Source organism: Nonomuraea longicatena (assembly GCF_039525605.1).
Classification (GTDB): domain Bacteria; phylum Actinomycetota; class Actinomycetes; order Streptosporangiales; family Streptosporangiaceae; genus Nonomuraea; species Nonomuraea longicatena.
The window spans coordinates 1-56,626 of the sequence record NZ_BAAAHQ010000023.1 but is presented as its reverse complement, the minus strand read 5'-3'; the positions used below and the strand labels follow the sequence as shown (position 1 = coordinate 56,626).

59 protein-coding genes and 2 pseudogenes (1 of these 61 cut by a window edge) are annotated in these 56,626 nt (G+C 68.7%); 19 read left to right on the top strand and 42 right to left on the bottom strand.

Annotation, left to right across the window (positions count from 1 at the left end):
- The 4 genes from ABD120_RS21410 to ABD120_RS21395 all read left to right on the top strand — a co-directional run.
- A protein-coding gene (locus ABD120_RS21410) for an Rv2578c family radical SAM protein (RefSeq protein WP_343951737.1) crosses the window boundary here: on the top strand, window positions 1–295 show its end. Its footprint begins 725 nt before the window's first position; only the last 295 of its 1,020 coding nucleotides appear in the window; its start codon lies beyond the left edge, outside the window; its stop codon occupies window positions 293–295.
- A 261-nt stretch (window positions 296–556) separates the two neighbouring features.
- Window positions 557–694 (top strand): hypothetical protein, encoded by a 138-nt coding sequence (locus ABD120_RS21405; RefSeq protein ID WP_343951736.1) that lies wholly within the window; start codon window positions 557–559, stop codon window positions 692–694.
- A 61-nt stretch (window positions 695–755) separates the two neighbouring features.
- Window positions 756–4,004: a S41 family peptidase gene (locus tag ABD120_RS21400; protein ID WP_343951735.1), complete on the top strand. Its 3,249-nt coding sequence runs from the start codon at window positions 756–758 to the stop codon at window positions 4,002–4,004.
- 140 nt (window positions 4,005–4,144) lie between these two features.
- The gene (locus ABD120_RS21395) at window positions 4,145–5,428 is read left to right on the top strand and encodes a glycosyltransferase family 4 protein (protein ID WP_343951734.1); all 1,284 of its coding nucleotides are present in this window, start codon (window positions 4,145–4,147) and stop codon (window positions 5,426–5,428) included.
- A 30-nt stretch (window positions 5,429–5,458) separates the two neighbouring features.
- On the opposite strand, the gene crcB is transcribed toward ABD120_RS21395, so the two are convergent.
- The 3 genes from crcB to ABD120_RS21380 are packed head-to-tail and all read right to left on the bottom strand — an operon-like array spanning window position 5,459 to window position 7,130.
- Window positions 5,459–5,818, bottom strand: a complete 360-nt coding sequence (crcB, locus tag ABD120_RS21390; RefSeq protein ID WP_343951733.1) for a fluoride efflux transporter CrcB — start codon at window positions 5,816–5,818, stop codon at window positions 5,459–5,461.
- Complete coding sequence (locus ABD120_RS21385; RefSeq protein ID WP_343951732.1) at window positions 5,815–6,285, bottom strand: fluoride efflux transporter FluC; 471 nt, start codon at window positions 6,283–6,285, stop codon at window positions 5,815–5,817. Before ABD120_RS21385 ends, crcB begins: the two co-directional genes overlap by 4 nt.
- Window positions 6,286–6,338: 53 nt before the next feature.
- Entirely contained in the window at window positions 6,339–7,130 is a 792-nt protein-coding gene (locus ABD120_RS21380; protein ID WP_343951731.1) for an SGNH/GDSL hydrolase family protein, read from the bottom strand.
- 161 nt (window positions 7,131–7,291) lie between these two features.
- Here ABD120_RS21380 and ABD120_RS21375 point away from each other — a divergent pair, with 161 nt between their 5' ends.
- Window positions 7,292–8,521: an isochorismate synthase gene (locus ABD120_RS21375; protein WP_343951730.1), complete on the top strand. Its 1,230-nt coding sequence runs from the start codon at window positions 7,292–7,294 to the stop codon at window positions 8,519–8,521.
- Window positions 8,522–8,676: 155 nt separating this feature from the next.
- Here the strand turns inward: ABD120_RS21375 and ABD120_RS21370 are convergent, their stop codons facing one another.
- Together ABD120_RS21370 and purB are read right to left on the bottom strand one after the other, a co-directional pair.
- Window positions 8,677–9,420 carry a GNAT family N-acetyltransferase gene (locus tag ABD120_RS21370; protein WP_343951729.1) on the bottom strand — a complete coding sequence of 248 codons (744 nt, stop codon included), beginning with the start codon at window positions 9,418–9,420 and terminating at the stop codon, window positions 8,677–8,679.
- Window positions 9,417–10,844, bottom strand: coding sequence for an adenylosuccinate lyase (gene purB, locus ABD120_RS21365; RefSeq protein ID WP_343951728.1), 1,428 nt, complete (start codon window positions 10,842–10,844; stop codon window positions 9,417–9,419). The genes ABD120_RS21370 and purB overlap by 4 nt, the downstream gene beginning before the upstream one ends.
- Before the next feature lie 110 nt (window positions 10,845–10,954).
- Here purB and ABD120_RS21360 point away from each other — a divergent pair, with 110 nt between their 5' ends.
- A complete protein-coding gene (locus tag ABD120_RS21360) occupies window positions 10,955–11,200 on the top strand; it encodes a hypothetical protein (protein ID WP_343951727.1) in 246 nt (81 codons plus the stop codon).
- A gap of 67 nt (window positions 11,201–11,267) precedes the next feature.
- Here ABD120_RS21360 and ABD120_RS21355 read toward each other — a convergent pair whose 3' ends face one another.
- The 7 genes from ABD120_RS21355 to ABD120_RS21325 all read right to left on the bottom strand — a co-directional run bounded on the left by ABD120_RS21355 (window position 11,268) and on the right by ABD120_RS21325 (window position 18,084).
- Window positions 11,268–12,527, bottom strand: a complete 1,260-nt coding sequence (locus ABD120_RS21355; protein WP_343951726.1) for a GNAT family N-acetyltransferase — start codon at window positions 12,525–12,527, stop codon at window positions 11,268–11,270.
- Between the two features lie 720 nt (window positions 12,528–13,247).
- Window positions 13,248–13,598 (bottom strand): hypothetical protein, encoded by a 351-nt coding sequence (locus ABD120_RS21350; RefSeq protein ID WP_343951725.1) that lies wholly within the window; start codon window positions 13,596–13,598, stop codon window positions 13,248–13,250.
- A 47-nt stretch (window positions 13,599–13,645) separates the two neighbouring features.
- Entirely contained in the window at window positions 13,646–14,911 is a 1,266-nt protein-coding gene (locus tag ABD120_RS21345) for a hypothetical protein (RefSeq protein WP_343951724.1), read from the bottom strand.
- A 360-nt stretch (window positions 14,912–15,271) separates the two neighbouring features.
- A complete protein-coding gene (locus ABD120_RS21340; RefSeq protein WP_343951723.1) occupies window positions 15,272–15,703 on the bottom strand; it encodes a hypothetical protein in 432 nt (143 codons plus the stop codon).
- 145 nt (window positions 15,704–15,848) lie between these two features.
- A complete protein-coding gene (locus tag ABD120_RS21335; protein ID WP_343951722.1) occupies window positions 15,849–16,256 on the bottom strand; it encodes an SsgA family sporulation/cell division regulator in 408 nt (135 codons plus the stop codon).
- Entirely contained in the window at window positions 16,253–17,713 is a 1,461-nt protein-coding gene (locus tag ABD120_RS21330) for a DUF2637 domain-containing protein (RefSeq protein WP_343951721.1), read from the bottom strand. Before ABD120_RS21330 ends, ABD120_RS21335 begins: the two co-directional genes overlap by 4 nt.
- Window positions 17,710–18,084, bottom strand: a complete 375-nt coding sequence (locus ABD120_RS21325; protein WP_343951720.1) for a WhiB family transcriptional regulator — start codon at window positions 18,082–18,084, stop codon at window positions 17,710–17,712. The genes ABD120_RS21330 and ABD120_RS21325 overlap by 4 nt, the downstream gene beginning before the upstream one ends.
- Before the next feature lie 249 nt (window positions 18,085–18,333).
- On the opposite strand from ABD120_RS21325, the gene ABD120_RS21320 reads away from it, so the two are divergent.
- The 5 genes from ABD120_RS21320 (at window position 18,334) to ABD120_RS21300 (ending at window position 22,675) form a co-directional block, all read left to right on the top strand.
- Window positions 18,334–19,104 (top strand): GntR family transcriptional regulator, encoded by a 771-nt coding sequence (locus tag ABD120_RS21320; RefSeq protein ID WP_343951719.1) that lies wholly within the window; start codon window positions 18,334–18,336, stop codon window positions 19,102–19,104.
- A 121-nt stretch (window positions 19,105–19,225) separates the two neighbouring features.
- Complete coding sequence (locus ABD120_RS21315) at window positions 19,226–20,413, top strand: helix-turn-helix domain-containing protein (RefSeq protein WP_343951718.1); 1,188 nt, start codon at window positions 19,226–19,228, stop codon at window positions 20,411–20,413.
- A 98-nt stretch (window positions 20,414–20,511) separates the two neighbouring features.
- On the top strand, window positions 20,512–20,919 hold the full coding sequence (locus ABD120_RS21310; RefSeq protein WP_343951717.1) for a hypothetical protein: 408 nt from the start codon (window positions 20,512–20,514) through the stop codon (window positions 20,917–20,919).
- Window positions 20,910–21,140: a hypothetical protein gene (locus ABD120_RS21305; protein ID WP_343951716.1), complete on the top strand. Its 231-nt coding sequence runs from the start codon at window positions 20,910–20,912 to the stop codon at window positions 21,138–21,140. The genes ABD120_RS21310 and ABD120_RS21305 overlap by 10 nt, the downstream gene beginning before the upstream one ends.
- Window positions 21,141–21,370: 230 nt before the next feature.
- Window positions 21,371–22,675, top strand: a complete 1,305-nt coding sequence (locus ABD120_RS21300) for a hypothetical protein (protein WP_343951715.1) — start codon at window positions 21,371–21,373, stop codon at window positions 22,673–22,675.
- 176 nt (window positions 22,676–22,851) lie between these two features.
- Here the strand turns inward: ABD120_RS21300 and ABD120_RS21295 are convergent.
- Window positions 22,852–23,880 (bottom strand): annotated as a pseudogene (locus ABD120_RS21295) (NsdA family TPR-like regulatory protein); the annotation flags it as partial.
- A gap of 35 nt (window positions 23,881–23,915) precedes the next feature.
- On the bottom strand, window positions 23,916–25,280 hold the full coding sequence (locus tag ABD120_RS21290) for a helix-turn-helix transcriptional regulator (protein ID WP_343951713.1): 1,365 nt from the start codon (window positions 25,278–25,280) through the stop codon (window positions 23,916–23,918).
- A gap of 408 nt (window positions 25,281–25,688) precedes the next feature.
- On the opposite strand from ABD120_RS21290, the gene ABD120_RS21285 reads away from it, so the two are divergent.
- On the top strand, window positions 25,689–26,624 hold the full coding sequence (locus ABD120_RS21285; RefSeq protein ID WP_343951712.1) for a TauD/TfdA family dioxygenase: 936 nt from the start codon (window positions 25,689–25,691) through the stop codon (window positions 26,622–26,624).
- 95 nt (window positions 26,625–26,719) lie between these two features.
- Here ABD120_RS21285 and ABD120_RS21280 read toward each other — a convergent pair whose 3' ends face one another.
- Window positions 26,720–27,493, bottom strand: coding sequence for a glycosyltransferase family 2 protein (locus ABD120_RS21280; RefSeq protein WP_343951711.1), 774 nt, complete (start codon window positions 27,491–27,493; stop codon window positions 26,720–26,722).
- Between the two features lie 66 nt (window positions 27,494–27,559).
- On the opposite strand from ABD120_RS21280, the gene ABD120_RS21275 reads away from it, so the two are divergent.
- The 4 genes from ABD120_RS21275 (at window position 27,560) to ABD120_RS21260 (ending at window position 33,870) form a co-directional block, all read left to right on the top strand.
- Window positions 27,560–28,816, top strand: a complete 1,257-nt coding sequence (locus ABD120_RS21275; protein WP_343951710.1) for a nucleotide sugar dehydrogenase — start codon at window positions 27,560–27,562, stop codon at window positions 28,814–28,816.
- 48 nt (window positions 28,817–28,864) lie between these two features.
- Entirely contained in the window at window positions 28,865–30,184 is a 1,320-nt protein-coding gene (locus tag ABD120_RS21270; RefSeq protein ID WP_343951709.1) for a hypothetical protein, read from the top strand.
- Between the two features lie 34 nt (window positions 30,185–30,218).
- Window positions 30,219–31,340: a glycosyltransferase family 4 protein gene (locus ABD120_RS21265; protein ID WP_343951708.1), complete on the top strand. Its 1,122-nt coding sequence runs from the start codon at window positions 30,219–30,221 to the stop codon at window positions 31,338–31,340.
- Between the two features lie 892 nt (window positions 31,341–32,232).
- The gene (locus tag ABD120_RS21260; RefSeq protein ID WP_343951707.1) at window positions 32,233–33,870 is read left to right on the top strand and encodes a TROVE domain-containing protein; all 1,638 of its coding nucleotides are present in this window, start codon (window positions 32,233–32,235) and stop codon (window positions 33,868–33,870) included.
- Window positions 33,871–34,084: 214 nt separating this feature from the next.
- Here ABD120_RS21260 and ABD120_RS21255 read toward each other — a convergent pair whose 3' ends face one another.
- The 10 genes from ABD120_RS21255 to ABD120_RS21210 all read right to left on the bottom strand — a co-directional run bounded on the left by ABD120_RS21255 (window position 34,085) and on the right by ABD120_RS21210 (window position 42,494).
- Window positions 34,085–34,357: a calponin homology domain-containing protein gene (locus ABD120_RS21255; protein WP_343951706.1), complete on the bottom strand. Its 273-nt coding sequence runs from the start codon at window positions 34,355–34,357 to the stop codon at window positions 34,085–34,087.
- 74 nt (window positions 34,358–34,431) lie between these two features.
- Window positions 34,432–35,199, bottom strand: coding sequence for a CHAP domain-containing protein (locus ABD120_RS21250; protein WP_343951705.1), 768 nt, complete (start codon window positions 35,197–35,199; stop codon window positions 34,432–34,434).
- Window positions 35,196–35,366 (bottom strand): hypothetical protein, encoded by a 171-nt coding sequence (locus ABD120_RS21245; RefSeq protein ID WP_343951704.1) that lies wholly within the window; start codon window positions 35,364–35,366, stop codon window positions 35,196–35,198. Before ABD120_RS21245 ends, ABD120_RS21250 begins: the two co-directional genes overlap by 4 nt.
- Window positions 35,359–35,496 (bottom strand): hypothetical protein, encoded by a 138-nt coding sequence (locus ABD120_RS21240; protein ID WP_343951703.1) that lies wholly within the window; start codon window positions 35,494–35,496, stop codon window positions 35,359–35,361. The genes ABD120_RS21245 and ABD120_RS21240 overlap by 8 nt, the downstream gene beginning before the upstream one ends.
- Window positions 35,493–35,873 (bottom strand): hypothetical protein, encoded by a 381-nt coding sequence (locus ABD120_RS21235; RefSeq protein WP_343951702.1) that lies wholly within the window; start codon window positions 35,871–35,873, stop codon window positions 35,493–35,495. The genes ABD120_RS21240 and ABD120_RS21235 overlap by 4 nt, the downstream gene beginning before the upstream one ends.
- Entirely contained in the window at window positions 35,870–36,547 is a 678-nt protein-coding gene (locus ABD120_RS21230; protein ID WP_343951701.1) for a hypothetical protein, read from the bottom strand. The genes ABD120_RS21235 and ABD120_RS21230 overlap by 4 nt, the downstream gene beginning before the upstream one ends.
- Before the next feature lie 40 nt (window positions 36,548–36,587).
- Entirely contained in the window at window positions 36,588–39,266 is a 2,679-nt protein-coding gene (locus ABD120_RS21225) for a hypothetical protein (RefSeq protein WP_343951700.1), read from the bottom strand.
- A 102-nt stretch (window positions 39,267–39,368) separates the two neighbouring features.
- Window positions 39,369–39,518: a hypothetical protein gene (locus ABD120_RS21220; RefSeq protein WP_343951699.1), complete on the bottom strand. Its 150-nt coding sequence runs from the start codon at window positions 39,516–39,518 to the stop codon at window positions 39,369–39,371.
- Between the two features lie 15 nt (window positions 39,519–39,533).
- Complete coding sequence (locus ABD120_RS21215; RefSeq protein ID WP_343951698.1) at window positions 39,534–42,218, bottom strand: fibronectin type III domain-containing protein; 2,685 nt, start codon at window positions 42,216–42,218, stop codon at window positions 39,534–39,536.
- 72 nt (window positions 42,219–42,290) lie between these two features.
- The gene (locus ABD120_RS21210) at window positions 42,291–42,494 is read right to left on the bottom strand and encodes a hypothetical protein (RefSeq protein WP_343951697.1); all 204 of its coding nucleotides are present in this window, start codon (window positions 42,492–42,494) and stop codon (window positions 42,291–42,293) included.
- Window positions 42,495–42,677: 183 nt separating this feature from the next.
- Here ABD120_RS21210 and ABD120_RS21205 point away from each other — a divergent pair, with 183 nt between their 5' ends.
- A complete protein-coding gene (locus ABD120_RS21205) occupies window positions 42,678–43,013 on the top strand; it encodes a hypothetical protein (protein WP_343951696.1) in 336 nt (111 codons plus the stop codon).
- Window positions 43,014–43,019: 6 nt separating this feature from the next.
- On the opposite strand, the gene ABD120_RS21200 is transcribed toward ABD120_RS21205, so the two are convergent.
- Complete coding sequence (locus tag ABD120_RS21200; RefSeq protein WP_343951695.1) at window positions 43,020–43,748, bottom strand: hypothetical protein; 729 nt, start codon at window positions 43,746–43,748, stop codon at window positions 43,020–43,022.
- A 289-nt stretch (window positions 43,749–44,037) separates the two neighbouring features.
- Here ABD120_RS21200 and ABD120_RS21195 point away from each other — a divergent pair, with 289 nt between their 5' ends.
- Window positions 44,038–44,316, top strand: coding sequence for a hypothetical protein (locus ABD120_RS21195; RefSeq protein WP_343951694.1), 279 nt, complete (start codon window positions 44,038–44,040; stop codon window positions 44,314–44,316).
- A gap of 20 nt (window positions 44,317–44,336) precedes the next feature.
- On the opposite strand, the gene ABD120_RS21190 is transcribed toward ABD120_RS21195, so the two are convergent.
- The 16 genes from ABD120_RS21190 to ABD120_RS21115 form a co-directional block, all read right to left on the bottom strand.
- Window positions 44,337–46,364, bottom strand: a complete 2,028-nt coding sequence (locus tag ABD120_RS21190) for a phage tail protein (RefSeq protein ID WP_343951693.1) — start codon at window positions 46,362–46,364, stop codon at window positions 44,337–44,339.
- Window positions 46,365–46,397: 33 nt separating this feature from the next.
- Window positions 46,398–48,359: a phage tail protein gene (locus tag ABD120_RS21185; protein ID WP_343951692.1), complete on the bottom strand. Its 1,962-nt coding sequence runs from the start codon at window positions 48,357–48,359 to the stop codon at window positions 46,398–46,400.
- 3 nt (window positions 48,360–48,362) lie between these two features.
- Complete coding sequence (locus ABD120_RS21180) at window positions 48,363–48,584, bottom strand: hypothetical protein (RefSeq protein WP_343951691.1); 222 nt, start codon at window positions 48,582–48,584, stop codon at window positions 48,363–48,365.
- Window positions 48,585–48,625: 41 nt separating this feature from the next.
- Window positions 48,626–49,018 carry a DUF7426 family protein gene (locus ABD120_RS21175; protein ID WP_343951690.1) on the bottom strand — a complete coding sequence of 131 codons (393 nt, stop codon included), beginning with the start codon at window positions 49,016–49,018 and terminating at the stop codon, window positions 48,626–48,628.
- 3 nt (window positions 49,019–49,021) lie between these two features.
- Entirely contained in the window at window positions 49,022–49,492 is a 471-nt protein-coding gene (locus ABD120_RS21170; protein ID WP_343951689.1) for a phage tail tube protein, read from the bottom strand.
- 66 nt (window positions 49,493–49,558) lie between these two features.
- Window positions 49,559–50,005 (bottom strand): minor capsid protein, encoded by a 447-nt coding sequence (locus ABD120_RS21165; protein WP_343951688.1) that lies wholly within the window; start codon window positions 50,003–50,005, stop codon window positions 49,559–49,561.
- Window positions 50,002–50,355: a hypothetical protein gene (locus tag ABD120_RS21160; protein WP_343951687.1), complete on the bottom strand. Its 354-nt coding sequence runs from the start codon at window positions 50,353–50,355 to the stop codon at window positions 50,002–50,004. Before ABD120_RS21160 ends, ABD120_RS21165 begins: the two co-directional genes overlap by 4 nt.
- On the bottom strand, window positions 50,352–50,666 hold the full coding sequence (locus ABD120_RS21155; protein WP_343951686.1) for a hypothetical protein: 315 nt from the start codon (window positions 50,664–50,666) through the stop codon (window positions 50,352–50,354). Before ABD120_RS21155 ends, ABD120_RS21160 begins: the two co-directional genes overlap by 4 nt.
- Before the next feature lie 16 nt (window positions 50,667–50,682).
- Window positions 50,683–51,072 (bottom strand): hypothetical protein, encoded by a 390-nt coding sequence (locus tag ABD120_RS21150; protein WP_343951685.1) that lies wholly within the window; start codon window positions 51,070–51,072, stop codon window positions 50,683–50,685.
- Window positions 51,073–51,081: 9 nt separating this feature from the next.
- Entirely contained in the window at window positions 51,082–51,429 is a 348-nt protein-coding gene (locus ABD120_RS21145) for a hypothetical protein (protein WP_343951684.1), read from the bottom strand.
- Window positions 51,429–51,722 carry a hypothetical protein gene (locus ABD120_RS21140; RefSeq protein WP_343951683.1) on the bottom strand — a complete coding sequence of 98 codons (294 nt, stop codon included), beginning with the start codon at window positions 51,720–51,722 and terminating at the stop codon, window positions 51,429–51,431. Before ABD120_RS21140 ends, ABD120_RS21145 begins: the two co-directional genes overlap by 1 nt.
- On the bottom strand, window positions 51,722–52,066 hold the full coding sequence (locus ABD120_RS21135) for a hypothetical protein (RefSeq protein ID WP_343951682.1): 345 nt from the start codon (window positions 52,064–52,066) through the stop codon (window positions 51,722–51,724). Before ABD120_RS21135 ends, ABD120_RS21140 begins: the two co-directional genes overlap by 1 nt.
- Window positions 52,066–52,293 (bottom strand): hypothetical protein, encoded by a 228-nt coding sequence (locus ABD120_RS21130; protein WP_343951681.1) that lies wholly within the window; start codon window positions 52,291–52,293, stop codon window positions 52,066–52,068. The genes ABD120_RS21135 and ABD120_RS21130 overlap by 1 nt, the downstream gene beginning before the upstream one ends.
- On the bottom strand, window positions 52,290–53,231 hold the full coding sequence (locus tag ABD120_RS21125; protein ID WP_343951680.1) for a major capsid protein: 942 nt from the start codon (window positions 53,229–53,231) through the stop codon (window positions 52,290–52,292). The genes ABD120_RS21130 and ABD120_RS21125 overlap by 4 nt, the downstream gene beginning before the upstream one ends.
- 100 nt (window positions 53,232–53,331) lie before the next feature.
- Window positions 53,332–54,054, bottom strand: a complete 723-nt coding sequence (locus tag ABD120_RS21120; protein ID WP_343951679.1) for a hypothetical protein — start codon at window positions 54,052–54,054, stop codon at window positions 53,332–53,334.
- 547 nt (window positions 54,055–54,601) lie between these two features.
- Complete coding sequence (locus tag ABD120_RS21115) at window positions 54,602–56,434, bottom strand: phage minor capsid protein (RefSeq protein WP_343951678.1); 1,833 nt, start codon at window positions 56,432–56,434, stop codon at window positions 54,602–54,604.
- 102 nt (window positions 56,435–56,536) lie between these two features.
- Between ABD120_RS21115 and ABD120_RS39845 the strand changes: the two are divergent.
- Window positions 56,537–56,626 (top strand): annotated as a pseudogene (locus ABD120_RS39845) (NUDIX hydrolase); the annotation flags it as partial.

Genomic DNA, 56,626 nt, shown 5'->3' with positions numbered 1-56,626 from the left:
CGTCAAGGAGATCGCCGAAGCCGGCGCGACCCACGTGACACCCATCGTGCTGCACCTGCGTCCCGGGGCCCGCGAGTGGTACCTGACCTGGCTGCAGCGCGAGCATCCACGCCTGGTGCCCCGCTACCTGGAGTTGTACGGCAGAGGCGCCTACGCCCCCAAGGCGTTCCAGCGTCGCATCGCCGACCTGGTCGAGTCGCTGGCCACCCGCCACGGCATCGGCCGAACACACTCCACCCGCCGCATCCGCCCCAGCCCACCGGACCCCCCGCCCACGCAACTCTCCCTCCTATGACCCGACGGCCGGGACCGCCGCCGGGCGGTGCCTGATCGCGGGCGTCGCCGCGTCCGGCAGCGGCCATGCGGCCGATGTCCGCGCAGCAGACGACGCCCGCCACGGTAGACCGAATCCGCGAGGTAGCCGGCCCCAACGGTCAGATACAGCCCCACAAAAAGGTGATTTGTCAGGTTTAAGTGTTGAATGTCGTCTTCGCGAGTGGAAGGGGTATTAAGTCTGTCGATGCCCTGCGGGGATCGAGAGCCATCGGGGGAGACGATGACAGAGCAGATCAAGAAACCGGCCGCCAAGTCCGGCAAGTCCAAGAAGGCCAACATCAAGGCCACGCGCCAGGCGAAGGCGGCGGCCAAGGCGGCCAAGCAGCAGACGACGCGCGAGCCGGTCGACGAGCCCTGACCGGTGATGTGATCGGGCAGCCGGGGTCGGCCGATCCCGGCTGCCCGCCCGTGGAGGCCCCATGCCCGCCTATCTCCGTTTCCCCTCCGTCTTCCAGGACGTGGTCGTCTTCGCCGCCGAAGACGACCTCTGGATGGTCTCCGCCCTGGGCGGCCGCGCCTTCCGGCTGACCACGGGACTCGCCGAGGCCGGTTACCCGCGTATCTCCCCGCGCGGCGACCAGCTCGCGTTCGTGGGGCGGGAGGAGGGTCCCGAGGAGGTGTACGTGATGCCCGCGGACGGCGGCGCCGCCACCAGGCTCACCTACCACGGCGCCCGCTGCACCGTCACCGGCTGGGACCACGACGGTGGCATCCTGTACTCCGGAGACGCCTGCCAGCCCTTCGAGGGCAGGAAGTGGCTGCACCGGGTGGTGCCGGGCGGGGTCCCGCAGCGGCTGCCGTACGGCCCGGCGAACTCGATCGCCTACGGCCCGCACGACATGATCGTGCTGGGCCGCAACACCGCCGACCCGGCCCGGTGGAAGCGCTACCGGGGCGGTACCGTCGGCGACCTGTGGATCGACCCGGACGGCCGTGGCGCCTTCCGGCGACTGATCAAGCTGCCCGGCAACCTCGCCGCCCCGTGCTGGAGCGGCGAGCGGGTGTTCTTCCTGTCCGACCACGAGGGTGTCGGCAACGTCTACTCGTGTACGCCGGAGGGCGAGGACCTGCGGCGGCACAGCGACCACGACGACTATTACGCGCGCAATCTGTCCAGCGACGGCCACCGGCTGGTCTACCACGCGGGCGCCGACCTGTTCCTCATCGAGCCGGGCCGCGACCCGCGCCGGATCGACGTCCGGCTGGCCTCCTCGCGCACGCAGCTCAACCGCCGTTTCGTGGACCCGGCCGAATACCTCGACAGCGCGACCCTGTGCCTGGACGGCAGCGCCCTGGCCGTCACCACCCGGGGCAAGGCGTTCACGCTGGCCTGCTGGGAGGGGCCCGTACACCAGCACGGCGCGATGCACGGCATCCGCTACCGGCTGCTGACCTGGTGCAACGACGGCGAACGGCTGGTCGCGGCGGCCAGCGACGCCTACGGCGACGAACGCCTGGTCATCCTCGACCCCGCCGCCCCGACGACCGACGCGGCGGCAGCAACAGCGGCAGCTCCAGAAACAGGCACAGACACAGACACGAACACGGCGACGGAAACGGAGACAGGCGCAGGTACAGCGAGGCCGGAGAGGACGTCGGTGCCCGAAGCGGAGGAGCAGGCCGAGGCCGCCGGGCGGACGGTGGCGGAGCTGGGGCGGATCGGGGAGCTGGCGCCCGACCCGGCGCACGACCGGGCCGCCGTCACCAACCACCGGGGCGAACTCCACCTGGTGGACCTCGACACCGGCGCCAGCACCCTGATCGAGACCAACCCGCACGGCCAGCCGCACGATCTGGCCTGGTCGGCCGACGGCTCCTGGCTCGCCTACGCCGCCCCTCTCGACGCCCAGCGTACGGCCGTGAAGCTGCATCACCCGGAGACCGGTCGGACGCTCGCGGCGAGCGAGCCGGTCCTGAAGGACGGCGCCCCCGCTTTCGACCCCGAGGGCCGTTATCTGTACTTCATCGGCCAGCGGGTGTTCGACCCGGTCTACGACCAGTTGCAGTTCGACCTGGGCTTCCCGCTCGGCACCCGCCCGTACGCGGTCGCGTTGCGCGCCGACGCCCCCGACCCGTTCGTGCCGCGCCGCCGTCCCCTTCACGAGAAGGACGAGGACGAGGAGGAGGACGCGGAGCCGGAGCCGCTGCGGGTCGACGCCGACGGCCTGGCCCGCCGTGTCACCGCCTTCCCGCTGCCCGAGGGCAGGTACGAGAGCGTCGCCGCGATCAGGGGGAAGGTGCTGATCCTGTCCAGCCCGCTGGAGGGCGAGCCGGTGCTGCACCTGTTCGACCTGCGAAGCGGCAAGCACGAGGTGTTCGCGGAGGACGTGGGCTCCTTCGAACTGGGCCGCGACCGCCGTACGCTGCTCTACCGGACCGGCGGGCGGCTGCGCGTGGTCAAGGCCGGTGAGGCGCCCGAGCACGACGACGACCCGCCGGGGCGCGACAGCGGCTGGATCGACCTGTCGCGGATCAAGGTCAGCGTCGATCCCGAGCACGAGTGGCGGCAGATGTTCCGCGAGGCGTGGCGCCTGCAGCGGGAGAACTTCTGGACCGAGGACATGGCCGGGGTCGACTGGCAGGCCGTCTACGAGCGCTATCTGCCGCTGGTGGACCGGGTCACCACCCGGGGTGAGTTCTCCGACCTGCTGTGGGAGCTGCACGGCGAGCTGGCCACCAGCCACGCCTACGAGAGCGGCGGCGAGTACCGCTCCGGCCCCGACTACAGCCAGGGCAAGCTCGGCGTCGACTGGGAGTTCCACGACGGCCTCTTCCACGTCGGCGCCATCGTCACCGGCGACCCGTGGGATCCCGACGCCACCTCGCCACTGACCCGCATGGGTCTGTCCGTCCGGCCCGGCGACGTGCTCCTGGCGATCAACGGTCATCCGATCGGCGCCCACGCCACACCGAACGAGCGCCTGGTCAACCAGGCGGGCGAGGAAGTGGAGCTGCGGCTGCGCAGGGGCGAGCACGTCTTCACCGTGTCCGTGCGCGCACTGGCCGACGAGCGACCGGCCCGTTACCGCGACTGGGTCAACCTCAACCGCGCCCGCTGCCACGAGCGCTCCGACGGCCGCGTCGGCTACCTGCACATCCCGGACATGGGCACCGACGGTTTCGCGGAGTTCCACCGGGGCTTCCTGGCCGAGTACGACCGGCACGCGCTCATCGTGGACGTCCGGTACAACGGCGGCGGCAACGTCTCGGCGCTGCTGCTGCAGAAGCTCGCCCGCCGCCGCCTCGGCTACGACCATCCCCGGTACGGGGATCCGGAACCGTACCCGCCGGAGTCCCCGCGCGGCCCGCTGGTGGCGATCACCAACGAGTGGGCCGGGTCGGACGGCGACATCTTCAGCCACACCTTCAAGCTGCTGCGCCTCGGCCCGCTCGTCGGCAAGCGCACCTGGGGCGGCGTCGTCGGCATCTGGCCCCGCCACCGGCTGGCCGACGGCACGATCACCACGCAGCCGGAGTTCTCCTTCGCCTTCGACGACGTCGGCTGGCGGGTGGAGAACTACGGCACCGACCCGGACATCGAGGTGGACATCACCCCGCAGGAGTACGCCGAGGGTCTCGACACCCAGCTCGACACCGCCATCGACACCGCGCTCGACCTGCTACGACGCCGGCCGCCGCACTCACCATCGCCGCGCATGCAACCTTGACCGGATCAAGAGCGTCTAAAAGGGCACAGGCGGGGCAAGCGTCACGGGGACTCCGCCTGCGCGAGACAATACGCCGGTGGCGGCGAAGCTCCGCCACCGGCCGCGATCGTTCACCAGCCGAATGAGGGGACAACGACAACGTGCGCGCATTGGCACGCAAGGGCAAGGCGGCTGCCGCCCGGCTGTACAGGGGATACAACCGGCGGAAACTCCGTAACGCGCCGCCGCCGTCCATCGACTCCGTCCGCATCCTCATCCTGCACGCCAACGGCATGGGCGGCACGATCAGGACGGTGTTCATCCTGGCCGGTTACCTGGCCGCCACCGGACGCGACGTGGAGATCGTGAGTGTGCTGAAGGAGGCCGACCAGCCGTTCTTCCCGGTCGATCCGAGGGTGCGCTTCCGCTTCCTCGACGACCGCACCCGGCCGGCCAGGGGCATCCGGGCGATGCTGTCGAGCATGCCGAGCAAGCTCGTGCCGGAGGGCGAGTCGGCCGCGCACCGCTTCAACGCCTACACCGACCTGGTCCTGGCCCGCTATCTGCGCTCGGTGCACACCGGCGTCGTCATGGGGACCCGTCCCGCGCTGAACCTGATCCTGGCGCAGCTCGCCCAGCCCAACGTGATCACGGTCGCGCAGGAGCACGTCGGGCTCAACGCCAAGCCGGAGCCGCTGCAGGAGTACATCAAGTGGCGGTATCGCCGCTTCGACGCGCTGGTCACGCTCACGCGGGCCGATCTGCGCGACTACCGGGAGACGCTGCCGAAGAAGCCGAAGCGGCTGGTGCGCATCCCGAACGCGGTCCCGCCGATGACCGGCGACCAGGCCAAGCTGGACGCCAAGGTCGTGATCGCCATCGGGCGCGTCACCCGGCTGAAGGGCTTCCACCGGCTCATCACCGCCTGGGAGCAGGTCGCGGCGGCGCATCCGGACTGGCGGTTGCGGATCTTCGGTGACGGCCCCCAGCTGGAGAACCTGCGCACGCAGATCGCCGAGGCGGGGCTGCAGGGCTCGGTCGAGCTGCCCGGCCCGACCAGGGACGTGGGCGCCGAACTGGAGAAGGCGTCGGTGTTCGTGATGAGCTCGCGGCACGAGGGCTTCCCGATGACGGTGCTGGAGGCGTGGGGCAAGGGGCTGGCCGTGGTCAGCTTCAACAGCCCGCACGGCCCCAAGGAGATGATCACCGACGAGGTGGACGGGCTGCTGGTGAAGCCGCGCACCAATGACAACCTCGCCGCCGCGATCATGCGGGTGATCGAGGACGAGCCGCTGCGCCGCAGGCTGGCGGCCGGTGCGCTGGAGACGGCGCGGACGTACGAGGTGGACGCGGTCGGGGCGCGGTGGGACGCCCTGCTGGAGGAGCTGCTGGCCCGCCGCAACGGCACCTACCGCCCGAAGCCCAAGCCCGCGCCGATCGTCTGATCCTGTCCGGGGTTCCCGCGAGGTCGCCGCTCAGCCGAGGGCCTGCGCGAGGACGGCGCCGCACGCCGCGGCGCCGAGCCCCGCGAGGACACTGACCACCGCGTTGGCCGCCGCGTACAGCCGCGCCCGCTCCTCCAGCAGCCGCACGGTCTCGTAGCCGAACGTCGAGTACGTCGTGAGCGCGCCGCACAATCCGGTCCCGGCCAGCGCCAGCGCCCCCTCGTCCGAGGGCAGCGCGATCAGGAAGCCGAGCATCGCGCAGCCGAGGACGTTGACGGTGAGCGTCCCCCAGGGAAAACGCGAACCGTGCAGCCCCTGCACGGCCCGGTCCAGCACGAAGCGCAGCGGCGCCCCCACCGCCGCGCCGAGCGCCACCAGCAGGACGGTCACCGGGCCGCCGCCCGCGCCGCCAGCCGGGCCAGCGCCATCCCGCACCAGGTGGCCGCCACAGCCGCCACCATGGTCCCGCCGAGATAGGCCAGCGCGGTCACCGGCACCCCATGTGCCACCATCCGCCGAATGTCAGCGACATATGCCGAAAAAGTGGTGTATCCGCCGAGAAAGCCGACCCCGAGGAACGGCCGCACCAGCCGATGCACCACCCACACCTCGGTGATCGCCACCATCAGCGCCCCGATCAGCAGGCACCCGCTCACATTGATCACGAACGTCGCCCACGCGAACCCGCCGGGCGCGGACGGCCACACCGACTGCACCCCGAACCGCGCCAGCGCCCCGGCCATCCCGCCGGCCGCGACCACCGCCAGCACCGCCCAGCCCAGCTCACCGCGCGGACCCGCCACCGTCATCCCCCTGCCCACGTGCCCCGGGAGCGTCCAGGGCGACTTCTCGGGCACCGGTCACACGCCCATCTACCGTAACGAAAGCCAGCGAACCACTGCCCGAGCGCTCAACGCGCCTCCAGCCAGTCGAACCCGTGCTTGAACGTCTGCTCCGCCAGCACCTTCTGCCCCAGCGCGTTCGGATGGAAGTAGTCCCAGCCGCTGATGTGGGCGAGTGTGTACGGATAGGAGAAGACCGCCCCGCCGTCGGTACGGCAACGCGGCCCGTAGGCCGCGCACGCCCGCGCCAGCACCGCGTTGAAGTCGACCACCCGCTGCCGCACCCGCGCCCGCCGGTCCACGTCGGCCCGCGCCTTCGACGCCGGATCGGCCAGCATCGACTGGCAGATCCGCCCCAGCGTCCAGAACGCCCGCGCCAGCCCGTGCTCCCGGCCCGCCACCCACAACCGCCGCAGGTCGGGGATGCTCGCCACGAACACCCGCGCCTGCGGCAACCCCTCCCGCAGCGCCGACAGCGCCTGCTCCACCCGGCTCCGGTACACGGGCACGGACGTCATGGCCCGCTCGGTGCGCGTGCACACGTCCTGCGCCCCTATGAGAATCGTCACATACCCGGCGCCCGCGGTGACCGCCCGGTCCACCTGCCCCCGCAGATCCGCGCTCGTCGCGCCCGGCTCGGCGAAGTTGCGGTTGCCGCCGGACATGCCCAGCCGCAGGTAGTGACTGTCCAGGTCGCGATCCGTGCCGGTCGCCCATGATCGGGACAGGCACGACACGTACCATCCGCACGCGTTGAAGCCGGTCGAGATCGAGTCCCCCAGTGCCGCCATCACCCGGGGCCCCGGCTCGGCCACCGACCCGGACACCAGTAGCGCTCCCACCAGAAAAGGCGTGATCATAGCCACGAACGTAGACAACGCCGCAGGATCGGCGCCCGCAACACCCTTGGCGGATACCTTCTCCCGACCCTCCGCACAGCCCCGCTTGACGCCCCCGCCCGGCGGCGCGGAGAGGTGGGGTGGGAGTCGAACGTGTTCAGTTCCCGCATAGAGTGTGTTGAGTGAGTGTCGCGCTCGGAACCACACGCCCGTTGCCGGTCCGTACCACCTCGGTGGGCGACCCCGGCGACCTGCTGCTATCGCTTCCCCGCACCGCGCCCTACGCCTGGGTCCGCCACGGACAGGGCCTGGTCGGCTGGGGGGAGGCGGCCCGCGCCGAGGTCCCGCCGGGCCCCGGCCGCTTCGCCTGGGCCCAGCAGTGGCTGACCGACGTCTTCGGCGAGGCCGCCATCGACGACCACGTGCGCACCCCGGGTTCGGGCCCCGTGGCGTTCGGCACCTTCACCTTCGACGAGAACAGCCCCGGCTCCGTCCTCGTCGTCCCCCGGGCGATCCTCGCCCGCCGCGACGGCCAGGCGTGGCTGACCACCATCGGCGACGCGCCCCTGGAACGCCACACCCCGATCCGCGCCGCCGGCCGCATCAGCTACGGCGACGGCAGCCTCACCGCCGCCCAGTGGCAGACCGTGGTCGCCCGCGCCGCCCAGCGCATCCGCGCGGGCGAACTCGACAAGGTCGTCCTGGCCCGCGACCTGCTCGCCACGGCCGAGCACCCCATCGACGTCCGGCTGCTGCTCACCCGGCTGGCCGCCCGCTACCCCGACTGCTACGCCTTCTCCGTCGCGGGCCTGGTCGGCGCCACCCCCGAACTGCTCATCCGCCGCACCGGCCAGGAGATCGAGTCGCTCGTCCTGGCGGGCACCACGCCGCGCGGCACCGGCCCCGCCGACGACCTGGCCAGAGGCGCGGCGCTGCTCGCCTCCACCAAGGACCGGCAGGAGCACGAGTGCGCGATCGCCTCGGTCCGCCAGACGCTGGCCCCGCTGTGCTCGGCGCTGCAGACCCCCGACGAGCCCGAACTCCTCGTGCTGCCCAACGTCCAGCACCTGGCCAGCCACGTCACCGGCCGCCTGGCCGACGGCGCCACCGTCCTCGACGTCGTGGCCGCCATGCACCCCACCGCCGCCGTCGGCGGCACCCCCACGCCGAAGGCGATCGAGGTCATCCGCGAACTGGAGGGCATGGACCGCGCGGGCTACGCCGGCCCGGTCGGCTGGATCGACGCCCACGGAGACGGCGAATGGGGCATCGCACTGCGCTCGGGACTGGTGGAGGGCCGCCGGGCCCGCCTGTTCGCGGGCGGCGGCATCATGGGCGACAGCGTGCCCGCCCTGGAACTCGCCGAGGCCCAGGCGAAGTTCCGCGTCATGCAGTACGCGCTGGAAGGGTAGACCTGCTCCATCTCTTACGGCTCCCGCCCCGCCACACCCCTCCCGCCGCACCAGGCCGACGGCCTCCAAGGCGCCACTCCTCCGCCCCCTCCCTCAGCGACGCCGCCCGTGACGCCCCTGGCGGCGCCCCTGCCCGCCTCACGAACCGACCTGCCTCAGGATCCCGCCGGGACCACTTCGGAGGCGGCCATCGGCATCGCCGAGTAGCCGAGGCGGTCATACAGCCGGACGGCCGGGGCGTTGGCGTCGTAGACCATCAGGGCCGCCCTGCCGTACTCCTCGATGAAACGCGCAGACACCCACCGGCACAACCGTTCGGCCAGGCGCCGCCCCCGCAGGTCGGACACCGTCGCCACCGACGACAGCAGGCCGCAGCCCGGCGCGCTCCACGCGTCGGCGCCCACCGCCGCCAGCCGTCCACCGGACACCAGGCCCGCCCACCGCCGGACGCCGGGGGCGCCCGGCTGGGCGAACGAGCCGGGTGCGTGCTCCTCCAGCAGCGCCGCCACCTCCGGATCGCGGGCGGCGGGCAACCACGCGAGGTCCGGCTCGTCCGTCGCCGGCGCCTTGTCCAGGGTCCGCCACGTGAAGCCCGCTGCCACCAGCCGCAGTTCCGGCATCCGGTTCACCACCTCGCGCACCAGGGCGCGCTCGCCGAGCGGGCGGAAGGTCGGGCCCAGTTCGGCGAGCGCGTGCCGTACCAGCAGCGCGAGGTCTTCCGGGTCGCCCCGCACGCCCATCGCGTCGGCACGCGAGATGCCGAAGGCCGAGGACACGACCGCGTCACCGAGCGCCCAGGCCCGCGCGCCGCCCTGTAAGCCCTGCGCCGTCCAGACCAGCAGCGGGTCGTCGCCGGTGGCCGAACGGAGCTGTTCCAGCGAGGTGAGCTCGCGGATCACAGAATCGCGCCGGGGCGGTAGGCCGCCGCCGCCGGGTGGGCGGCCACGACCGCGTCCACCTGCCGGGCCACCGCCTCGACCTGCTCCGACGCCGCCCCCGAGAACGACACCCGGTCGGCGAGCAGCGCCTCAAGCTCCTTCTGGTCGAGAGGGAAGCGCTCGTCGGCGCCCAGCCGCTCCAGCAGATCGCCGCCCGCGCCGCCCGAGCGCATCGCCAGCGCCGCCGCGACCGCGTGCTCCTTGATCAGCTCGTGGGCCTGCTCGCGGCCCACCCCGGACCGCACCGCCGCCATCAGCATCTTCGTCGTCGCCACGAACGGCAGGTAGCGGTCGAGCTCGGCGGCGATCACCGTGGGGAAGGCCCCGAACTCGTCCAGCACCGTGAGCATCGTCTCCATCAGCCCGTCGAAGGCGAAGAACGCGTCGGGCAGCGCCACCCGGCGCACCACCGAGCACGACACGTCCCCCTCGTTCCACTGGTCGCCGGCCAACTCGCCGACCATGGAGGCGTACCCGCGCAGCACCACCGCCAGGCCGTTGACGCGCTCGGTCGAGCGGGTGTTCATCTTGTGGGGCATCGCGGACGAACCGACCTGCCCCTCCTTGAAGCCCTCGGTGACCAGCTCGTGCCCGGCCATCAGCCGGATGGTCTTGGCCAGCGACGACGGCGCCGCCGCGAGCTGCACCAGCGCGGAGACGACCTCGTAGTCGAGCGAACGCGGATAGACCTGGCCGACCGAGCTGAGGCGCCGCTCGAACCCCAGGTGGGCGGCCACCCGGCCCTCCAGCTCGGCCAGCCTGCCCTGGTCGCCGCCGAGCAGGTCGAGCATGTCCTGGGAGGTGCCGACCGGGCCCTTGATCCCCCGCAGCGGGTAGCGGGCCAGCAGCTCCTCCAGCCGCCGGTAGCCCACCAGCAGCTCGTCGGCGGCCGAGGCGAAACGCTTGCCGAGCGTCGTCGCCTGCGCGGCCACGTTGTGCGAACGGCCCACCAGGACGGTCTCCTCGTGGAGCCGGGCCAGCGTCGCCAGGCGGGCCAGCAACGCCACCACCCGGTCGCGTACCAGGAGCAGGCTGTCGCGGATCTGCAGCTGCTCGACGTTCTCGGTCAGGTCGCGCGAGGTCATGCCCTTGTGCACCTGCTCGTGCCCGGCCAGCGCGTTGAACTCCTCGATCCGCGCCTTCACGTCGTGGCGCGTGACCCGCTCGCGCTCGGCGATCGAGGCCAGATCGACCTGCCCGACCACCCGCTCGTAGTCGGCGACCGCCCCCTCTGGCACCGCCACGCCCAGCTCGGCCTGCGCACGCAGCACCGCCAGCCACAACCGCCGCTCCGCGACGATCTTGTACTCCGGCGCCCACAACCGCGCCAACTCACCCGAGGCGTACCGTGCCGCCAGAACATTGGGAACCCGCACCTTGCTCACCCCGCGAGTCTAGTGACGGCAGCCGGAACCGGGTGCTCCGGCCCGGGGTCGAAGCCCACCGAACAGTGGCATCCTGGACCGGCCCGGCCCACCGATCACGAGGAGCCCCGATGACTCAGCCGGCCTTCCGGCGTACCCCGCTCGATGCCGACGAACGCGCCAGAAGCGAGGCCGGCTTCGTCCCGCTCGTCACCGAGCACCTCCTGTCCGGCGGCCGGTTCCGGGTCACCGCCGACACCCCCGAGATGGTCGAGTTGTTCCAGGCCGTCGCGCGCCGCGTCGGCGAGACCCTCCAGCGGCCGGTGACCAGCTACGCCAACGGCCGCTACATCGTGATCGCCTTCGCCGAGCAGTAGGGCGCCTGCGCTGTCGGCCCCGGACCGGGGCCGACAGCGCAGCATTTCAACGATCCACGAATAATCCTCAGAAACCGAAAGAGTTGTGCGGTTCGGAGTCGATGCGGAACATTCGGGCCAGCCGCCCGATCACACCGTCGGTGTACGGAGTGATACGTCCCGCGTAGGCCAGGTCATGCGCCGACATGCCCCCGAAGTACAGCGAACCGAGCGCCGCGACCGAGATCGCCAGGTCCGCCTCCTTGTCGGTGGCGGTGCACGTCGCCGAAGCACCGTCGACGCGGAGAAGCCACGTCCGGTTGTTCGCCGGGCACATTCGGTCGTCGTCGACGGTGAAGGCCAGCTCGCCGTCCGTGTCGTACGAGCGTTGCGCCAGAGCGACGGGGACGTCGAGCAGGCGTGCCCACAGGTTGTCCGACTGGCGGGTGATGCGCATCGCCCGAGGACTCGCGAGCATCCACCGCAGTGGTTCCTCACGCGGACGGGCGGGCGCCACGACGGTCCTGGTGAGATCGAAGTCGATCAGCAGGCTCCACAGGGCGCGATAGGCCACCGGGTTCGTCGCCTCCAGCGCCTCGACGACGAGCGTTCCCGCGTCGGCGGCCGTCGACGACCACGGCAGCCGGAAGGCGGCCACACCGTCGACGTCGCCGTGCCGGTCACGGTGGACCAGATGACGCAACGGTCCGTCCGTGCCGTCCACTCCGCCGGACAGCCGGTCCCAGTGTCCGGGCAAGGGAGTGAGCTCACCGACGCGATGCGCCCGCACCTCGGCGTGCACCACAGGCCAGACCTGCTTCGCCTGGGCCGCGTCGACCAGTTCCAGCGAACCCGGATCGGGCGCCGCGGGAAGGAGGGCGGCTTCGTGGCGGTTCAGCTCCCATCGCGTGCGGTAGGTCGCCGGCGAAAAACCGAAACGGCCGTAGATGCCGCCCTCGCTCGCGCTCAGCATCGCCAGCGGCTCACCCCGGGCCAGGGCCGCGTCGAACATGGCCTGCATCATCCGCCGCAGACAGCCCCGCCGGCGGTGAGTGGCGATCACCCCCGTGGCCGTGACACCGGCCATCTTGACCTTCCCGCCTCCGGGAACCGTCACATCGAAGGAGATGGTCGCCGACGCGCCGACGCACGCGCCGTCGGCGAAGGCCGCGATCGGATGGAAGAACGGGTTCGCGGTGTCGGCCGCCGCCCACGCCTCACGTTGCTCGACGGTAGCGGGCGCGCGCGGCGGAGGCCACGGTTCCGGACCGCCGTGCCACGCGGCATCGGCCGGCTCCCACTGCGGCAACCCGCTCGCGAAGGGCAGCGCCCGGTAGTAGGCGCTCATCTCATCTCGCCGTGGCGGACGTACCTGAATGGCCATAGCGAACATCGCAGCCCAGACCAGCGCCTGCCGACAACTGATTTCTTCGCCCGCCGAGCTCGCCCTGGCAGGACACCTCGACCGTGGGCGACGGGCGGGCACGCCCGGTGCCCGCCCGTCACGAACTCACACCCGCTACCGGGCCGACACCAGCGTCTTCGGCTCCTCCTGCGGAGCGCCCGACCGGCGCCCGAACCGCTCCTTGGTCCGCTCCACCATCGTGTACAGCGTCGGAACGCCGAATGCCTGAATTGATGCAAAGAAGATTCGATACCTGTGACCTGCCACAGGGCCCCGCGAGCCACCCAGCCCCATCATCCCTCTCACAGTCGAGCCGTTCCGGATATACCGGAAATACTAGAAATGTGAGAAAATGACGTCATGCCAACTCGCGCCGAAGCCTTCGCGTCAGCAGGCTTGATCCTCGCCCGCGCCCGCGCTCGACGCGATTCCCTCTCCCCCGAAGACGCCGCGCGCGAGGCCCACACCCCCGGGGGCCCTTCCCTCGATGAGCTTGTTCGGCTCATTCGGGCGCAGCGTGCCGCTGCGCCCGAAAACGCAGCGGCATGAGCGCCCTTACATGTAGATTTTCGGACCGCTTACCCGGGGCGCCGGACAGATGTCGGCGCACTTTCGCGCCGCGCGGGCCTGCCCGCCTCCCGCCACCCCGCGACACGGCGCTACTCAGAAGTCAGCGACAAAGTATGACCCGACGCGGTAGATGCCATCCTTGCCCCGATACACGGTGCCGATGTACTGCCCCGGATCGCAGCTGTCATCTCTGTACGCGTCGACATGCGAACGCTCAAGGTCGTTCCGTATGTAGTGGATGTCGCTGCCCGGATAGTCGTGGCAGCCACGGGGCGGGTTGACGATGGGCGCCCCACTGATCCACAGCGTCCCCCTCCCGGCGTGGGCGGGAACCGCTGTCGCGGCTACCACCACGAACGCCGCAGTCAGAGCGCCGCCGACACGGACCATGCGTTTTACCTGCGCGAACATTCGCACCTCCACCAGAGCCATCACGAACAGCAAGTAGTCAACTACAAAACGTCGATGGTGTCATTACTTACCGAGGCGATTCAGGCCGCACCCTTGCGCAGCGCGGCCCGCGCCGCAGCGACACCCCTCGCACACGACTCGACGGCCGCCCGTACTTCCTCATCCGTCTGGCGACGAGCACTGGCCGGCAACTCTTCCCGGGAACGCACACGATCCCTGGCGGCTCGGGCTTCTGCATGGGACGGCAGTTCCCCCGCGAACTCCCCCTCTGGGCCTAGCCAGAGCGCCAGGCGGTGGCGGAGACGAGCACGCAGGGTCCGGACTCGGATCGCCGGGGGCAGGGGCAGGGTCGGCGAGCTGGGGTCGGCGTTGCCCCATCGCTCCCCGTCTGGGCGGACGTTCAGCGCGTACTCGACGTCAGCGGGCGTCGCTCCGGCCTTGAACAGGGGCCGGAGCAGGGAGCGCAGATCGCGGGCCGACAGCACCCGGAGCGTCAGATTGTCGGAGCGGAGTCGTTCGCATGCGGCAAGCATTTCCGCTTGCCGGTTGGGGCTGATGGTGCGTCGCCAGCTCTTGCTGGTCTCCTCGCGCGCGTGCGCGCGTGCGTATGGGAGAGTTCCTCCCTCAAGAGCAACCACAAAGGCGGGGGTGAAAGTTTCGCCCCCAGAGCTATCACCTGCGGAAACGCTCGGCACAGGGGCGAGGTGGGGCCGGGTCGCGACGGTTTCGACCGGCCAGGGGATCTCGTCCCGGTCGGCGCCCGGGGTGCCCTGTTCGAGGTCGCCTTCCAGGATGCTGGTGGGGATCGTCAGGCGGTACTGGGCAGCCTCGTTGCCGCGGCCGTCGTCGCGCGTGCCGTACATGGTGCCCGGCCGGTAGCGGACAGTCGTGCCGTGCACCTCGGTGAGCAGCAGGCTGTTGTCGCGCATCCAGGCCAGGTAGCTGGCGATGGTGCGCGTGCTGACGCCGAGTTCTTCGGCGAGTACGGCCCAGGTGGCGCCCTTCTTGGGTGCGGTGAGCATGTCGCGGGTGGAGCGCTTCATGAGCTGCCAGGCGAGTTGGAGGATGCGGCGTCGCCAGTCGTTGCGGCGGTTGGTCGCGCCGGACAGGTAGTCGACGGCATCGAACCAGAGGCCGAGCGCGGGCGCGACGATGCGCTGTTCGGCGCGGTGCTCGTGTTCGGCGAGATGGGCCGAGAGACCGGGGACGGCGAGCTGTGTGTCCGTTTCGGGGCATGCAGGACTGGCCGCTTGGCGAGGTGCTATGGTCAGTCTCCAAGCGATCGTGGATCTGGTGATGCGCTGCTCTGGCCGTTGGTTGGTCGCCTGTGGGCTGGAGCGGAGCAAATGATCCGCTTGCTGTTCAGATGTGAAGGGACGCCTCGCAGTGCGGGGCGTTTCTGCTTTTCGGAGGCTTCTTGGGCGGTTTGCTCGGAGGGGTTGGGGCAGGGTCCGTGTTCCGACCCTAACGCGCACAAGCCGACATTTACCAGCTTTGCGTGAAGTTCTCGAAATGTCCGCACGGCGTTGCGCGGGGTCACCGACCAGGCCGGAGCGCGCCCTTCCAGGTCGGCAGCGCCCAGGTGTCACCAGCCCGAACGACGGGCAGGCAGGCCAGCGCCGCCTCTACCTCCCTCAGGCGGGCGTCACCCCAGCTGGCCGCCGACCGCTACGACGATGACGACGACCAAGGGCCGTGTGGCGCGCTCAAGAGACATCCTCAGTGGCCGCCTCGACGTCACCGCTGGGCTGCTCGTGCTCCTGGCCGGGAGTCAGGACGAGCGCCATCACCAGCCCCACGCTCCACAGGACGAGTGCGGTCCCCCCGTACGGACCCCAGATGTGGGCGGCCAGCAGCCAGAGGAGGCTCAAGGTGATGCCTACACCGAATGGGGCGGCTCCGCGCCGCGCGACGAAGACGACCGCCGCTTCGACCACGACGATGACCAGGCTAAGGCGCCACAGGAGACTCATCGCGTTGACCTCGAACAGCCACCCAGCCAGTTGCAGACCGCTTATCCACACGACGGGGGCGAGCAGGACCAGGGAACGGCGGTGCCGGAGCGCGGCCATGCGCGCGGCGCGGCACAGTTCTTTGTCTCGGGGGAACTTGCTCGTCTGCTCGGCGGTAAGGGTCATGGCGATGTCCTCAAGTACGCATGGGTGTCGGCGTCCAGGGCCACCGTCCGTCCCAGCCCTCGATGGGCCTGGAACGGACCGCGACGCAAACGTCAGCGGGTCCTGGTAGGCCGACACCAGAGTGATGATCTCGCCGTGCGTGACATCAGATGGTGCTCTCAGCGGCCTGGCTCGCTGCCCAGGAGTCCCAGTCGATCTCCCACTCGCCTCCGTCAGGGACGACGGCGTAGCTGCTGATGAGGAAGGCGACCACGAGGCGCTTGTCCACGAGGTAGAGCCGCTCCCCCATCGCCCCGGGCAGGCGGACCAGCATCGAGCCGACGTCAGCGGGATTCGGGTGGACCTGCATGTCCGCCCACCGGGTCGGGCGGCCGAGCGCGTCGTCGAGCTGTTGCCGCGGGTATTCCGCGACGGTCTTCATACCCTTGCGGGTGCGGATCAAGAGGGTCACGAAGAACGGGTCGTCCGATCGGTAGACGAGCCACACCATGAGAGCCCGATCGTGGACGGGATCGGCGTCGACGAGCGGGAGGCGGATCTGGATGGACTTCATGGGGCTACCTCATATCCGTTGATCGGTTCCTGGTTGAGCTGGTCGCGCAGTGACCGGGCCTTCCCTGGTCCGATCCGGAGGACCTCCATCAGCCGGTCGGCGGTAACGGGCCGATCGAGTGCGCCCTGCTCGATCAGGTCGGCGGCTTCCGATCGGAGCTCTTCGATCGGGCGCGTCCGTCGCCGATCGGATCGGGTTGGATTGGGTGCTGACCTGGTCCGATCCGAGGAGGGATCGGACGATCGGGTGGCCTGGTCGCGTCGGGTGGGGTTGCTCGGCTCGACCGATTCGGGTGGGTCGATCGGCCACTCCGATCGGGTGGAGCCGACCGGGGTCGGATCGGTCGGGGTCACGGTCGGATCGATCCGATCGGGCTCGTTGGGGATCGGGGCGGGAATCCGATCGCGGTCGGTGGGCGCTGGGGTAGGAGCGGTGTTGCCGCAGCCCGATTCGATCGGAAGCCGATCCGATCCGCGAGCGATTTCGCTTGCGGGAATGAACGGCGGAACGATCGGGCCGAATCGGCTGATGAAGTGCTGGATGTTGCGCATGGCCTCCACGGCCGCCGGATCGGGGTCAGGGCCGCACAACTCGTCGGCGGTCGCAGCGAGCTGCGCGAGTGCAAGTTCGAGGGCGTGCCCGTGTGTGGTGACGACGGCCGCCTGCGCCTGCTGGCGGAGCTCCTCGATCCGGACTCGGGCGAGCGCCTCATCGCGGGTGGTGATCCCCTCCGCAACGGCGATCTTGAATGCGGCCCACGTCTCGTCCCGCAACGAGGGGATGACCCATCGCCACGCGCCGAACGTCGGCTGCTGCCGTACGAGAAGGTCCTGCTCCCGCTGCGCGTCCCAACGCCGCCAGCCCGAGTACAGCTGCCACAGCACCGGCGAGAAGAGCGAGGCGCACCCGAAGACGATTGCGTAGCCGCTGGTCAGGGGGTGGTCGAGGTTGTGCTGCCAGTTGAACCATCCGATAGCGGCGGCGATGGCCAGCGACAGCAGTCGCAGGAGCGGGGCGGAGTAGCCCTTGACGGTCTTGTCGTGGCTGAAGTACCCGACGATGTTCGCGATCGCTTCCACAACGATCGCCAGGGGCAGCGCCGCCCACCACGGCCACCCGGACACCAGGACCAGCGCGAGGACCTGCCCGAGGACCGCCGCCGCGTTCACGCCTACGATGCCGGTGGCCAGGGTCGCGTGGAAGCCGCGCCGCGCCCATCGCTGCCGGCTCGCAGCGCGGCGCTCAGCATGCCGCCGCTCGGCCTCCCTGCGGGCCTGAGCCCGTTCGGCGGCGGCCTGCTCGGCGAGTTCGCGGCGGGCCGTGTCCTCGGCCAGGGTCCTTTCACGGGTTCCGCGGACGAGGAGCGCCAGGCGCTCTTGGTTGAGCCGCTCTGCTTCCAGCCGCTGGCGAGCCTGCTCCGGGTCGAGATCGTCCTTGCGGGTGAACCACAGCTTCACGCCGCCGCCTCCTGGGGGGTAGTCGCAAGCGGTATCGCTTGCGACTTGAGAGTACGCAGGCGCGTGCGCACCTCTTCGCGGCGATCTGCGGCGATCTGCGCGCCGAACACCCCGTAGATGAGACACAGTTCCTCCGCCTTGTTCCTGGCGGCGAGCACGCGCGCCAGGTCATGGCGCGTCTGGAGCTCTCTGCAAGCGGCGACGACGGGGCAGGGGCCGCACAGGCGCGCAGCTCCGACGCGGCCGGTCTTGCCGTGGAAGAAGTCGTCGACGTCGCGGCCAGCACAGGCGGCCCTTGCCGCCACCTGCGCTTGCAGGGTTGTCGTGGGTACGTCCTGATTCGGCCATGGCGATGCGATACTGGGGGACATCTCTTCACGTCCTTCGGGTCGTGGCTCACATTCGGGTGAGGGAGATACAGCGGCTCCCGGAGCGTTTGGCTGACGCATCAAAATCCGGGGGCCGCCCTCTTCGATCAAATCCTCTCCTATTGTTGCAACAACAGGAGGCGCGCGTAGGTCAGGATGAGTCCCCAAGGAGACTCGTGTCAACTCAGCTGGTAGGGACGTTGCCGCGAGACGCGTTAACCTCTCTCTGATCACCGGACACGAGGGGGCCCTGTGGCAGAGCCGCAGTGGAAGCGGATCGCGACCGACCTTGAATCGCGCATCCGCAGCGGCGAGTTCCCGCCGGGCTCCTACCTGCCGCACCGCGACCAGCTCCGCCGGGAGTACGGCGGCGTGGCCACCAACACGATCGCCGCAGCCGCCCGCGCGCTCACCGAGCAGCTCCTGGTCCGCCGCGTCGCCAACAAGGGCCTGCTCGTGCTCGACCCCGTGCCCGCCATTGTCGACGTACCGCTCAACGTGCTTGCCCCTGGCGGCCTATGGCGATGGTGCTGCCAGCGGGCCGGCCTCGTCGGCGACCTGGTGGTAACCGGCGTCGGGCGTGAGGCGGCCACGGCCGACGTGGCCGACCTGCTCGACCTGCGCACCGGCGATGAGGTGGTGACGCGAGTCCGGCAGGCCACGATCGACGGCGACACGGTCCGGCTCGACTGGGCGTACTACCCCGCCGACCTGGTCAAGGACAGCGCGCTCGCCCGCCTGGCCGTAACGGTCGCGGGAACCGCTGCCGCTCTGGCCGACCTCGGCCACGCCCCCGCCGTTGTCACGCACGCCACGGTGTGGACCCGCCCCTCGACCACCTCCGAGGCGGCCAGCTTGAAGCTGCCGCGCGGTGCCCATGTCCTAGCGGCCGAGCGGGTGGTCCGTGATGGACAGGACCGCGCCGTGGAGCTGGTCCGCTTCGTCGCCAACCCTCAACGCATCCGGATCCAAGTCCACGAGTTGCCGTTCCACCCGGTTGCCGAGAACCCCGCCCCGGCGTGATCAAGGCGGCCACCTCGGCACGGAATCCTGTGACTGTACGGGAGATATTGGCCAGGTATGGACATGAGTAAGCCCTACGACCGTAGCCTGGGGATGACGAGTCTCCAGGAGGTGTAGGGCTATGTCCGACGGTAGCACGATGGCCGATTTGGCTCCACGGCTGCGCTCGGTACGCAAGCGACGCGGCATGACCCAGCGTGAGCTCGCCCGAGCCTCCGGTGTCTCCCTCAGCCTGATCAGCAAGCTTGAGGCGGGCGTGGTCGAGGGCACGCGTCTGGAGAAGGTACGAAAGCTCGCAACGGCGCTACGCGTGCGCACCACTGACTTGCTCGGCACCGCTGGCGACGCCGAGGAGCACACGAAGGTGACCAGCCCCGAGACGTGGGAGTCGGTCCGCCAAGCATTGCTCGGACAGTTCGGCCAGCCCGACGACGAACCCTCCGTCGAGGGCGTACAGCGTGGCCTCAACGAGCTCAAGCGGGTATTGGCGGACAACCGGTACGGCGAAGTAGCCGTCATGCTCCCGCACCTGATCCGCGACGCGGAGGCGATCAACGGCCCTGGACGCACCGTACGCGCGCGAGTGCTCAACACCACCGGCTGGGTGCTCACCCAGACCCGGAACTTCCACCTCGCCGAACCCACCCTGCACCAGGCCATCGACATCGCCGCCGACCGGCTCGATGCCGCCGCCGCCGTCAACACCATGGTCTGGCTCTACCTACGCCAAGGTCTCCTGGCCCAAGCCCGCGCTCTTGCCACGGAGTGGGCCGACGACATCGAACCGCGCCTGTCGCGCGCAACCACGGCTGAACTCACCCTGTGGGGCCGCCTGCTGCTGGGCGTCAGCACTACCGCCATCCGCGACAACCGGCCCGGGGAAGCCGAGGACGCCATTACGCTGGCGCGAGCCGCCGCCATCCGCATCGGGCACGAGGCCATCTCCGACACCTCCACCAACCGCACCTTCGGGCCGGTCACCGTGGCGATGATCCGCGCCGAGAACGCCATCATCACTGACGAACCGGACAAGGTGCTGGCCATCGCCGAACGCATCCCCATGACCAACCTGCCGCACGCCCACTCCGTCGGCCGCAACCGTCACCGGCTCGACGTCGCCTCCGCGCTGGTCTCCTTGCGCCGCCCGAACGAGGCGCTCATCGTCATGACGGAACTGGGCGATGACGCGCCAGAATGGCTGTCCGCTCAGCGCTACGCCCGCGACATCCTGGCCAGGGTAACCGAGCGCCGCCGCACCCTCACGCCCGAAATGCGGCGACTAGCCGATCTTGTCGGACTCGCCTACTAAGCTCCTCCAACTGCGCTGACCTGCACCTTTGAAAGTTTCGGCGCGGGTGCGCGCAAAGTATCAATGACAGCCTGTCAAGGCGGATCTACGTTCACAGTGTGACCTCCCACACATCCCCAGTTACGGAAGGGACGGGCGCCGCCGAACGTATGGCCGCCGACCTCGCCGCGCTCCTGGCGGCCAGGCACAACATCCCCACCGTCACCAACGTCGATACCGACACTGTGCTGTTGTCGGTTTACACCGGGCTGACCGTCCGCATCGACGGCACCCGGGTGTACTGGCGTGAGCCCGACCCGCACCACCGGCGAAAGTGGCCTCGCCGCATGGTGTACCTGACTGTTGAGCGCGCCGCTGAGCGCCTGGCCGACCACTACAAGCAGCTGACTGAGATTCCCCTCGGCGAGCTGCTGGCCAACGGAATCGTCCTGGGCCGGAACCGCGACTATCGCGAGCAGGACGCGCGCCCGAGCACCATGGCCGGGGAGGAGCCGCCGTGCTCCTGATGTACCACGGGTACGCCCAAGCAGGCTCCGCCGTCGCCCGCAGCGTCGGAGGAGGCGGGTGGGTGATCAACGACCGCCCGCACCAGCTCTTCACCCTGTCCGCCGCCATGACCCACATCCACTCGGCGTGGCTGACCGAGAGCCGGATCGGGGCCGGCCCATCCGGGATCTGGCTGGAGATCCACCTGCCCCCCTCCCCGGGCAGGCCGCCGATCGGCTGACCCTCCTGCGCAGGGCCGCATCCCTGCGTGGCGGAACAAGGCCGCCGCGTCCCCAACACGCCAGCCGCGACCGGCCAGGGCGTCGGCTTCGGCACGCCCTGACCCGGCCCCCGCGCGCCCGAAACCGCTCATGAACGAACGCTCGACGGCGAACCCGCCGCACCTCGGCGGGGAGCGCCGGAACGGAACCACGACCACGACCACGACCACGACCACGACGAGGATCCTTGATGATTCAGCACATCGGATCGGACCTGCCCCACAAGCTGCTCATACGTGGCGGACAGCCCCTGAAGGGCACCATCGCCGTGGACAGCTCGAAGAACGCGGCACTCCCCCTGATCGCCGCCGCCGCGACCGTCGGCCACCCCGTCACCCTCACCAACGTCCCCTCCTCGCAGGACGTCTGCATGCTGGTCCAGCTCCTGCACGCCACCGGCACCCGCGCCGTCCTCGACGCCGCGAACGTCCTCTACACCACCCCAGACCCCGGCCGCCGTGGCGAAGTGGACCGAGGGCTCGCCACCGGCACCCGAGGCTCCTACTACCTGGTGCCCGCCCTACTGGCCTCCGGCCGCGCCGAACTCCCCTGGCCCGGCGGCTGCGCGCTCGGCGACCGCGGCATGGAACTGCACTTCGCCGTGTACGAGGCGTTCGGCGACACCGTCCACACCTGCGAGAGCGGCTACCGAATCACCACGCGAGAGGAACAGCCGCCCACCCGGGTGGAGATCCGGCTGCCGTTCCCCAGCCGGGGCGCCACCGTGGCCGCGATCCTGCGCGCGATCCTCGCCCAGCGGCCGATGCTCCTGCGCGGCCCGAACACCAGCCCGGAGGTGACCGGCCTGGTGCGCGCCCTGCACCGGTCCGGGCACGAAGTCGCCTACCTGCCCGACGGCACGCTGACGTTCGAGCCCGGCCCCTGCTGGCCCGCCGTCTGGACGGTCCCCGGCGACAAGATCGAGGCCGGGACGCTGCTGTGCGCGCTGGCGGCCACCGGCGGCCGCGGCCGCGTCCACGGCGTGGACCCCGCCCACCTCACGCCGCTGCTCGACCTGCTGACCGAACTCGGCTTCCCCATCACCCGCGACCGCGACGCGGTCGAACTCGACGCACCCGCCCAGCTGACCGGCGCGCCGCTGCACGCCCTGGCCTCGATCACGTCCCTGTCGTCCCCATCCTGCCTGGACGCCGACTTCGAGCCGCCACTGATGGCACTCGCGCTCACCCTCCCCGGCCGCCTGCACACCTTCCAGGACGAGATCAACCCCGGACGACACGCCAACCTCGTCCCCCAGCTGCGCAAGCTCGGCGCGGTCATCACCGAGAGCTCCAGGACGGCCTGCCACCTCACCGGCCCCCAGCGACTCACCGGCGCCACGGTCGAGGCCACCGACATCCGCACCGGCGCCGCACTGCTGGTCGCCGCGCTCGCCGCCTCCGGCACCACCGTCCTGACCGGACTGCGGCGCGGCCACCCCGACCTGCCCGGCAAACTGCACGCGCTCGGCGCCGACATCGCCACCCTCGCATGAATACGGCTCTGGGCAGCGGCCCGCACAACCATCCCGCACCTCTTTCCTGCGGAGCCGCCAATGGTGGGCCCGGTCCTGAAGTCAAATGAGCAGCACCCGCGCCATGGAAGGCACTGTTCTGATGTCCGAAATCGTGCGCGACCTCGGTCGACGCTGGTGAGCACTGCGACGGGCGTTCACCCCGTAGTCGTCAGATGATCCGCCTCGGCGATGTGGGCGTTGCTGCGGTATGGCTGCCAGTCCGCGCGGAGCTGGCGGAGCTGGCGTTGCACGCGCGCCGAGGCGATCGACGGCAGGCCGGGCCCGAGGACCAGGACAGCGGCGGCGGCTTGTTCGATCTGTCCGGCGAGAAGGTGGGCGTGCGCCGCGCGCAAGCCGATCAGAGCCCGTGACCGGCGCTCAACGGGCCTGCGCGCGGCCATCGACGCGAGGTAGTGGCGGGCGGCGGTGGCATGGTCGCCGAGCTGGGTGAGGGCCAGCCCCGTCTGGTGCTCGAAGCTTTCGCGCCGGTAGTTGCCCGTCCAATCGGAGTCCGGGAGCGAGTCGGCTCGTTCGAGATGTTTTTCCGTGCGGGTGAGCAGGGTGAACGAGTCCCGCTGGCTGCCTGCGGCGGCGTGGGTTTCGGCCTGCATGCCGGTGATCCACGCCAAGGTGCGCTCCGGGCCGTTTCCTTTCAGCGAGGAGGCCGCCGCCTCGGCCAGGGCGAGGGCCTGGCTGCTGTGGCCGAGTTCGGTCGCCTGTACGGCCAGGCTGCGCAGGCCGGTCGCGCGCAGTACCCGGTCGCCGGCTTCGTCGGCCAGGCGGATGGAGCTGATGTAGTAGTGCTGGGCCAGCGCGTTCTTTCCGGCGTCCATCGCCATGTACGCGGCCAGGTAGGCGAGTTCGGCGGCGGCGCGGAACAGCTCTGGCCGGGCTCGGCCGCTGGTCGCGTGCAGCAGTGGGGTGACCTCGCGCACCATGTAGGCGGCGACCGCGTGGCGGGCATGCCCGCCACCGTACTGGTCGTCCAGGTCGGCGAAGGCCCGCGTGGTGACGCGGATGCGCTCGATGTCACCGAATCCGGCCCGCCTCGTCGTGGCGCGGGAGGGCGAGACTGTGCCGCTGGTGGACAGGCCCGTCAGCGCCGCCAGTGTGAATGCGCCCGAGGTCAGCACCGTCCGGCGATTGAGCATGTCGTCCTCTCCCAGTGCGGCCAGCCGAGCGACCGGATCACCCTGCCAGTGATCATCGGTGGGTCACCTCATGCTGCGAGGACCGTTCGTACGCGTTCGCAGAAGCCTCGCGCCTCCGGTACAGCGTAGGCATCGAGCCGTCCGGCAAGGTCGAGCAACGGCGCTATGGAACGGTGAGAGCTGATCGCCTCTGTCAGCTCCAGCGCCTCGCCTGCAGTCGCGCAGGCTTGCTCGATGTGGCCCTGTGCGAACTGCACGTCCGCCTGGCGGGTCAGGTAGAGCGCGCGGGTGCGCAGCCACGACGGAGCGAACAGGGCCTGGGCTTGCGCGAAGGTGGTCTCGGCGGGCTTGGGTTGTCCCATGTCGCGGAGACTGGAGGCCCGTGCGCCAAGGAGCTCGGCTTGGTCGAACCAGTAAACCCAGTCCGGGTCGTCGTGGCCGTCAGCTTGCGCGAGGAGTTCTTCGGCGCGGTCAAAGTCCGCCCAGCACCGGTGGTCGTTGAGATGTGCCCGCGCTCGCGCTCGCCGGGACGTCAGCATCGCTTCGATACGTGGCGTTGTCCGGCCACGGACAGCGGCGAGCGCGGCCGTGGCCATGGACTCGGCGTCGTGCAGCCGGCCGGAGTTGTAGGCCGACACCGTCCAGAAAGCCAAGCAGTTGGCGCCCAGCGCGTTATCGCCGGCGATATGAGCCGCACGCAACGCGGTTTCGAACGCGCCGTCAGCGCACTCTCCTCGCACATCGAACAGGGCTGCGGCACGCTGGCGTGCCAGGTCGGACGCGACGGCGTACAGGCGGGACCCGTGGGCATTGCTGTACCGACGATCACGCAGCAGGCCGGTTGCCAGGGCCAGGGCACTGGCGGTCTCGCTCAGGATGATTCCGCCTCCGTCGGCGTCGTCCATGCGGCGCAGCACTCTCGCGCGCTCTTCGAGACGCGAGAGGGCGCCGTCACCGATCCGCTGTCCCGTGGTGATCTGCCCGGCGGCGACGGGGTCGGCGGTGATCCAGGCGAACAGCGACGCGGTGAGAGCTCCACCGGAGATCAGGGCGAGTTCTCTGCGTGTGACGTCCACCGCACCCCCTGCGACCTCGTTCAGCGACTGAGCGGCGCCGAGGAGCGTCCATGGTCGTGGCGCAGGCCGTTGAATGGGGTCCTCGGACAACCACTCAGGCCATGGTCGCTCATCAACCGTCTCCACCGGAATACCGAGAATGTCGGCGATGAGTATCTGGGTGGGTTTGTCCGGGATTCGCCCGTGTTCCCAGTACCAGATGCCGTCTCGCCTGGTGTTCACCGCATAGCGGCCCGTGCCCGCTTCGCGGAGACGGCGAGCCATCTCCGATTGGCTCCAGCCGCGGACTTCACGGGCGCGACGAAGCAGGTGGCCGCGGACTTCGCCGGCACTTGCGGGCTGGGAGCTGACGTTCATCAACGCCTCCGCTGCGCGCGGTCGTGAACACGTGCGGTGCGTGCATCATATCGGCGCGCCGTCTCGCGGTCAGGTGAACTCTCGTTGCTCTCCGTTGCGCTGCGGCGCAGCGATCAGCAACGCCGCCAGGTCTATCCGCCGGTCGCCACCTGCGTCAGCGTGGACTCAAGCAACCGCGCTCGCAGCGGTTCCTCCGACTCGGAGCTGCCAGGACGGGCCCGAACCGGAGCGGTCCGGGGGACTCTCACCGGGGAGGAGCACGGATGAGCGCGCAGACCATCGCGGAGCAGCCAGCCCAAGGCCCCGGCGAGACCGCCGGGTCGCACCACCGGCACCGTCCGGCCCAGTTGGAGGAAGGGGAAGTGCACCGGCACCGCCCACTGCCCTCGTCAACCCAAGGAGTGCAGCATGATCCAGCCCGGCTCCAAGTCGCCGGCCTTCATCACCTTGTCGAAGCCGCTCGAAGCCGCTCTGATCGAGATCGGAGGTGCGTTGCCCGCTTGGGACATATCCGGTTCCCTCCTGGCGGATGCCACGCTCAAGCGGTATCAGGCGCAGATGGAGTCCGTGCCGCTGGTCAAGGAGACCACCGCGACGTTGCGCCACGCGCTGACCGGGGAGGGCGGCGGATACGCCGTGCTGCGCTTGGGAAACCTCGCCGAGGCGCTGGGGACCGGCGACGACCGGTTCCTGCGGCTGGCGCTGGCCTTCGCGGCCGAGGTGGCCGTCCCCTTCTCGCCCTTCCCACGGTGGCCGCTCTGGAAGGACATCGGGGTCAAGGTCGACAAGGACCCCGGCAAGTCCAGCGGCATCGGGTACAACGCGTTCCACATGGACCTGGTGAACGCGACCCGGCCCCCGGACTACTCCACGCTCCTGTGCGTCCGCCCCGACCCGCTCGGCGGCGGCCTCAGCATCCTGTCCGACGCCCACGCGGCGGTGGCGCGGTTGCCGGAGGACTGCCGCGCCCTGCTGGCGGAGTCGGCCTACCACTACGGGACCTTCTTCGACCTGTTCGGCGTGGGCGAGGAGTACAAGCCGTTCCCGATCCTGGACGGCTCCGACCCGGACGGCGGGTTCGTCCGGTTCACCGCCAAGATGCTGGTGAGGTCCGAGCTCGGCCAGGCGCACGCCGAAGCCGCCAGGGAACTCTCCGAGGAGCTTGTGCGGGGGCAGGTCTCCTTCATGCTCCGGCCCGGGGACTACCTCATCGTGAACCAGCGCCGCTTCCTGCACGGCCGGGAGGCTCTGCGCAGCGGTCAGGAGAGCGTTCCGGTGGGCGACCGGCGGCTGCTCCTCCAGCTCTTCCTGCGCTCGGGGGCCCGCGACGGCTCGGCCGCCTAGCGGTCGACGGCCTAGCCGGTCGACGGCACCGGCGCCCCTTTGAGCCCCCGAGCCTGCGGCATGGTCACCGGGGCGAGGCCCGCTCGGGCTCCCTGCTAGATGCGCGAGTTGCGCAGGGACTGCAACACAGCGCCTGCCAGTGCCCGCGTCGCCTGCGGGACCGACAGATGCTCATGTTCGCGGTACAGGGCCCAGTTGTACTTGACCAAGGACAGCTTGTTGGACGACAGCGATCCCGCCTGGTGGGCCCGGTACACCGCGAGCGGCTCGGCCAGACCCCGGGCGTCGGCGCCGTCGCGCATGATCGACAGCCAGAGGGCGTAGTCCTGCCGCTTGAGCATCTCCGGCATCAGCCTCGTGCCCAAGACGTTGCGGTCGTACATGGCGGTGAGAGCACCGATGTGGTCCTGGACCAGCATCGCGCGATAGTCCACATGCTCCCGCGCCCGGATCACCCGCCCGTTCGGAACCCAGTCGGTGCTCTCACCGGCGTAGTCGGCGTCCATCTTGAAGTACGAGGTGAACGTCAGCGGCGCATCGCCTTCCGCGGCGAAGGCGAGCTGCTTGGCGGTCTTGTCCGGCAGCCACAGGTCGTCGGAGTCGAGGAAGGCGATGTAGTCCCCGCGGGCCCGCTCGATCGCGAGGTTGCGGGCCCGGCCGGCGCCGCCCCGTTCGGGTGCCGACTCCGGCAGAACGCGCTCGTCGCGCTCGGCGAACTCGCGCAGCAGATCCATGGAGCCGTCGCAGGACTGGTCGTCGGTGACCAGCAGCTCCAGCTCCGCATGAGTCTGCGTGAGCACCGATCGGACAGCCGCGCCGAGGGTGGCCGCAGAGTTGTACACGGGCATCACGACAGACACCAAAGGCACAGCACATCTCCTCGCACGATCAGGAACGACGGTCCATTCAAGCACCGCAACCGAACAGGAGCTGACATGCAGGTAGTCGTCGCCGGTCAGGGCTATGTAGGGCTCCCGCTCGCCGTACACGCGGCCATGGTGGGGCATCGCGTGATCGGCTACGACGTGGACGAGCACCGGGTCCAGCAGCTCGCCTCCGGCCACTCCCACGTCGGGGACGTGAGCTGCACGCGGCTGCGCGACGTGCAGGAGTCCGGCGCGTACTCCGTGACCACCGACTCTGCCGCGCTGGCCGGTTTCGACATCGCCGTGATCACCGTGCCGACCCCGCTGCGGGACGGCGTGCCCGACCTGACGTACATCGAGACCAGTGCCCGAACCCTCGGCGAGCACGTTCGCCCCGGCTCGACCGTGGTCCTGGAGAGCACGACCTATCCCGGCTGCACCGAGGAACTGCTGGTGCCGATCCTGGAGAAGACGTCGGGCCTGCGGGCCGGGGAGGACTTCCTGGCCGGGTTCAGTCCCGAACGCATCGCCCAGGGGAACAAGCAGTTGTCGTTCGTCTCGACGCCGAAGGTGGTGTCCGGGATCAACGCCAGGTCCCTCGAAGTGATCAAGGGCTTCTACGACAGCATCGTCCTGACCACCGTCCCCGTGTCCGGGCCCAAGGTCGCCGAGCTGACGAAGCTGGTGGAGAACACCTTCCGGCTGGTCAACATCTCGCTCGTGAACGAGCTGGCGACGCTGACGGCGCCCCTCGGCGTGAACATCTGGGAGGCGATCGACGCCGCCGCGACCAAGCCCATCGGCTTCACCCGGTTCACCCCGGGGCCGGGAGTCGGCGGGCACTGCCTGCCCGTCGATCCGCTGTTCCTCGCGTGGAAGATCGAGCAGGAGCTGGGGGTCCCCTTCCGGTTCGTGGGACTCGCCGACGAGGTCAACCGGCACATGCCCGACTACGTCGTCCAGCGCGTCGTGGCCGGCCTCGACAAGCGCGGCCTGCCCGTCGAGGGATCTCGCGTCCTGCTGCTCGGCCTGACCTACAAGCGAAACGTCACCGACCTCCGTAACTCCCCTTCAGCGCGGGTCGCCGAACTCCTCACCGGCCTCGGCGCCGAGGTCTACGGCGCTGACCCGAACGTTCCGGACAGCGACACCGGCAAGTTGAACGTGCCCCGGGTCGACGCCAGCGCGCAGGAGGTAGCCGCCGCCGACGCCGTGGTGCTCCTCGTGGGCCACGACCGGTTCGACTTCGCGATGATCGAGCAGCACGCGTCGTACGTGCTCGACTGCCGCAACCATCTGTCCGGAGCGAACGTCGAGACCCTGTAGCCCCCGGAACTCCCCTGGCCCGCCGCTGACTTCAACCCAGGAGTTCCCTTGTGCGACGAATGGGAACACGCACACACCGACTACACCATGCCCGTGCAGCGCCCGGCCCCTGCCTCGCTGGCCGAAAGCGAGGACGACTGGCGCCACTACCTGGAAGGTGACACCCCCAACGGGTGGCTGATCCGGCACAGCGCGATGACCGAGGCGCTCGTCAGCGGTCGGCCCCTGTACCTGCTGCACACTACGAAGGACATCGACGCCATCCGCGTCAGTCGGCAGTTGCACGTCTCCACCGGCTGTCTGGTCGGAGCCCTGTACTGCTCGCCTCTCGTCGATCAGCGTGAAGGACTGCGCCCCCACAACCTCGGCGCCTACTTGATGCGGACGAAGCCTTCCACCACGCCGATGGTCTTCGAAGTCATCCCGGACGCCCCGATCCGTCCCAAGGGCGTCGACTACCTGCATCTCGGTGCCATCCACCTGCGTATCTACGAGCGCTACCGGAGCTTCTTGGCCCCGGCCGAGAACGACCGGCTCGACCACGCAGTGCTGACCGGGCTGCGGTCCGCAGCCCGGTTCCTCGACGTCGCCCTGCGCAACGCCGCCGGTCGCGCCACTGCGGCACCCGAGTTCATCGACCGACTGTCCGAAGCAGTGATCCACGTGCCGTTCCTCGGCTACTTGTACTTCGAGGTGCTGTCGGAGTATCTGATGCTGCACTCCGTTACCCCGGAGACCAAGACCTACGCCCAGGCGGGGGAGCTGAACAACTGGCTCTACAAGCGGCTCGCCTTCGCCGCGGTGGACGGCATGGACCAGTTGTTCGACCTGGCCCGTTTCAATCCGCGGTATCACCGGCTCGTCCAGCTCGTCGCGGGCGTGGAACCGGCTCTCGGTCCGGGAGTCGCCGAGTACGTCCGGCGACGGCTGTCGCACCTGTTCGCCCGGACTGCGCTGCACCCGTCCCAGGATGCGGCGTCGGTCACCTTCCTGGACGCTGATCTCAGCACGCTCCGCACCGCCGCGCCTGGGCTGATCGGCCAGATGGTCTTCCGCGAGATCCGGTACATGCCGCGCTATCAGCAGCTCTACCACTGCTTCGAGAAGGCCAAGGCTCTTGAGGCATGGGACTACTGGAACAAGCAGGGAATACCCACCCCCTTCAACGGCGTGATCCCCAAGGGAGAGATCGGAATCCATCCCGTCTACCCCCGCGCGTCGGTGAGAGTGTGGACGGCACAGCGAGGCGAAAGGGGCTACCTGCATCCGGCCGAGGAGGTCCAGGCCGCCGTCTCGCCGCACCTGGCCTCCTGGTGGGCGCCTCCCCGCCAGCGCGAGACGAGCCAGCCCTACGCGCTCGATCTCTGATCCCCCAACAGGTGTACGTGGATGGAGTTTCTGCATGACCGCCAAGCTCCTGAACATTCTGACCGGCATCAACCGCTCCGCCGCGCCTTCGTCCGGGAGCACGATCCTCGTCCACGACCTCTACGGCGCGATGCCTGACATCCACACGACCTTCCTGGGCAGGGCACCGGTCGATCAGACCTGGAAGGCCGCGTTCGATCAGCTGATCACCCTGTCGACGACGAAACGCCCCCACGGCCCCGGCTTCGACCACTACGTCGACGAGCTGACGCGCGAGGTCGGCGCGCTCATCGAGAAGACCCAGCCGAACGCCATCCACGCCCAGCACCTCGGGTTCGCTCTCAGCCTGGCCTTCACCCGGGCCGCCGGTAACGTCCCGATCATCGCCATCGCTCACGGCCCCGACGTGATGGCGGCCGAGCGCAACGTGCGGGATTGCGAGCTCCTGTACGAGGTTGCCGCCGCGAGCGCCGCGATCGTCGCCCCGACCTCCGTCCTTGCCGGCCGAATCGACCGTCTCACCGGACGCCGATTCACCGATCGACTCACCGTCATCCCGTGGGGTATCCCGTTGCGTGATGCCCGGGTAAGCGATCAGCCGCCTATCGGAACCGGACCGCTGTCGCTGGTGCACGCCGGTCGTCTGGATGCCAACAAGTCCACGATCACCGCCGTCGAGGCCATCGCGCTGGCCGGTCAGCCGCACCGGCTGACCATCATCGGCACGGGCCCCGAGGAAGAAGCGCTTCGCGAGCGTGCCGGTTCCCTCGACGTTCAGGACCAGGTGGCGTTTGCGCCGTTCCTGCCTCGCCGGGAACTGTGGCAGCGTCTGCCCGAGTTCGATGCCTTCGTTTTCACGACCTCCGGCTCGGAGGCGTTCGGCCTGGTGGCCATCGAGGCGCAGGCCCACGGCCTGCCCGTCGTCTACTCCGACGTTGCCGGGATGGCGGAGACCCTGGGCCAAGCCGGTACCCCGTTCACGGCAGGTGACCCGGCGAGCCTGGCGTCCGCGCTCGATCGGCTGGCCCGCGACGTGTACTGGCGCAAAGCCCTGATCCGCACCGGGCTGGACAACTCCCGCCGGTATGACATCACCTGCACCGCCAAGCGGCTGGCCGACCTGACCACCAAGGTCGCCTCCGCCGCACTCGCCTGATCCACCCCACTGCTACCGGCCCGAGACAACCGCCACCCGGGAGGCGACACCGCTGGTGTGTCAAATCCTCATCGACGTAGAGCCGAAGGTGTCCTCAGCCCGTATGAAGCTGGCCTAGTCAGTGCTCGACATTCACACGCAAATTGGGAGTGCGCTACGTCGCCGCACCGATATATGGTCATCGTCGAAGTCACTCCCTCAGCGTCCTGATCGTCGGGCTCGGTGCGGGCGCGGGTCGAACGGTCGCCGGTTATCTTTTGCTAAGAAGACACCATCCGGCATCGAGACCATATCCGCGCACGCTCCCGGCCTTGCGATCACTGGTGCGGTCTGGTGGGGGCACGGGTCGAAGTCCGCCGGTTATCCGCTATTAACGGGGTTGTCGCAGGTTCGAGTCCTGTCTGACCTTCGGGTCAGTAGCTCAGTTGGCAGAGCACCTAAACACCGTTGGACATCCCACATCCGTGCCCTCTCCAGGCCGCATCGTTCGTCAGTCCCGCCGATGCCATGGGTCGAATCTGGCCGGTTATCACGCCACCAGAGGATGCACGTTCAAATCCTGACGGGTCGCCTGACGGCGGCCTGCCGCCCCGTACTGGCAAGGGGCACCCCGGCCGGAACGCCACATCCATGGGCATCGGCAGGGGCTGACGAGCACGGGGAGGGGCGGGTCGAAGCTGACCGGTTATCTCCAGGTACCGCCGATGCGGGGTTCGAGTCCCCGCCGCCCGGCTTATGCGGGGCGTCGTCCAACGGCAGGACTGCGGTTTTGATCCGGTAGGCGTCACCACATCCGCCCCTCCCCTCCCCTGCATCCGCCTTTGGCGGGTCGAACCCAAGGAGGTGCCGGATGGCACGCAACCGTGACCCTCTCGCAAGCGTTTCCGCTTACATGACGCCCCAGACACAGCCGATCCCCGGCCGCACCGACCAGATGCGCAACAACGCGGGCGGCTACAGCTTCGCCAAGGACACCTGGCAGCGCCTCGAAGACTTCCTGGTCCTGGGCACGACCGGCGGCACCTACTACGTGGGTGAGGACAAGCTGACGGCGGACAACGCCGGCATGCTGTTCCAGGCGATCGCCCAGGACGGGCCGCGCGTAGTCGAGCTGCTCACCGACGTCTCGACCGCGAGCCCGCCGCGAGCGCCGAAGCAGCGGCCCGCGCTGTTCGCGCTCGCCGCCTGCTACGCCAGGGGCGACGCCGCGACCCGCCAGGCCGCCAAGCTGGCCCTGCCTCGGGTGGCCCGGACCACCGACCACCTGGCTCAGTTCTTCGGCTACTACAAGTACCTGGGCGGCAAGCCGACCGCACGCGGTACGGCGCCGCGCGTCGGCCGGTCGTTGCGGACCGCGCTCGGTTCCTGGTTCCTCCAAGGCGATGCCGACCATGTCGCGTTCAAGGCAGTCAAGGCGCGGCAGCGCACGACGCCGCAGGGCGAGGCTTTCGACCTGCGCGACGTACTCCGCATCGCCCACCCGACGGCGGACTCGGAGCAGCGGAAGACGCTGTTCGGGTGGATCGCTGGGAACGTCACCGACGACGCGGCGCGTGACGAGCTGCCCGCGCTCGACCGGTTCCTAACCGCGAAGGCGGTCACCACCGTGAAGCAGGCGGTGCGGATCGTGTCCGAGGAGCGTGTGCCGTGGGAGTTCCTGCCCAGTGACCTGCTGCGTGAGCCGGAGGTGTGGGACGCCCTGGTGGACACGGTCGGTCTGACCGCGCTCCTGCGGAACCTGGCCCGCATGACCCGCCTGGGTACTCTACGGCCGATGGGCGACGCCACCCGCCGCGCGGTCGCGCGCCTCACCAACCGGGACGCGCTGCTCAAGGCTCGCATTCACCCGATGGATGCGTTCCTTGCGCTGCGCGTGTACGGCTCGGGCCGGTCGCAGCCCTACCCGCGCGCTGCGGCGCACACCTGGGCGCCGGTCCCAGCCGTCTTGGACGCCCTGGAGGGGACGTACGAGCTGAGCTTCGGCTCCGTCGAGCCCTCGGGTAGGCGGCTGCTGGTCGCGGTGGACTCTTCCGGGTCCATGTCGGGCGGATGGTACGGCGGCCCCGTCGTGGTGGGCGGCTCGGAGATCGGCACGCCGTACGAGGTCGGCTGTGCGATGGCGGTCATGCTGGCCCGGATCGAGCGGGGCAACGCGCACGTCATCGATGTGGATACCAGCGTGCACGCATCGAAGGTGACGCCGCGAACGAACCTGCGGGAGATCAAGTCGTGGCGGCCGTCCGGCGGCGGCACGGACTTGAGCCTCCCGTTCACCTGGGCGGCCAGGGAGCGCATGGAGGTGGACGGCTTCGTTGTGCTCACCGACAACGAGAGCTGGGCGGGACGCGCGCACCCGTCGCAGGCGCTGGAGTCCTACCGGCGCACCACTATGGCACAGGCCCGTGTGGTCGTGGCCGCGATGACGGCCGCAGGGCACACGATCGGCGACCCGAGAGACGGCGGGGTGCTGAACATCGCGGGCCTCGACGCGAGCCTGCCAATGGTGGTCAACGCGTTCCTCCACCAGTAGAAGCGCATGACGAAAGGGCCCGGTCATCCGTTGCGGATGACCGGGCCTCTTTGTTGTTGGTGGCGGGGCCGGATTAGACCCGGCGACTTCTGGCTGCGTCATCCCGCGTCGTCGGTGGCGCGTTGTCCTTGGCAGGGCCGCCGTAGACCGGCACCTCACGAAGCGGGAGTCTCACGGATGTCCTTGTTGTGACGGGGTGTGAGGCGCACCGATGCTACTGGTTGTAGCGGACGGGCCGATACTGCGATCCTGCGTAGGAGGGCTGCTTGGTCGAGCCGAGCAGGACGCCGAGTGCTGGCCAGCGCTGCTCCAACGCCCGGAAGAGGCCGTAGTACAGGCCGGTGCCGAGCACGACCGCGCCCGCGCTGATCTGCTCAGCGGTGACGCCCTCGATGGTGATGCCGCGAAGGGCGAGCCAGGCGAGGGCTCCGCCGACGAGCGACGGGACGACGGTGCGCCACACGCTGAGAAGCCACTGGTGGAACATGATCACTCCTAAGATGCGAAAACCCCGCGCTCGGCGGGGCGAAAGGTGTGCGGGGCTAGTCGGTCTCGTCTATGTCACGCGACCTTGAGCAGCGCGGCCCACGTCGGAGGACCGGTCCGGCCAGCCTGGTCGGCGACCCCCGCGGCCTTCTGGAACTCGCGCAGCCTACGGTCGTGGTGGCGGGTGAACACAGTGGCGTCGACCGTGTCCGGGACAGGATAGCCGCGGGCTTCCAGCAGGCCCGTCAGGGTCTTGACGTGCCAGCCGGTGAGCGGCCTATCGGCGTCGTAGTAGATAGCGGGCAGCTTCTTCACGATCTCCTCCATCCAGTCGAGGGCGGGCTGCGGCTTAACCTGAGAGGGCTTGGTAGGCGTCTTGTAAGCCGGGTTCCAGAAGCCAGCGATAACGCTTGCGGCTCTGATGCGACGTCGGCAGGCATCTGTTGTGTTGCCTTCGATGGTCTGGACCCTGCCGTCGCCCAAGTTACGCTCGACGATACCGACGTGGTCGATCGCGCCGATGCTGTCGCTCGCTGACCAGTCGAAGAACACGATCGCGCCAGGCTTGGCGTGCTTGCGCAGGTTGTCGGCCGTGCCTGCGAACCAGCGGCGCAGCTCCCTGCCATCCTGCGCGTGCCAGACTGTGTAGGCGCGGTCCCCGCGAGGCAACACGGCCGCCGCGTTGTCGGAGCGCCGAGCCCACTCGGTCACACTCATGTTGCACCACGGCGCGGTGAGGAAGACAGCGCCGTGCCGGGCCGCGTACGCGCGGGTGATGCCGTTCGGCCGGCCCTGCGTGCCGAGGGTCGCGCGGGCAGCGGCCAGCATGGCGTTGACGCTCATTCGAGTGCTCCGTCCTCGTCGTGGGGGTCGCCTTCGTAGATGCCGGTCAGCGGGTTGAGGACGTAGCCCAGGCTGCGTAGCACCTGCTCTTCGTCAGGCTCTGTTGGGCCCCACGGCCGCAGGTCCACACCTGCGGCCACGAGCTGGTCCTCGGTCGGTTCAGACATTGGTCACCTCCTGTACGGGGTCGAGGAGAAGCCACTCGGCGACGGTGAGCCCGAACGCCGAGGTCGGCACGTGAATAGGGAGTAGGGCGGGCACGACGAGCACGCCGTCATCTGTTGGGAAGACAGTCATTCGGGGGAAGGCGCCTCGGCGGCGTCGGAGGAGCTGCGCAGAGTCTCGGCCGGGAGCAGTGCGTCGCGGTGCTGCTGAAGGTGGGAAGCCAGTCCGTCCTCAACTCGGCGGACCCCCTGCTCAACCCTGTTGATCGCATCGCGTAGCGAAGAGCCATGGTTGGGCCTGAGCTCGGCCTCGATCAGCGCAACACGCTCGGCGAAGCCGGGCCTGTACGGGACGCCGGGGCGGGCTTCCTCGCCATTCCAGTCGTCCAAGAAGTGCGACAGGCGGCGAAGCCTGCGCGCGAGGCCAGTGACGCCTCGCGCGAGAAGACCCGCCGCGCCGCCCACGATCGTGATGGTGACGAAAACGTCCAGCCAGAGGATGCCTGTCACGCGCTCACCTCTTCGCCTGACCACGGCTTCCGGCCAGCGAACGTCATCGCTGGCTTCGACATGATCGAGACGGGTGTGAACCCCTGACCTCGGTCACGGTATCGGGAGACCGCCAGCTGACGTGCCTGGACGCGGATGGGGTCAAGTCGGGTTGCGCGAATCGGTTCGAGGGGATCAGCCGATAGGGTCGCGTTGAGGCCCAGGTAGTCGATCACGCCCTGTCTGACCTGCTTGGTCTCTGGTTCCAACCGTGCGCGGTGTGTTTTCACCGCGTTGATGCGCGCCAGGTGTGCCTGCATGCGTACCTCATCGCTGACCCCTGGAGTCCAGACGGTGGGCAACCCATGGATGTCGGCCAAGATCTTGGCGGCGCGCGGATCGGTGAAAGCCAGCGGGTCATCCGCTGCCGGGATCCACGGTTCATGCAAGATCACATCCAGGAGGGTGTCCACGTCCTCGTGGTCGATGCCGTACTCCGCAGCCCGCCACTCCAGCGCGGTGTGCGGGAAGATATGGATGCGAGCCTGACCGTTCTCGTCGACGCGGCTCACACCCCACAGCGGGTCGGCACCATCACGAGGTGGTGCCGCCGATAGCTTCTCCTCGCCTTCCATGAAATCGGTGGTGGTGTAACCGAGCTCGGCATCCCACACCTTCCACACCTCAGCGGCCATTGCCGTCACGCTCCTCGCACAGAGACTGCCGATCCGGTGCTCATGCCGAGCCCGGGTGGCGGAAAGCCCAGAAGTAGAACGCCTTGCCTGACAGGACCCCACCCCCGGTGGACCAGCCGAAGGAGAACCCGGATGGGCTGGATGCGTCCAGGCACCAGTAGAAGTTCGGGGCGGCAGCGCCGTCGCGCACCGTTGCGACCGGCCCCATGTTGTCCGCCATCGATGGGCCGTAGGTGATCGTGACGCCGTAGTAGCCGGAGGACACGACACCGGAACCAGCGCAGATCGTCTCGTAGGAACTCGATGTGGTGAACTCCCAGACGCGGCCTTTCATGGTCCACTTACCGGCACCGTCGAACAGGATCGATGCCTCGCTGTAGGAGCTTCCGGCGCTGTAGCCGTACCTCGCATAGCTGGAGGCGATGTCCAAGCCGCCGCCTGACCGGGTGCCTCCGCTGCTGATCATGCCGAGTCTGATGAGGCTGGAGTTCACTCGTAGTTCGGCTCGCTGCGAGAACGACGTGTTCGTGGTGATGGCCACTGCGGCTTCGCCGCCCGAGTCCTCCGCGTAGACGCGGGAGTAGTTCGACGATCCGGACGGGTAGAACCGCAGGTCGAGCGTGCTGCTGTCGAGAACGAATCTGCGTCCGGTGGGCGAGCTCCGGACGACGGGGCCGGTGATGACCTTGCCGTTGAGCGCGTCGGCGTCGATCTTGGCAGCGGTGATGGACCCTGCTGCGATCTTGTCCGCAGTGATCGCGTTGGCTTTGATGTGCGCCGCGTCGATCGCGCCCGCCTGGATCTTGTCGGCGGTGATGGCGTTCGCGGCGATCTTCCCCGCGTCGATGGCGAGCGCCTGGATGAGGCCGCCCGTAATTGATCCAGCGACGATCTTCGCGTTGGCCGGGATGGAGCCGGTGATGATGTGCTCGGCTCCGTTTATGATCTCGCCGATCATGTCCGTATTCACAAGCGGTTTCGCTTGCGAGATGACGTGAGCTGATGCACCACTGAGATTGCCGGACCTGTCGATCGCGACCAGCCAGAACTCCCGGTCGACGTTGTACGGCTGGCCCGGCACGACGGCGGTGCCCGCACGTTCCAGCCACTCCACCTGCTGACCCTCGTTGCCGGGGTCCAGCGGGTCCCGCATCATGATCAGGACGCGCGAGAAGTCCTTGGGCATGCCCGTGGCCGCGCTCGTGAACCCGTCCCACGAGATCCGGAAGATCCCGAGACGGCTGTCGACGACCGGCGTGGACGGGTCCGGCGGCGGTGTCTCGTCGTCCGGGATGGTGATCTCTGCGCTCGCGGCCACCTGCCCGAGCGTGCCGTCGTTCACAGCGCGCACTCCGAACACCCAGCGGGACTTCGGCACGAGCGGGCTGTAGGTCAGTGTCGTCGCCGTCGTGGTCGCCAGCACGCGTTCGGCCCCTGTGCCCGGGGGTGTCTGGCCGATCAGTTCATAGCCCGAGACGGTAAGCGGCGTTCCGTTGACATCAGTTGTCACCGGACTCCACGAGATGGTGATCTGGCCGTGGGTGTAGCCTTCGTCATCCTGGTAGGCGGCGGGGTTGACGAGCAGGCCGGTGGGAGCGGCGGGCACGCGACCCTCACCGTCTCCTCCGGGCTCTCCCCCGTTGCCGCCGCTGGAGACGCCGCCGTTGAGGATGCCCGCCGCCCGCCTGGCGAGCTTGACATCCCTCTCCAAGAACCGGTCATTCAGCGTCAGGTTGCCGCCCACAACGCCGTCGTCACCTCGTGAGAGCGTGATCTGCCGGACCCGCAGCGCTTCGGGCCTGCCCTCCTCCCCCGGCGCCCGGATGGTGTCACCCGGCCGGTAGTCGGCCAGCGGCAGGAACCGCGCCTCCTGCGGCTTGATCTGGCGGGTGACCTGCACCCGCTCCCGGCTCGCCCTCTCCAACGCCTGCCCGGCGAGCAGCCGGGCAGTTCCCTCATCCTTGACACCGCCTTGCGACTGGTACGCCTCCCACCGGCCCCAGGGAGCGACCGCGCCGGGGTTGGTGACCTCGACGCGCAGTCCCTCCTCGCCGACGACGAGAATCGCCGAGGCCGCGTCTTCGAGCGTCGCGTCGTCCGGGGCCTGGTCGATGTCGCGGCCCAGGACCAGCTCGACCGGCGCCGGTCCGGCGGCCAGCTGGCGGCCCAACGCGGTGCCCTCGTTGTAGACCTGGAGCACGCGGCCGGTCATCTGCCAGTCGCATACGCCCTGTTCGGACAGGTTGATGAGGAGCTGGAGGAGGTCGGTTCCGGGCTCCAGGCCGATCGTCAGCTCTGCCGACCAGGGCTGGCCAGCAGAATCGTGGGTGGCTGTGAAGTCCGCGCTGAGGCCAGGCAGCGCGCCACGGCCTGCTCCTTCGCTGATCAGGGTGGTCAGGATGTGGCCGACGCGGACGGCGTTGAACTGACGCTTGCCGTCCACCATATCGAGCGACGGGTAGAGGACAAGCTTGCGCAGCATCCACGCCCATCCGGGCAGAGAAAAGCGCTGTGCGCCGGTCTGGTCGGTCATGTCTCCAGACCGTTTGATCCGTAGAAACCGGCCGTTGGCGGCCTCACTCCAGGAGCCGCCGTCCACGCTGTACTCCAGCGCCACCTCGCACGGCTCACGCAGCCACGCTGCGCCTTGAGCATGGGTGGTGTAGGTCAGCTCCAGGCTCGGCACGTCGTTGAGCGGAAGCCCGGCGTCCCAGCTCAAGGGCGCACCCAAGAGTCCGAGCCGGGGCCCGTTGGGGGCGTGAGCGACAAGCCGGACCCCGAACCGGAGCCGCTCACCAGGGATGATCACTTGCATGGCGGATCAGCCTGCGCCTTTCCGGATCGGCGCGCCGAGCTGCTGTTGCAGCCGGTCAACCGCGAGCGACAGGAGGACGTTCTCGTAGCTCAGCTCGTCGATGCGGCGACGGAGCGCGGTGATGACCGCCTCCGCTTCGACGTTCAGGTCCTGCACTCGGTACTCCTCGGGTTACATCCGCCAGCCCCAGAGCTGGGCAGTGATGGCGACGACCTGCGTTGTGGTGGGGCTGACGAAGACGCTCGTCGTGGTCCTGGCCGACACGCACGCGCCGACGCGAGGGCTGCCGGACGCGCCAACGTCGATGGTGGCCACCACGTATGGGGCGCTGGCCATCGTCGGCCCATAGGTGAAGGTGGCCCCGGCCTGGTTAGCGGGGATGGTGACGGTGCTCATCACAAGCCCCGCGTCGCCGCCGTTGTACGACCAGGCACCGGTGTGCCGCGTAGAGGCGGGCAAAAAGGTGAGCTGCTGGAGCTGTGCGGTGGCGTGCCGGTTGAACCCGACTCGCGACTGTGCCTCCTCCAAGGCGACGAAGCCGCCGTTGTCGAGCGTGCTCGTAGGGTTTCGGACCCTCACGTGATAAGCGCCCGCGGCGTGCATCACCCTGGTCTCGGCGGTGTTGCCGCTATTGGTGCCCGACAGGCTGATGAGAGTCGCTTCGCCGGTGAACAGGGAGGCGTCGCTGTAGATTCGCGAGTAGTTGGCTCCGGTACCTGGATAGAAACGCAACTCAGGGGCCGTTGCTCCTGGCGGATTGATGATGACTCGGGCACCAGTCACTCCGGAGGCCAGCTGGCCCACGAGCGACACGCTGCCGGTCGCCGAGGAGATGGAGACCGTCTGGACACCGCCCGAGTCGTAGGCGGCCAGGCCCGTGCCGTTGAGCTCGACCCGGGCCCCGGCCGCGCTGCCCGCAACGATGCGGGTGGACAGCGTCAGCACCGATTCAAGCTTGCCCGCCGTCACCTGGTTGGCGCCGATGTGGGCCGCCTGGATCGCGCCGACGTCGATCTTCATCGCTGTGACGGCGTTGGCGACCAGGTGACCGGTCGTGATCGAGCCCGTCGCGGCGTCCCCCGACACCAGCTGTACGGCCGCGATCGTGGCCGAGCTTGACGGCGCGGACTCGTTCCCCGAGCGGTCCAGCGCGGTCAGCCGGAACTCCCGGTCCTGGCCGTACGGCTGGCCGGGCACGACGATCCCACCCGCCTGCTCCAGGTAACCGACCTCAGACCAGCCAGGGGCGAGCGGGTCCTGCATCCACACCAGGAGACGGGCGAAGTCGGACGGCATGAGAACGCCGCCAACGCCGTGCCCGTCCCATCCGACGTGGATAACGCCGAGACGGGTCGAGAGCGATGGAGGCGTCGGCACGGGCGGCGCGTCTACGTCGTCGGGGACCGTGACCACCTGCTGCGACGAAAACGCGCCGCGCGCGCCCTGGTTGGTGGCCCTGACCTTGAACGCGTACTGCTCGCCGATCACGAGCGGGCTGTACGTCGCGTTCGTGTCGTCGGCCTGAGTCAGCGCGACGAGAAACCACGGTGCGCCCGCCCGGTTGATGCGCATGAACAGCTCGTAACCGTCGACTTCGACGGCTGTGCCGTTGACGTCGGTGACGACCGTGCCCCAGGTGGCCGTTACCTGTCCTTGGGGGACGCCCGCCGAGTCGATGTACGCCTGCGCGTCCACGACCAATCCGGCAGGCGCGGCGGGGGTGCGCGGCCGGGGCGATGAGGGCGCCGGACGTGCCCCTGACCCGCCGGAAGCCGTCGAGCCGCCGACGATGCCCGCCGTACGGCGGGCGAGGCGGATGTCCTGTTCGAGTAGCCGGTCGTTGAGGACGACGTTGCCGACGAGCACTCCTGTCTGGTCACGGACAAGGGTGACCTGCCGGACCCGCAGCGGCTCTGGCATGCCTCCCGCGCCGGGCGCGAGCACCCGGTCACCTGGCCGGTAGTCCAGAATCGGGATCCAGCGTGCCTCCGCCAGGCTGATCTGTCGGGTCCGCTGCACCCGTTCCCGTTCGGCGCGCTTGAGCGCCGCGTCGGCGAGCAGCGCCGCCGTACCGGGATCGGACACGCCGCCCTGGCCGACGTACTGCTCCCATCGTCCCCATGGCGCTACGGCTGAGGGGTTGGTGTAGGTCTGCTGGAACTGGTTGTCGCCCACAACAAGGACTGCGGACGCGGCGTCCTCCAGCGTGCCGACGTCGGGCGCGTGGGTGATGTCGCGAGCGTGCCGGAGATCGACAGGGCTGGGGCCGGTCGCGAGGTCTCGCGCCAGTTCGGTGTCAGCGTTGTAGGCGCGCAGTTGACGGCCCTGCATGGAGAAGTCCAGCACGCCCTGTTCGGCCAAGTTGATCAGCGTGGTGAGGGCGTCCAGGCCGGGTTCGTAGTAGATCGTCAGCACCTTGGCCCATGGCTGGCCAGCAGAGTCGTGAGTCGAGGTGAAGTTCCACGACAGACCGGTCAGCGTGCCGCGCACCTGCCCCTCCGCCAGGAAGGTCTGGAGAATCGCGCCTGGTGTCGTGCTGAGGAAGGCTCGCTTCCCGTCGACCAGCGGCTGGTTGCCGGGGTAGAGGACGAGCTTGCGCAGCATCCACACGTAGCCCGGCAGGTCGAGCTGCTCGACGGCCGCTTTGTCGGTGCGGTCGAGTCGCCGCCGGATCAGCAGGAATCGGGAGTCAGCAGGTTCCGCCCAGTTGGTCCCGTCTCTTGAGACCTCGATGGCGATCTCACAGGGGTCGGCGAGCAAGTCGCTTCCCGGCCCGGCTTGGCTGTGGGTCAGCTTGAGTGCGGGCACGTCGGTGAACGGCCAGCCGATCTCTGTGCTGATCGGAGCGGGGAGCACACCCCTTCGGGCTCCGTTGGGCGCATAGATGACGAGGCGGAGGCCAAACACATTGACCTCCGCCCATGTTCATCAATCCGAGAGCGGAGAGTCCTCCCCATCCGGGGGCGGGTATAGCTTGTCGAATGCCTTGCCGATCGCAATCCATGCGCCGAGTGCAGCAGGCCACACCCCACCGCCGGTCCACACGCTCACTTCGTCAGCGAGATCAGGATTCGCATCAACCCAGCCTCCGACCACGATGAACGTCAGGAAGGCCACGTAGAACTGGAGCACGACTCGTGTTTTAGTCCGAGACCATGTGCCTGGCCAGGGATCGGCGACCGTCAGCTCAACGCTGGCCGATGAAGCTGCTGTCCCGTGTGCCGTGAGCTCAAGGACCGGAAGGGTAGCCGCCACTGCTGGCGGGGCAGGCGGTTGCGAATGTGCCAGGCTCTCCACCACGAGGCGGGAGACAAATTGCTCAAGGAGGCTGGCCACCTCACGCGCAGCTTCTCGGCTGGCTGGTGGAACTATGCGCGCGGCCATCCGCTCAGCAGCGTCGACTCTTTCCTTGTTCAGCCGAGCGAGTGCTTCCTGCCGCTGGGCATCGATACGGTCTTGGATTTGCGCGCGAATCCGATCGATGTCGGTTTGGATCCGCTGCTTGGCCTCGTTGCGAATCCGATCAAGCGCTGGATGATCGAAGACCCGAACAGGGTGGAGTGGCCTGCCAGTTGCTGGGCCATTGTGAGCATCAGGTGTCACACGAAAACCCTATGGCACCGGGGTTCCAGCGCCATCCACCTGATCTGAGGGCTATCAGAGGAAAGAGCGGCTGGCTCGTATCTCCAGCCCTGTCGAACCGGTCGTGGATGTGGCCGAGCTGGTGAGAAGCATGACGCGGGAGAAGGGGTCTCCGACGGCCACGGCGGGAGTGAGATGGAGCCAGTGGTGCGCCGAGCCGGGGCCGGTCGCCTGGATCTGGCCGGTCACGTCTGTTCCCGCGCTCATGTCCCAGGTGTCGGTGGTCACCAAGCGTGCTTTCATCTGCCCGCAGTCGACCAGGAGTCGCTGTCCGGCGGTCAGGCCGGAGGGCCTGGTGATGGTATCGCCTGTGGCCACGTCCTTGATCGTCGGATTGACCGCGGGACCGGTGATGCGCAGCAGGGCGTCGGTCACCGGGCCGGTCGATCCCGCGAGCGTAGTGACGGGCTGCTCGACGGCGTTCGCGCTCCCTGTCCAGGTCGAGGTGATCGGGTCCCGCCAGAACACACCGGGGATCTTGAAGACCGCTGTGAGTCGCCCGCGAGCCGAGCCGACGTCTAGCTCCGGCTCCGACACCGAATCGAGCGCGACCTCCGCGACGCGGACGATGGAGCCTGCGGTGTAAGAGAGCGTCATCAGCCGGTGGCGGACGCCGATCAAGCCGGCGAGTGCTTCAAGGTTCCACTCCAGTTGCTCGAACCCTCCGTCCGTGCCGGACGGGGTCCGGCCGGTGAGTCCGAAGACGAGTGCGACCGTAGTGGTCTCCAGATCCAAGCCCACCATGGGGAGTTCCCCCGACCGGCCGGGCATCCTGACCGACACCGATCGGGCGGCGGGAAGCGGTCGGCGACGAGTGCCGCTCTTCAACCGCCAGCAGCCCGCCGGATGATCCAAGGCCACGCCATCCAGCGCGTACGTCGGCACGACACCTCCCAAAAGTGTCTACCGGTAGACAGTTGAAGATCGCGACGCTAATGTGTCTACCGGTAGACACATTGGAGGGGTGATGGAAGAACGCCTAATCACAGGCCCGGACGAGCTATATGCGCCCGGCACTGACAGCATTCGCTGGGTGGAGGAGCCCGACTTCCGGTTTCTCACCGAGGTCGATGCCCTTCAGACGCTCATGATGCTCGCCGACGACCTACGGGCCGCCCGCGAACAGGAACGTCACCTGCTGCGCTATATCGAGGCCGCCGCCATCTCCGCTCGCCAGGGCACCGTCCAGGACGGCCCAGTCAAGCCGCAGGCGATCATTGGCCATACTGGGCTGGCCCGCAAGACCATCTATCGGATGCTGCACAAGCACGGCCTTGTCGCCGAGGACATCGAGGGCGACGAGCCCGCCTAGTTCTCGATGTCGGGCACCAGCTAGAGCACTCCGAGCATCCCGGCGTAGGCCAAGCCACGGTTGATCGTGGACGAGGTGGGCTCGGCCTGCGGGTTGTAGGTGTGGACGGTGATGTTGACCGGTCCCGCCGTACGGCTTGCGCCCGCTGCGACCGTCCCTGTGGAGGCGATGGAAGCGGCCAGGTTCGGCGCGAACGACTCCTCCAACCGCGCGGCGATGCTACCGGCCGTAGCCAGGACCCGTCCGGTGGAGCTGGTCATGCCGTCCGCCATACCGAGCATGGTGTTGCGTCCGATCTCGGCGAAAACCCTGCTCGGCGAGCGGATGCCGAGAGCGTCGCGCACCCAGTCCGGCAGGATCGCCGAGAAGAAGCTATAGATCGTATCCCTGAACCAGGCTGCGGCCGACACGATGCCGTCCCACAGCCCGGTCAGCAGCAGGTAGCCGATGTTGCCCATGCTGTTCACGAAGCCGATGGCCGCGTACCCCGCTGCGGTGAGCGCCCCGGTGAAGTCGCCCGACAAGAGCCGGGCCACACCGGTCACCAGGTCAGCGATGACCGGCAGCAGGTCGGTGGCGAGCTGGAGCAGCGGTGGCAGCAACGGCAACGCCGCATAGAGCACGTCGGTGAAGGCGTACGTCATCCGAGCCAGGTCCGGCAGGACATCCTGCACTCCAGCGGCCAGGCTGCGCACGATGACCGACGCCAGGTCAGCCACCACGGGAATCAGCGGCGCGATCGCCGCAAGCAGTTCCGCCAGCGTGATAGCGATCGGTGAAAGCGCGGGGCCGAGTTCCCGAACGGCCAGACCGATCGCGTCAACTACGGCGATCACCCCTGGGCCGAGGTCGGCGAGCGCGGGCGCCACAGCGGAGATGGCGTCCGTGAGCACCGGCCCGAGCCGCACGGCCAGGTCGGCGACGACGGGCGCCAGCTCGGCCAGGCCGCTCGCTATAGCGAGCACGACCGGGACGAACGCCTCACCGACCCTGCCGAGCGCTGCGAAGACCTCGACCAGGACCCGCTGGCCTTGCGCCGAGCTGACCCAGCGGTTGACCCCGTCGAGGACCTGTCCGATCACGCCGAGCGCGCTGGTTCCGGCGCTGCGCAGCGCCCCGAGCACGCCGGTCACGATTCCGCCGACGTCCTTGGCGGCGGCGCCGAGCTGTTTGAACACCTCGACCGCGCCGGTCATCCACTCCAGTGCGCGACCGGAGGCCGCGGCCGTGCTCAGGAAGGTGCCGAGCCGGGCGGCGGCGCTCGCGATACCGGGAGCCAGCCCGGCTGAGAACGCCGCGCCGACTACGACCAGGTCCCGAAGCCCTGCGGCGACGGGCTGGATCGCGGGGGTGAGCGCAGCGATGGCGTCGGCCAGCGACCCGAACACGGCCTCCACAGCGGAGGCGGTATCAGCGGTGCGTAGGAAGTCGGCGACCGCCAGACCGGCGAGGCCGAACTGGGCCGCAACGGCTGACATGCCAGCGGAAACGCTTGCGGAAAGCGCGTCAGCAACGGCTGTGATCTGTCCCGCGAGCGGGGCGAAGAAGGAGTCCTGCACCGATAGACGCAGGCCGTCGATGACCGGCTTGAGCTGCCGCAGTTCCCGCGCCGCGCCCTGAGCTTCACGCGACAGGCCCGCGAGCGACTCGTGGAACGCCTCCTCGTCGTCGCCCAGCGCTGCGGAAGCGGCATCACCGACACCCCGGAAGGCCAGTGCGAGCGTTGCCAGCCCTGCGGCACCAAGGGCGGCCACTCCGGGAAGTGCGGCGATGATGCCGCCTGCGGGAGCGAGCGCGGCGCCGAGCGACTGGAGGTGGCCGGCCGTCGAGACCGCAGCTGCGGACAGGACGGCGAACTTGACCGCCGTGGCGGTGGCCGCCACGGCGGTGGCGGTAAGCGACTGGACTGCTCCGCTGGTCACCTGCCCGAGACGGGTCCCGAAGTTCGTGGCCGACGAGTGGCTCCGGACGACCGCCCGCTGGAGCTTGGCGGACATGGTGTCGCGCAGGTCGAGCAGGATGAACAGCTCGCCGACGTTGATCGCCACCTCGCACCTCCCGTCCGGGCTGGCGTGGTGGGATCAGGTGAGGCCGATCGTGGCGGCGTACTGCAAGCCGCGGTTTACCGTGCGGCTGGTGGGTTCCGCCTGGGGGTGGATGTTGGTGACGTTTACCGTCACGCTCCCGGGGACGGTGCCCCCGCTCGGAACGACCACGCCGCGAGTTGAGCCTGCGGAAACTTTTCCTGCCCGGCGGCCCCCCGCGTGGAGCGCCGATTTGACTCCGGTCGGGATGATGCCCACCTTGCCCGGGGTCGCGCCGCTGATGGCGTCACTCAAGCCGCTGGCCTCGCGGGCGAGCCCGGCACGGAAGGAAGCTCCGAACCCCCTCGTCGCCTGATCTGCGGCGCGAAGGACGGCAGGCTGCTCAGCGGTGACCCCGTCTGCGAAACCAAGCATCGTGAACGAGCCGATGGCGGCGAACACGCGGCTCGGGGAGCGGATTCCGAGCATGTCCCGGACCCAGTCAGGCAGGATGCTGGAGAAGAACTCGCCGATCTTGCCGAGGAACCATGAGACCTTGCTGGAGATGCCCTCCCACAAGCCGGTAAGCAGGTTTTTCCCAAGGTCGATGATCTTGAGGAAGTTCTCCTTGATCACCCTTCCGGCATGGGAGAAGGCGTCGGAGACGACCTTGATCGCGCCCTTGAGGTCACCCTGGAAGATCTTGACAACGGCCTGAACCAGGCTGATCAAGGGCGGCAGGAGCGCGGTCACGATCTGAACCAGCGGGGCGATGAACGGGGTGACGGCGCTGACGATCTTGGCGAACACCGTCGCGAGCATCGTCAGGATCGGCGTCAGCGCCTTGACCAGCGTGACCACGACCGGAAGCAGCGAAGTGATCAGCTGAGAGATGGGCGGCAGAATCGGCAGCAAGGCCACGATGACCTGACCGAAGACCTCGGCGAGGGCGGCCAGTACGGGCTGGAGCGCCACCAGGATCGGCTGAAGCGCGGCGGTGAGCGCTTGGACGATCTGGGTCAAAACCGGCATCAAGGCCGCCGCCAGCGCGGCCGCAAGTTGCAGAAACGGTGGAAGCAGCGGGATCACAGATGCCGCGATCTGCGCGAACTGCGTGATCAACTGCCCGATCAGCGGGCCGAGCTGGACGAGCACCGGCCCAAGCTGAGCGGACAGAGTCTGGCCGACCATGGCCAGCCCGCTCATGAGCGGGCCTGCGACCTGGGCCCCCAGTCGGACAAAAGCCGCTAGCAAGGGAGCTAGCGCCTGGAGCAGCCCTCCAACGCCAGTGACCAGGGTCGCGAGCAGGCCGCTTGATTGCGAAAGCGCTTGCGAGATGGGCGCGAGAAAGCCAGCCAGCTGCGACCCGAAGGTCCCCATGGACCCGGCCAGGACCGACAGCATCGGCGTGACCGCTGCCACCACGCCCTGGATCGCAGGAAGCATCGGGGTCAGAAAGTCGCCCAGCCCGGCCGTGAACTGGCCGACGAGCGGCGACAGCGTCGTGAACATGCTCACCAGAGCGGGCGCGATTTGGGTGGAGAACATGCTCTTGAGCTGGCCAGCAGCGGCGATCAGCGGCCCCTGGAACACCGACGCGGCGTCCGCCAGGTCGGCCTGCACCGACGTCTTCAGGTCCGCGAACGCGGCCTTCACCTGGGGCGCGGACATCGCCGCCTGGATGCCGATCGTCGCGATCCCGGCCGTGATGCCAGCGAAAACGCCAGCGAGAACGCCACCAGCAGCGACGCCGGCCACGCCGACGCCCGCCAGCAGCCCGGCGCTCTTCGCACCCGTCGACGCCATCTTCGCGCCCGACGAGACGAAGGAGGCTCCTGCCCTCGACGCGCCGGATGCGACCGCGCCAGCCATCCGCGCGGCGGCCATCCCGACCATGATCATCGCCGCGTGGATGCCGGTCGCCTTGACCTTGATCCCGGCGGTGGCCTTGCCCAGCGGACCGGTCAGGCGGTCCTTCAGTTCGAGCGTCGCGTACAGCTCGCCCACGTTCAACGCCACAGCTCACCTCCGATGATGTCGGTCTTCGGTGGTGAGGGAGAGGGAGCGGGTGGTCCGCGTATCGGCGGACAGCAGGCCGAGAATGCGCACGCGCAGCCATCGCCACGTGCGTGTGATAAGAAGATCAGGCTGGCCGAGGTCAATGCCGTACTCGGAGTGAAGGTCGACTTCGACGAGCGCCCAGCGTTGCAGCAGATCGGCCCACGAGACGGCAGCGCCGTCCACGGCCAGGCCATCGTCTGCGTCGTACCATTCGCGCAGCCCCGTTACCGGGTCGATCGGCCCGCCCGAGCCTTCCCCTTCGGGGCCGCCGCTTCCGGGTCGGCCCGCCAGTGCTTCGCCGCCGTGTCCTCGTCGCTGGCGATCCACAGGAACGCCGTGACGCCGCAATGCTTGATCTTCGCCCAGGACACCCCATCGGCGATGAGCTCGTCATAGGCGTCGCCGAGGACCCGGCGGTAGAGGTCCTTCTCACCGTCGTCATCGAGGTCGGCGGCGTCGATCTCCTGGCCATTGGCGGCGCTGATCCCGGCCACCATCAGCTTCTGGCAGAACAAGCCGACCTCGGCTGACGCTGGCGGCACATGGTAGACCTTGCCGCCGACCGGAAGCGGCAGGCCGTCGTTGAAGAACTCGTTGAGATCGGTGAACTTCGCCATCGCTCAGGCCGCCACCGGGTTGTCGATCTCGATGGGCTCGCCCTGGCCGGTCAGCTCGCACTCGAACGGCTCCAGGTCGGTGACCTCGCCGCCCGCGCCCTTGTACTGCACGGCGGCGGTTCCCTGAAAGGCGTCCGGCGAGCCGTCCTTGCGATACCAGCGGACCTCGACGTTGGCGTTGATCCCGACCACGAGACCAGCCCTGCGAAGGGCCTCCTGGCCGGGGTCGGGTACGAAGGAGGCCGATCCGGTGTCGCGCTTGCGGCGCCCTTCGGCCTCCAACGCCCACTTGCGCTGGGTGACGACCTCGCTGGCCCAGCCGTCCGAGTCGAAATCGCTGTCGTCCTCGGTCTCGCTGTCGAGAGTGAACTCCAACTTGGTGAGGCCCCTGACTGTGGTCCAGGTCGGGGCGGCAGAACTGGACGTGTTGACCTCCAGGGTCCAGTCCTTGGCGAGGAGGCTGCGAAGCGCCATGTGCTTGCTCCTTCAGGCATGCGGAATTCCCGCATGCGCTTTCGCTTGCGGGTTTGGTCGTGTGGGCTACTCGGTGCGGTGGGGTGACGGGCGGTCGACGAGCAGCTCGTACGAGTCCGCGCGGCCCCAGCGCCCGTTGGCGTCCCGGTCGATCGGCGCGACGATCCGGCGCTGTGCGAGCAGGACGTGCACGCCGGTGCCCAAGGTGTGGTTGGACAGGCCGTGCAGCGCGTCGAACACCAGGTCAGCCAGGTCATCCACCACGCGGGGATCAGCCTTGCCGCGGATGCGGACCTGGATCTGCGTGTTCGTGTCGGACTGGGTCAGGTCGTCGCCGGCGCGGCCAGTGCCGTACACGGTGAGCGTGATGGCCATGTCCGGGCTGGCGGGCAGTCCGCCGATGGTGATGGCGGTCTGCTCGTCGCTGTAGATGCCGGACGGAGTCCAGTCGCCCGCTCCGGCGTCGGCCAGCAGGACGGCCAGCCCGGAGAGAAGGTCTCGGGTAAACGTCATGACAGCGCCCGCCGAATCTGCGCCGCGACCAGGGCCCGGACCGTTTCGGCCTCGTCCCGTGCGGGGTCCTCCAGGTACTTGGCCTTGCGGCCAGGTGCGTGCTTGAGGTCCAGGTCCTCGTGCTGGACCACCGCGTAAGGCGTCTCATAGGAGACCGCGGCGGTCAGCTGCGACTCGTCGACGGTGGCCGCGCCGGACCGCTCCAGCGTGGCCTCGTCGATCGGGACCTGCGTCCGCGACACCTGGAGCACGTGCTCGGCGCCCAGACGGAGGCCGCGTGCGGCGGCCCGGTTGACCTTGGTAGTCAGCTCCAGGGGGGTGACGTTCGCGTTGAACTCGGCGCGGCTCATTGGCACACCACCTCCACGTGGTCCGGAGTGGGGAGCCCGCCGCCGTCACGGGTGTAGGAGGCAAGGACAGTGGTCGTCCTGCCGTTGACGGTGACCTGGGACCCGGAAGGACACCGGGTGCCCGGCAGCATGTAGATGGTGATCTCGGAGACGACTTCGAGGCCCTTGTCGTCTCTGACCATGCGGCGTTCGTCATCGGCCAGGCACTTCACGGATATGGGCGGGCCGTAGACGGGGCCGTAGGCCGAGTCGCCCTCGAACGGCTTGATCACAGCGGTGTGGCGCAGCAGCCATCCAGGCAGGGTCGTCATGCGAGCACCCGCCCTTCTACCAGCGCGGGCCGTCGATGACGATGCCCGGCAACAGACCTGCCGTGCGCAGGATCGACAGCGCGTCCTGCGCGTACCGGGGCGGCCCGTCCCCTGCTCCCCCGCTGGCGCGGTCGAGCTTCACCGAGCCGATCGAGACGGACTTGAACGCGCTGGCCACGCCGTACGGGTCGCCGACCGCGATCGACCAGGCGGCCTGCGCGCAGGTCGCCTGCCGTACCGCTTGCCTGACCTTCACGTCGGTGGGCATCTCGCTGGCGTCGACGGCGTAGATTGCGCCCATGAGCAGTTCGTCGATGCGTTCCGACGCCCGTGCGAGCGCCTGCTCGATTCCCTCGGGCGCGGCCTGGCCGGTGTAGTCCGCGTAGTCCTGCGCGGTCGCATACACCAGCACCGCTCAGGCCGGGAGCTCGTAGACGGCGACCGAGACGCCGGTGATGGCGGAGAAGTTGATCCACACCTTGCCGTCGGGGTGCCGGTAGACGGCGGGAAGCGGCGGGATCAGGACATCCCCGTTGGTGGCCGGGATGATGTAGTCGCGGTCCGGGATCTCTTGGCCGTCGATCGCGCCGGGGATGACTAGGGTGACGGTCTTGGGCGCGGCGTCGGTGTTCTTGATGCGGATCATCCGCTTGTCCGACCAGGTGAACATGAGGCCATCGACGACCGCCGGGTTGGCCGGTGCCGTGGCGATCGCGAGACCTGCGCGGGGCAGCGGCGTGATGGTGGCCTCAGCGCGAGCCATCAGTCCTCCTCGTTGTCGCGGCCGAACTCTTCGATCAAGGCGGCCTTGGACAGGGATTTGGCGTCGCCTTCGGGCATGCTGCGGGCGACCGCGTAGGCGACCCAGGCCGCCTTGTTGTCGTTCTCGGACGGCCGTTCAGGCCGGGGCTCCGGAGCAAGCTCGATGACCTGCTCGGGGAGGTCCTCGGGGGCGGGCTCAGCGATCAGCAGCCACACGTCCAGGTGATCGAGCCGTACATCCCGCGCGGGGAGCTCGACCACCTGGCCGGTGCTGGAGTTGCGGTAGATCCACATCAGCCGTTGGCGTCCAACTCGACGTCGATCTGGATGGTGAGGTCGGTCGGCGAGCCGCCTGCCGTCACGATCACCGCGGCGAGCGTGTCGCCAGCGGCGAGCTTGCCCACGGCCGCGGTGGGGCTGGCCGAGACCCAGGTCGCCGCAGCGGGGGCCGACAGGTCTGCGGCGAGCAGGTTGCCGCCGTTCTTCGTGGCGTTGACGGTCGCTCCTGTGCCGCCTACCCGGTAGGCACGGACGGCCTTGACCTTGCAAGCGACCGGCGCTCGCCACAGGACGTGGGTACCGGCCGCAGGAGTCTTCAGGGTCAGGACCCGCTCGGTGAGCCGAGCCTTGTACGACATCAGTTGAACTCCTGCCAGTAATCGCTGACGAGCTGGCGGGCCCCTGCGATGGCCTCGTCCTTCGTGGCGAATCCGTTGATGAGGTGACCGGACACCCCGTAGTTGTCGGTCGGATCGAGGAAGCGCACGTACAGCGCGTAGCTGGTCGCGGACACGTAGCGGATCTCGATGTCCGTCACGCGCGTCAGAGGGACGACCTTGCCGCCGAGGCGGAGCCACTTCGTCACGCGTCACCGACGTTCTTGCCCTTGATCAGGACAGCGCGGTTGGGGTCGATCGTCTTCGTGCCGTAGAGGCAGTCGATGCTGACGACGTCCTGCTTAAGGTCGATGTCGTAATCCATCACGACCCTCAGACCGAAGCCCTTGTAACTGGCGACCGCAGCATTTGCGGCACCCTGAGGAAGAACGAGAGGACGCGTCACCAATGCGAAAGCCGTCCTATGAAAAGCGACGCCGACTTCCGTCGTAGATGCACCGGTAGCCTGATCGGGTACCTTAATGTTTTGGGTCTGGTACGGATCGAAACCGAAAACTCGCCGACCCAGCGACGCCTCACGAAGACCGTCAGTATCGCCTCGCGCGTCAGCGCGGTGGAACAGCTCGTCACCCAACCACTTGGCCTCGATCTCCGGTCCAACGACCAGGTGCCGATCGGCGGCTGGCACGTTGCGCTGGTTCAGGACACGTCGAGCGTCGATCGCCGTACGCGGGTTGTCGTAGACGAAGACGTTGGCGCCGGGCGGGTTCGCGGCGTGCTGCCCGGTGCGGCCGACCTCCTGCACGATGTCGTTGCGGAGGGAGAGGATATCCCGGTCGATCTTCTGGCTGATGGCCTCCATCGCGGGGTTGAGCAGCTGGACGCCGAAGTCCTCGATCCGGAGAGTGAGGTCTTCAGCCGTAACCGCGAAGCTTACGTCGGCGAAGTGGTTCAGGGTGACGGGGATGCCGGTTTCCTGTGCGTTCTGGATCTCGATGCCGTTTGCGCGAGAGAATTCCTTTGCCTCGAAAACAGCGGGCTTCCTCACGTTGACGGTATCGCCCACCTTAGAGGCGAAATCCTCGTCATAATCCCTGTGAACGAGCTGCGCCATAATGCAGGTTTCGTACAGGGTGGCAAGTGCCGCTCGCGCGATTACGTTCGGCGTCAGAAAGTTGTTGGGCACGAACGCCTCTCCTTAGGAATGAAAGAAGCCGCGAGCGGATTCGCTGCGGCTTTACAGGGATTCTCAATGCGCCCGAAGGCGCACAGAGGTCGTCTGCGGCTTAGTCGGAGGACTTCTTGCTGCGCCGGAAGGCGCGGAAGTCGTCGGTGGTCATCTGCTCTGGGTCCGAGGCGCGGGCTCCGGGGCCGCCGGTGAACTCGCCGCCGCTCTTGGCGGGCGGGCCGGACGCGCCGGATGCCTTGAACTTGGGGTTGTCTTCGACGGCCTTCTGAATAGCTCCGGTCAGCGCGGCGCTGAACGCCTCGCCGTCCGGGTCCATGTCGCGCACGTTGCGCAGGAACGATCGCGAGTCGAGCAGCGCGTCAGGGTCGGCGCCGAGCCGGGTGCTCGCCCGGTGCACGGCCAGCTCGATCAAGGCGCGGCGGTGCCGGTCCTTCTCCGCGTCCCGTTCCTTGGCCGTGCTGTCCTTCTCGGCGGTCAGCTTCTCGATCACCTGCTGCGGGTCGAGAGGCGTCTCCTCCTCGGCCACTAGGCCGAGCGCCTTGCCGATCTGCTGGGCCAGGTCCTTCTGCGCCTGGGCGACCAGGTCCTCGGGAGAAGGACCCTGAGTCTTCTGCTCCTCGGCGGCCTTGCGAGCGTTGACGGCCTCCATGCGGGCTCGGCGCAGTTCTGCCTGCGCCCACGCGGGCAGATCGTCGATCTTGCGGGCGTCGGCCTTGGCCTTGTCGTCTGCTGCGGGCGCCGGCTCGGGCTCGGGAGTCGGCTCAGGTGCCGGTTCCGGGGCGGGCGGGTTCTGCGGCTTGTCGTTCTCGTCGGGGTCCACTATGTGCTCCTTGGTCAGTCAGTGCCGCCCGGCCAACGGGCTGCGCACGCTGCCCGGCCTACGGGCAGCCTGAATTTCCGCAAGCGGAAACGCTTGTGGAAGGACGCGCCCGGCCTACGGGCTGTCCGCTACTGGGGAAGGTTGCTCGCCGCCGTCCTGCGTGCTGCGCGAGCAGAAGAGCCGACAGATCAACTGACGGCAGACATGCGGTAAGGCCCGCACGATGTGCGAACCTTACGAGTTCAGAAACGGTGACTCAGTGGACGACTCGTGGACCGTCTGGGCTTTCTGTAGGGGTGGGCGGAACCACGGGCGGATCACCTGAGACGACGGGGGCAGGGATAGTGTTCAAGGCACACAGATAGACAGCGACGGGATCGTCTTCACCGTCTGGCGTGTAGTACGGGCCGACTGGTGTGATCGGCTGAGGTCCATCTACCAGGGCCAGCATCGCGGGCCGTGTGGTGTCGTCAACCGTCCATCCCGCTTCGTTCCAGGAAACCCAGCGACCAGGCTCGATACGGGAATCTACGCGCCATGCCACGGCTTACGCTCCATGGTGCAAGGTCGCGAGGATGCCGAGCACGAACTCGTCGAGGTCCTCCCGGTCGATCACACGCCCTGACCGACCAAATAGGCTCTCCAACCCCATCTGGAACACCTCCCACGACTCAGACGCCGGGTCCGGGTGGAATCCCCGCTCATACGTGCGGCCAGCATATGGATTGGCCCATCGGTCGGGGTATCCCATCTCCTTGGCGCCATAGTCGTAGATCGCCTGTGGCTGCTCCAACGTGCCGTCGGTGGTGGAGCGTCTCCGGATGTAGGTGAATTCCAGTTCCCGCAGGCCAGGCACATGGTTTTCCATGCGGTGACCCATCTCGTGGGTGAGAACGCCAGCCGAGTGGGATCCGAACGATCCGTCGTAGGCCGGTTCGATCGCGTCGTCGAGCGCCATGACATCGTTGTAGTCGTTGTAGTAGGCACGACCGCTCCGGGCGTTGCCGAGCCTTAGCGTTTTATCCTTCATCGTGGCCAGCCAGTCGGCGGGAAAGTTCGGCAGGGCCTCGTCCAGCAGGTCGCGCCAGTCCGGTCGAACAACCTTCACTCCTGCGTCCTTGGCGGCCTGGCCGTGGAGTTCTTCTACCTTGATCTGCCCACCCATGGGGCGGATCTCTGCCAGCAGCCGTCGAACGATGTCCGCTTCGCGGCTGGCCAGTTCCGCCCGCTTCTCTCGCAACGTAATCCGTTCTTCCTCGGAGAAGACGAGGGCTCGCTGGATCTCCTGCCGTAGTCGCCTTACTTCGGCATCGGCGTCCAAAGCGCGCCTGAGGTCGTCGTGCAGTGATCTGCCGGTGGCCAGTACACCATCAAGATATTGCTCGTATGCATCAGGCGGCAGCAAGGCGCCGTTCGGGTCCTTCTTGTACCTGTAGTCCTTCTTCGGTGGCGCCTGCTGGAAGAGCCATGCGTCGCTGGCTTCCACCTGATCTGATGGAAGGGTAGCGAGTCGCCGGTAGCGGGCCAGAGATTGCTCCCACTCGGCCAACCGCTGTTTGATGGTCTTGGTCTGGCGCTTGCTGCGCAACTCGGCGATGTCGGTCTCGTACTCCTCGATCAGCGCGTCCACCTGACGGCGGGGCGACCGGTCGAGGCTGAGGCGTTGGTCCAACCAGGCTTGCCGACCGTGTGGAAGGGTCTGTCGCACTTCGTCCACGAGCCGTCGTGACTCGTGTGAGAGCAAGCTGGGCTGGGCCTGGTCGGTTCGATCCGACCCGCGGCCGGTCGCGGCCTCGGACCGGATAGATGCCTCTGGCTGCTTGACCTCGTCCTTCTCTGGCGTGGCCTTGTCCGGCTTAGGTTCGATCGTCTTCTTCGGCGGAGACGGTGCCATCACCTTCGTCGGTGTCTTCGTGATTCCAGGCAGGAAGGCCGCTGTCGAGTGGCGGCAGTTGGGATGGAACAGCCCGCTCAAGCGGGCCTCAGCCACCGTCGCGGCAACCTCGACCTCGACCTGCACACCGTCCTCGATGGCGTGCTCCACCGTGACCGTCCCGGCCGCGCCGGACTGCGTGAGGATCTTCCCTTCCCAGGGGTCGCACTTCGAGCAGTTCCACGGCGTCGTTGAGACGATCACCAGGTCGATGCCCGCGTCCTGCATGACCGTCAGGTGGCCATCGACAGCTGCACGCGCCGTGGCGGTGCGCATGGCCATCTGCACGTAGGTCGACATCCGCCAATGGCGGCCCGACTTGTCCCGGAAGGGGGCGACCGGGAACAGGCGTTTCAGTGCAGCCCGCGCGGCCTCCTTGCGGGTACCGGCCCCGGTCAGTACTTGACTGGCCGCGTCGGCGATCACCTTGCGGTAGATGTCGTCCACCACGCGCAGCGCAGACAGGTGGACAGCGGACAGGGGTCCTCTCCCCGATGTGTGGACACCTTGAGTACCGGATGATGGAGATCCGGAGACAAGGAGTTCCCCGTGGCGATGAAGTCGTACCCGCCGGAGTTCAAGGCGGACGCCGTCGCGTTGTACCTGTCCGATCCGGGACGGACGCTGGCCTCGGTGGCC

Excerpts from the sequence above, each read along its gene's own strand:
- ABD120_RS21405 (WP_343951736.1), top strand. The coding sequence starts at position 557 with ATGACAGAGCAGATCAAGAAACCGGCCGCCAAGTCCGGCAAGTCCAAG.
- ABD120_RS21400 (WP_343951735.1), top strand. The coding sequence starts at position 756 with ATGCCCGCCTATCTCCGTTTCCCCTCCGTCTTCCAGGACGTGGTCGTC.
- ABD120_RS21380 (WP_343951731.1), bottom strand. The coding sequence starts at position 7,130 with ATGATCACGCCTTTTCTGGTGGGAGCGCTACTGGTGTCCGGGTCGGTG.
- ABD120_RS21360 (WP_343951727.1), top strand. The coding sequence starts at position 10,955 with ATGACTCAGCCGGCCTTCCGGCGTACCCCGCTCGATGCCGACGAACGC.
- ABD120_RS21355 (WP_343951726.1), bottom strand. The coding sequence starts at position 12,527 with ATGAGCGCCTACTACCGGGCGCTGCCCTTCGCGAGCGGGTTGCCGCAG.
- ABD120_RS21340 (WP_343951723.1), bottom strand. The coding sequence starts at position 15,703 with ATGACCCTTACCGCCGAGCAGACGAGCAAGTTCCCCCGAGACAAAGAA.
- ABD120_RS21335 (WP_343951722.1), bottom strand. The coding sequence starts at position 16,256 with ATGAAGTCCATCCAGATCCGCCTCCCGCTCGTCGACGCCGATCCCGTC.
- ABD120_RS21325 (WP_343951720.1), bottom strand. The coding sequence starts at position 18,084 with ATGTCCCCCAGTATCGCATCGCCATGGCCGAATCAGGACGTACCCACG.
- ABD120_RS21315 (WP_343951718.1), top strand. The coding sequence starts at position 19,226 with ATGTCCGACGGTAGCACGATGGCCGATTTGGCTCCACGGCTGCGCTCG.
- ABD120_RS21300 (WP_343951715.1), top strand. The coding sequence starts at position 21,371 with ATGATTCAGCACATCGGATCGGACCTGCCCCACAAGCTGCTCATACGT.
- ABD120_RS21290 (WP_343951713.1), bottom strand. The coding sequence starts at position 25,280 with ATGAACGTCAGCTCCCAGCCCGCAAGTGCCGGCGAAGTCCGCGGCCAC.
- ABD120_RS21285 (WP_343951712.1), top strand. The coding sequence starts at position 25,689 with ATGATCCAGCCCGGCTCCAAGTCGCCGGCCTTCATCACCTTGTCGAAG.
- ABD120_RS21275 (WP_343951710.1), top strand. The coding sequence starts at position 27,560 with ATGCAGGTAGTCGTCGCCGGTCAGGGCTATGTAGGGCTCCCGCTCGCC.
- ABD120_RS21265 (WP_343951708.1), top strand. The coding sequence starts at position 30,219 with ATGACCGCCAAGCTCCTGAACATTCTGACCGGCATCAACCGCTCCGCC.
- ABD120_RS21260 (WP_343951707.1), top strand. The coding sequence starts at position 32,233 with ATGACGCCCCAGACACAGCCGATCCCCGGCCGCACCGACCAGATGCGC.
- ABD120_RS21255 (WP_343951706.1), bottom strand. The coding sequence starts at position 34,357 with ATGTTCCACCAGTGGCTTCTCAGCGTGTGGCGCACCGTCGTCCCGTCG.
- ABD120_RS21250 (WP_343951705.1), bottom strand. The coding sequence starts at position 35,199 with ATGAGCGTCAACGCCATGCTGGCCGCTGCCCGCGCGACCCTCGGCACG.
- ABD120_RS21245 (WP_343951704.1), bottom strand. The coding sequence starts at position 35,366 with ATGTCTGAACCGACCGAGGACCAGCTCGTGGCCGCAGGTGTGGACCTG.
- ABD120_RS21240 (WP_343951703.1), bottom strand. The coding sequence starts at position 35,496 with ATGACTGTCTTCCCAACAGATGACGGCGTGCTCGTCGTGCCCGCCCTA.
- ABD120_RS21230 (WP_343951701.1), bottom strand. The coding sequence starts at position 36,547 with ATGGCCGCTGAGGTGTGGAAGGTGTGGGATGCCGAGCTCGGTTACACC.
- ABD120_RS21200 (WP_343951695.1), bottom strand. The coding sequence starts at position 43,748 with ATGGTGGGCTTGGATCTGGAGACCACTACGGTCGCACTCGTCTTCGGA.
- ABD120_RS21175 (WP_343951690.1), bottom strand. The coding sequence starts at position 49,018 with ATGGCGAAGTTCACCGATCTCAACGAGTTCTTCAACGACGGCCTGCCG.
- ABD120_RS21170 (WP_343951689.1), bottom strand. The coding sequence starts at position 49,492 with ATGGCGCTTCGCAGCCTCCTCGCCAAGGACTGGACCCTGGAGGTCAAC.
- ABD120_RS21165 (WP_343951688.1), bottom strand. The coding sequence starts at position 50,005 with ATGACGTTTACCCGAGACCTTCTCTCCGGGCTGGCCGTCCTGCTGGCC.
- ABD120_RS21160 (WP_343951687.1), bottom strand. The coding sequence starts at position 50,355 with ATGAGCCGCGCCGAGTTCAACGCGAACGTCACCCCCCTGGAGCTGACT.
- ABD120_RS21155 (WP_343951686.1), bottom strand. The coding sequence starts at position 50,666 with ATGACGACCCTGCCTGGATGGCTGCTGCGCCACACCGCTGTGATCAAG.
- ABD120_RS21145 (WP_343951684.1), bottom strand. The coding sequence starts at position 51,429 with ATGGCTCGCGCTGAGGCCACCATCACGCCGCTGCCCCGCGCAGGTCTC.
- ABD120_RS21140 (WP_343951683.1), bottom strand. The coding sequence starts at position 51,722 with ATGTGGATCTACCGCAACTCCAGCACCGGCCAGGTGGTCGAGCTCCCC.
- ABD120_RS21135 (WP_343951682.1), bottom strand. The coding sequence starts at position 52,066 with ATGTCGTACAAGGCTCGGCTCACCGAGCGGGTCCTGACCCTGAAGACT.